Below are 57,671 nucleotides of genomic sequence, written 5' to 3' on the forward strand. Positions count from 1 at the left end.
GCTCGGCACGCAATCGAAACGGCAAATCCAAGAAAGATGACCATGGCGAGACCGCCGCTGTTTGCCGGTCGCGGCTGTTGCACTGCCGTGTTCGACAGATCCTGCACAAGCTCGCGCGTATCCTCACGCGCGTGTAACCACGCATCGAACTTACCCTTGTAACTGGCGAGCGAGATCAGCAGAGCCAGAAAGCTGTATCCTACGATCGAGTCCACAGCGATCAGAGCGCCCAGAATGCTGGGGGAAGCATTGAACGTTTCGGCCATGGCGATTAGATTCTGCGATCCGCCGATGGCACCGGCATAAGCCGCGATAATCGAAGACCACGCTTCGAGACCGAGATAGTCGGAAAAAATGAAGGTCGCTGCCACAAAACCGAACGTGACGCTGAACATTCCGGAAAGCACCATGACTGTGGCCAGCTTCCCAAGTCGGAAAATAGCGCGGACATCCACGGAAAGCATGAACAGGAATATTGCGAAGGGCATCAGATACGTGCGTGTCCAGACGTAGGCCCCGTTTTCCTTCGGCAGGATACCGAGGTTTCCTAACACCATGCATGTAACGAAGATCAGCAGAATCGACGGAATGTAGTCGAAGAGCCGGCCCGCAAGCCTTTGCTCCTCGAGCCAAAGGCAAACGCCGACGATTCCGATCAGAATCGCGAATACTGCCATCGCAGACATCGCTACAGCCCGCCCTCTGAATCACCGGACAGCGTCCTCGCCAGGCTGTAGAGGTTTTCCTTCACGGCGCTGTTCTGGCTGGCGATAACGCAGTGCAGACATTCGTTCTGCAGCGCCTTCTCCAACCTGTCCCGGTAGCTGCCGACGATCGCTTCCTTGTAGTCCCCCAGAGAGGCCGCGGAAAATTCGGAGAGCCGACTGGCAAGGGCAAAAGCTTCGGCTTGCAAACTGTCATCGGAAACTACGCGAATCACGAGACCGTTCTCGCGCATGAAGTCCGCCGCGTATTTTTTGCCGCTGAAGAACATCTCCATTGCTAGCAGATGCCCGGCACGATGCGGCAGCAGAAACGACAGGCCGCCGCTGGCGAAGATTCCGTACTGCGTTTCGGGCAGATAAGCGCGCGCGCCTGCGCTCCACACCGGAAAATCGCAGTTCATGGCCCACGAGACAGCACCGCCGACGACCCATCCCTGAAATGCACCAACAACCGGCTTGCGATTGAACATAAGCTCCCGGGAAATGTCCTGGAGCGTGCTCATGAAATCGCGAATCTGCATCACGTCCGGCATCGTGTCCGTCGCATCGATCAGATCGTCACCTACGGAAAAATTATCGCCGTTCGCATTGAGCAGAAGCACCTTGCACGAATCGTCCCCGTTCGCCTTTCGCAGAACACTCAGGAAGGTGTTCAGCATATCTATGTTGAAGGCGTTGTTTTTGCCGGGCCTGTCCAGCGTCACAATGCCGACACCGCCGTCTCGGCGGTAGGTCACGAATTCATCCATGCTGCTCTCTTCCACGTCGCGCTTTGGTTCCGGGTTTCACGGCCGATCTCAGCCGCGCACCCACATCCCTGTTGTGCTGTCATAGCTTTCACCTTCGCCAATGCCGGAGAGTTCGGTCTTCTTCACCCGCTCCGACGGCGTCATTGGAAGGCTGTCGCGAAACTCCCAGTATCTGGGCACCTTGAAACGCGCCAGTTTCTCGCGCGCAAATGAAAGCAGTTCGGAGACTTTGGTTGCCGGATCGATTTCGCGATCCCGAAGCAGAATATAGGCCTTCACCTCTTCTTCCCGCAGCGTGTCGGGAACAGGGATGCAGGCTGCAATCACGACGTCCGGGTGCGTCTCCAGAACAGCTTCCACCTCGGCAGCGGAGATATTCTCGCCGCCGCGCCGGATCATGTCCTTCTGCCGCGAACTGAAGAAGAAGCGCCCGTTCTCGTCACGGCTGACCAGATCTCCGGTGTGATACCAGCCGTCCCTGATCGCAGATGCCGTGGCCTCCGCGTTCTTGTAGTAGCCCAGCATCATGCCCGGGCCTTTCAAAAGCAACTGCCCGACAGCATCGACGCCCACGTCGTTGCCGCTTTCATCGACAACGCGCGCCTCGCGGTATGCGTTGACAACACCAAGGCATCCGCTCCCTACAAGAGCGGCGTGCTCCTCCATCGACCAGTCGCTGATATCCGCCCCGGTCTCCGTCGTTCCGTAGGCTTCAACCCAAGGCACTCCGTACCGCGCTTCAAGCTCCGCGTGCCTGTTCGCCGGAATGCCCGAACACACAACGCGCCGTACCCGGTGCATAGTCTCCGCTTCGGAGGCCGCCATCTCGAGCATCAAAGTCGGCATGGCGCCCAGGCAATAGAAGAACGTGACGCCGTACTCCGCAACTTTCGGCCAGAACTGGGACGGGCGGAACCGTTCAAGAACGACAAGCTTCGCCCCGCTACGCAGTGCTACGACCAGATTCCAGTGCGGGTCGATATACGAGAACGGCTGCGCCGTCAGAATCACGTCATCAACGCCCAGAGCAGGCTCCATCGACGAGACGATGACGTCCGCGATCTGGAACCAGTACCGGTTCGTCAGCAGACAGCCCTTGGGCAGGCCCGTGGTTCCAGACGTGTACTGGATATTCGTTACCATGTCCGGATGCGGCACAGTCTGCGGCGACGAATCTTGCCGAGCTGTAGCCCGCTCGAGAAAGGAGAGACCATTCCCTTGGGACTTCAGAGCCAAGACATGCCTCAAGCTGGCGCAGTTGCGCTGTATATCATGGACAAGGTCCAGCTTGTCTTCCGTTGTCACAATCAGACAGGCTTCGGAATGCTTGAGAAGATGCCGCGCATCCTCGATTTTATAGGCGGGATTGAGCGGAACCGTGATAACGCCGCTTCTCGCCAGCGCCAACCAAAGCAGCGGATAGGCGCTGACATTCGGCAGCATGAGAGCAACTTTGTCCGCCTCTCCGATACCGAACTCTTCCCTGAGATAGCTCGCGATCTTGTCGGTGAGAATATCCAGTTGAGAAAACGTGAACACCTCACCCGATCTGTCGAACGCTAATGCCGGTCGGGTCGGCCATTGCTGTGCCGCACTCAGAATCAAATCGCGTATTGTCCCCGCGCTTTGCCCAGTGTCTGTTAACATGATCATTTCGCTTACCCCGATACCAACAACGCGCGACGAGCCACCTGAACTGAAACGATCAAATCGATCATTCAAATTTTTATGAATGTTCATTCATTAATATTTTGAGCGACTGGTGTAAAGCCAAAACCCGATGCGACCGCTTAAAGCATGCGGAGAGCCGGCCCGCGTCAGCGGACTGCGTCAGGACGCACGATCGGCAGCTCTATGAACGAGCTTCTTACCGCGTTCACGTCGAACTTCAGAACAGGTGTTCCAGATGCGGGGACACGGTAGAAACTATCCTTGTCGTGGCCTGCGATGGCAATTCTCAACGCATGACCTTTCGGCACCTGTACCGATACAGGAAGCAACGGAAGGGAAACCCGTTCGGTAATCCCCGGCCGCATGGCCCTTGCATCCGCCCTCCTGAACGTACGAACCGGACCGAAAACTGTGCTCTTTTCATTCGAATCCAACGCCTTCCTGCTGACGAGGCGGAGCTGACCTTCCGTGATCATTGTAACCTCACCACTCGGCGCGACACTTTCCAGATACACGATCATCGCACCGTCCGCGTGCGTGGAAGACACATACAGATTGGCAACGGGATGCCCCGTGATCTCGAGCGGCTTTTCAAGCGGTCGCGATGTATAGGTGAGGAGACGGCTGTCCGCATCTCTGCGATCGCCGTAGAAGACATCGCGATTCCCCATTTGCGTAGACCACCGTGTTTCGGGGCCCGTCCCCGCTTCGAAGTCAACAATGTAAGAATCTGTTCCCTTTCGAGATTGGGGCGGAACCTCGCCGAGTTCACGTGCAGGGGTCAGATAGAGGCGCAGGGTGCCGGCGCCTAGCGGGGGCCAGACCTTCGTCGTTTTCCAGTGGCCCGAACCCATCGTGTAATAGGTGAGTTCCTTTTCGATCGGTACGGCTTCAGGCTTCCCATCGAAATACGGCGCCACGAAATCGCGGATCATTTCGTACTGTGTGTTCAGGTCCGGGGACAAAGGTGCATCTTTTTCCGTGAAGGGATCTGCATCATGACGAGCCCCGTGGCCCCATGCCCCAATAATATAGCGGTTCGGGGCGGAATCGTTTGCAAAGCGCCTCAGAATTCCGTCTGCTGTACCCGCATCCATCCAGCTGCCCCAGTGGAAGGCGGGAACCTTCAGGGCTGCGATCTTGTCCTTGAACTCATAAATGGTGACGGAATGATCCGATGAATCGGACAGACTGTTTGCGACCTTGAGATCATCCCGAAATTCAACCCCGTCGAAGAGGCGTGACATCGAGATGTTGCCTTTATGCTCTTCGACAGCAGCGCTCAGTTGTTGACGCCCGTGCACGCCGTCGACTGGCTTTACGCCGAGTACCCGGGGTTCGCCATTCTCAGTCTCACCGTATCCAAGGCTTTGAGCATCGTTGACATCCATGGCTTGAACCATGTCTCCCCAATCGCTCGACATGATTCTGTTTTTGAGCCCGCCTGGAAACAGAAGCGAGCTGTACCAGTCAAAATCTGTAAACTGCGGTATAACAGCCTTCAGGGCCGGATGCCCCGACAGCGTAGACAGTTCCGCCGCATTGCCGAGATAGGAAACACCGATAGCGCCTACCTTGCCGCTGGACCAGCTCTCCTTGGCGATGTCATCGATGATGTAATAATAATCCTTTACTTCCGCGGTCGAGAATTCCGTACTCCTGGTGCCGAACGAGGCGCCGGACCCTCGCACATCCGCAACGACATAGGCATACCCGAATCCATTTATGATCTTCGCAAGCGTCGGCGGCTCAAGCTTTTGCGGAAGGTAGTCCTTCGCGCGCCAGTAACGCGTGAAAGCGATCACCGCCGGTATCTTCTGGTGCGCCTTCAGTTCGGACGGCAGCCAGATTTCAACGGCTATCCGCACCCCGTCAGGCATCGTTACATACTTTGCCTGATTAAGGGGTGCGGATAGCGCGCAAGCCGTGCTTGAGATCAGGATCAGCACCGAAACGCCAAAAGACCTCAGCATCATGGCTACCCTACTTCGCTGGCTCGAAGGGCCGCGGGTCAGCGAACCTCCTGAGCACGTTTCCGGTCATTCTGGAAACACTGTTGTTGAAACCATTGTGATTGAGGCTTGCCCGCCAGCCCATCGAACCGACCGAGAAGACCGCTCCACCGTTCGGTGTTTCATAGAACACAATGTCGGCCTTGGGGCTTTTCACGTTCAGACGATAGCGCCAATCCACAAGCCCCTCTCCGGAGGCGTCGTAGGGCCATTTGATATTCTCGCTTGTGGCAACCACGAGGGCGTGGCGAGGCGTGCCTTGCTTGAAGTTCGCCGAATCAACCTCCTCAGCCGCGGCACCGCCAGCATATTTCCCGAAATCACCGATAATATCGCCTTCAATGCCCTCGAACATGAAGGCTACGCGTGGATTGCTCGCCGCGGGTAGCTTGCGATAGTAACCGCCGCCCTCCATGGCCATGGGCTTGGAGTATCTGACACCGACGAGTTCTCTCGGCTCCCGCCCGGCATCCCACCAGTACCCGCTCCGATGCCCATCGAACTCCTGATGTGCCTGAAAGAACGTTTTGTTTCCATACTCAGGTTTCCTGACCTCGATCACGTCATCGACTTGGCGATGGAAGGACGTAACCCAGTAATAGCCGTTGCCGCCAAGATACATGAACCTGCCGCCCTTGTTCTGGTACGCTTCCAGCGCATCCCAGATTTCCGGCGTTACGTATTCCGGATGGTTGCCGGAAATCACGACGTTGTAACCTTCCAGAAGACCAACGCCCTCCGCCTGCAGCAGATCGTCCGTAATCACGTCATATTCGAAACCTTCATGGTCCAGCCATTCGATGATATCGAGATCGGGATTCAGCGTTATCGTTGCCGCATCGGGTCGGGTCGTGATGTTCGGATAGCGCCGTGACGCATGCTGGACGAGTGTGCCGTCACTGTGCCGTTCATAAACGCCGCCCGGCATTTCCGGTCGGTTTATCAGAAAATCCGCGTTGGCCTTGGCGCCGACAATCACCTTTACAGGATCTTCCTCTCTCATGACCTCCTTGCCGTCCGGCCCCATCTCCAGGATGGCGACACGCGCATTGAAGCCCGCCGAGACGTTGCTATAGGCCAGGTATGAAACCGTCGGCAGCAGGAACGCGATTTTCGCCTTCGGCTTGCCCTTCGAAGGCGCGACGAAGAACGGCACGTAGTCCTCGGAAGCGCCCAGGCGAAGCCGAGCGGCATAGACACCGCTTTTCAGGCCAGAGGGAATCTTGAAGGAAAAATCGTTCTTCCATTCGAGATCGTAAACGGCATCGTCGTGGAAATACATGGCCCCATACTGTTCGGGGCGCTCTTGCCAGTTGTATGAGGATCCGTCCCAGTTGGCCCCGGGGATGGCGCGATACGGGAGGTTCACGGCAGTTCCCTGCAAACCGTTCCTTCCAAGATCGTGGACCACCGTCGTCCCCGTCCCCTTGGCGAAGTCCCAGAAACCGAGAATATCCGCCGCTCCGGCCTCGACGGGAGTTGCCGCCGCAAGCAGTTTGTCGGCCGTATCAGCGTCCAGCGCACCGCGCGCAATACGCACCGTGTCCAGCTTGCCGTTGAACACGCCTTCGGATTGCTTCAGCGGACCGTTCCCCTGGCCCCCTGATGCCGCAGCGAAGCGGAGGCTTCCCTGCTGAACCAGAGCGGCCGCAGCGCCTGTCACGCTTTCCGACCTCAGATAGAACCTGTTGCCTGGCGTCGCGCTCACGGGTCGGTAGCGCAGATTCACGTTATTGTCTGATGCGTTGTAGGCAGCCGACACCTGATACCACTGGCCGATCACCAGCGGCGAGGGCACGGCGACTTTCTGGCTGACCTTCCCATCGCCGACGTAGAACGCCAGCTTGCCCTCTTCATCTAGGGCGAGCGACCAGCCGCTTTTCGCAACGGCATCCCAGCGGGCGATCAGGTGCTGCACAGCGCCCGTCCCCCCTTTACCGTCAACGGGCACGAGCGTCGGAAGCACGCTGGCGACAATCGTGAAACTGCCCACCGCATCAAGCACGCCGGCATTAGCTATTTCAACGAACGACCCTGTATCAACGGGCTGGTTCCGACCGGCATAGCGCCGCTCGAATGACGCCTTCAACTTGTCGAACTGAAAACGCTTGCCGCGATCAAACTCGTCTGCGGATTTCAGGCGTATCAAGTCCGCCTTATAGTCGCCGGGAGCGTATGTGCTAACTTTGAAATCGATCGTTTCGCCGGGCCGGACCGTCCACGGCAATCCGTAGCCAACAACAGTCTTTTCCGGCTGGTTCAGGTCGACCATACGCGCCTGCACTTCGGCACCGCCCGCGACAATCTGCACACACGCCAGGATTGGAACAATCATCGACGGACGTACCATGCTCAACAACCGGGAATCCTTCCAAACGGCCATACATCAACTCCTGAATCTTCAATCGTAGCCCTTTGCCCAGCGCGATAAATGTATGAACATTCATTCATATAATGCAAGCAAAAATATCCCGCACAACTGCGGCTGCCTTGCAAGGCGAGCACATTTTGATACCATTGAACATAAAATCGTGGCATTCGGCTGCAGATATTCACCAATCGTTTGAAGTGGGGCGACATTGACAACGGCCGCGCAAAAGAGAAGCGTTACGCGCAAAAAAGGAAGCGGCCCCGAGACTCGCCGCATCATCCTCGAATCCGCAGCCAAAAGCTTCATGGAACGAGGATACGACAATACAAGCATGACTGATATTGCAAAGCTTGTTAATATTCAGCCATCAGCCTTCTACAATTACTTCAAATCAAAGAACGAAATTCTTTTCACCATCCTTGAGGATATAGGATGGAAAATGATCACGATGTGCAAGGAGGCCGTCGAAAGTGTCGATTCAAACGACCCGCGACTTCAGCTTGAAGCCTTCATTCGAGCACACATCTCCTATGAAATCCAGCACTGCAAAATTCTACCACTGATCGACTTTCACTCATTCCGCGCGACCAACGATCGCTCGGGATTGACGAAGCCGCAAAAGAAGGTCGTGACTGACGCGCAGCGAGAATTGATCCGCATGATACAGGACATTCTCAAAAGAGGCGAACAGGACGGGTCGTTCGAGTTTGACGATCTGACGACAACGACATTTTCGCTTTTGGCGCCCATAGAGCATCTGATCTACTGGTTCGAAAGCGACAAAGGCAGGCTGTCTCAGAGCGATGTCACAGAAAACATCATCAAGTTCCTTATGAAGGCGCTTGACAAAACCTCCAGAAAGACCCGGAAAAAATAGCCGCTTTCCAGTCGGAGAGGCATTTGCCCTTTTGGCATCAAACGCGAAGGCGGCGCAGGTATAAAACCTGCGCCGCCGTTTTTCCCCCGCCCCCCTCTTGTACTAGAAGTTATACTCAAGACTGACGCCATACTTCCGCGGCGTCCCGTATCTTTCATGCCGCGTCCCCATGAGGTCAAGAACTGCCGGCGCCGTGATATAGCGCTTGTTCGTCAGGTTTTTGGCCCAGAGATAGACACCCCAGCGATTGTCTTCCGAACGGATACCAGTACGGGCATTCATCAAAGTATATCCGTCCTTGCGGCGCAGGTTTGCCGAATCCTGAAATTGATCACCGCGATATGTCAGCCCAGTGTGCAGCATGAACTCACCAAGTCCACCAATGCCCTGCGTGAATGTGATCCCGGCGCTACCATTCCATTTGGGTGAGTAGGTCAGGCGCTTTCCAGAATAGTCGGTAGCCCCCACCGAATATTCATCGAACTTGGCATTTGAATACCCGACGGCAAAGTCAAAAGACAGAGAGTCCACCGGCTTCAGCGCCCCTTCGACCTCAAAACCCTTGATGGTCGACGAGCCGGCATTCGCGATGATCTCCGTCAGGCAACTCGCATCGCCGCAGTCACGCACCTGCTGATCTGTATACTTCATATAGAACGCAGCCAGATTCAATGCGAGCCGCTTGTCGAAGTAAAGCCCCTTGAGTCCAACCTCGTAGTTCGTCACATACTCAGGATCGATCAGGGCATCCGTAACGATGAAGTTCACTTCGCCGAGATTCCATCCGCCCGCCTTGTAGCCTCTCGAGATCAGACCATAAGCGTTCGCGTTTTCGGCAACCTCGTACTTTGCGGTCACGTTATATGACCAGGCCCCCTTTTCATATTTTCCGGACACGTTCTGCGCCCTGAAGGGGAAGCCGGGAGGGACGGTCTGAAGAAACGTCATCTCCTTTTCATCGCGAGTATATCGAATGCCCGCGCCAATCGTCAGCCGATCGGTGACATGATAATCGACTTGACCAAACGCAGCGTAGCTGTCGCTCTTGAGCGCCGTCTCGTGATACAGGCCCGTGCCGACCGGGAATATCGGCACATACCCTTCCAATGTGAATATATCGATGGATTCATTGACCTTCTGGTGCATGTAGAAAAGACCGGCAGTGAAATCGATGGTGTTGCTGCCGGTTGTAGCCAAGCGCAATTCCTGGCTGAACTGATCCTGCTTCTCGTAGTTCAGATCACCGAACAAAGGTTGGTTCGTATAGTCGCGATCAAATTCACGCACCGCTTTCGCTTCTCGATATGCGGTAATGGAAGTTAGCGCCAGGCTCGATGCAACGTCGACGGTCACGTGGGCACTTACACCCGTCGCCTCTATATCTTCATCCGAGGGCCCATCAATGTTCACCTCGTATGGTTTGGGCGCCATTACGATCGGGCCTGCACCGATCGGTGGCGCGAAGCCGGCGGCCATCCAATCGAAACCGAAGGCCTCGCTTGGACCATCTTTTCGGTTGATCCTTGTCCAATCCGCAGAGATCAATATGTCCACGCCATCACCGGGAAGGAAATTGAGCTGCCCCCGCAACCCATGCGCGTCCGGCGTGTTATACGTCTCCCCGTTGTCGATGTTCTTCACATGGCCATCACCGTCCACGAGGAATCCGTCGAACTTGGCGTTCAGTACACCTGCGATCAGCGGCCCGCCAATACCAACGCGCGTCCGGATATAGTCGTAGTTTCCAAGATCAACCTTGGCGTAACCCTCGAACGTCGATGGCGGTCTCTTCGTCACGATCGAAATCGCACCGGAGATCGTATTCTTACCCTGCAGCGTACCCTGCGGCCCCCGCAGAACCTCGATGCGGGAAATGTCGACGAGATCCTGGCTGACAGCGAGCATTCGTCCCATGTAGACACCGTCCACGCTTAAACCGAAGCCGACGTCTAGACCAGCACTGTCTTCCTGATTGGCTATACCGCGGATGGCAATCGTGTTGCTTGAACGGGAGTCTTCTCCATCGATGGAAAAGTTCGCGACCTGATACTGAAGGCCCTCGAGCGTGTTGGCTCCGGTCAGCTCAATCTGTTCAGCCGACATGGCCGTCATGGACATCGGCACATCGATAATGCGCTCAGTTCTCTTGCGAGCTGAAACAATGATTTCCTCAAATGCCGCCTCTCCCGTTTCCGCGGCGTAGCCAGCAGGGCCAAATCCGCACACGCCGGCAATTCCCAGCAGAAGCGGAAGTTTTCTGATCTTCTTCATTGATTTTCGTCCCCCCAATTTTTGAATCGGAAGCGCCGTTCGGCGCACAATCCGCTCTTCGAACCTTCATTGTGCTATCATGACGTTTTCCGGGTTGTCAATATTTATTCATGAACCTTCATTCATATATATTTTTTGAAGCCAGTTTCGTTCCCGATGTGCTCTGGCAGGAATCACTTGAAGCATGCATATCGCATTGACATTCTATGAATGAATGTTCATGTATATATATTATTGTTGAAAGGATGCATTGTATGCGTGCCTATATTTCCGCGGATATCGAAGGTGTGGCCGGCATCACGAATTCCCCTCAGCTCACGCCTGCAGGCTGGGAATTCCAATCCGCACGCAAATGGATGACCGGTGAAGTCATTGCGGCAGCCGAAGCCCTGCATGAGGCAGGCGTCAGTGAGGTGGTAGTTGCGGATGGACATGGGACGGGTCAGAATATTCTCATCGACGACGTCCCAGACTATATGCGCGTGGTCCGTTCGTGGCCCCGGCCGCTCCTCCAAATGCAGGGGGTGGAAGACGGCCATTATGAGGCCGTTGTCTTCATAGGCCATCACACAAGCAGCCTCTCGCCAGATGGCCTGCTATCCCACACCTATCACGGCGGCTGCTATCGTGACATCCGAATCAACGGCGAAAGCAATTCCGAAACGGGGTTCAACGCCATGCTCGCTGCGCACTACGGGATTAAGACAATTTTCTCTTCCGGAGACGAAAGCTACATTGAGCATGTCAAGGCGCTTAACAGCGACATTGAGACATTCGTCACCAAGAAAACATATGGGCTTGCGGCCATCAATACACTGAAGCCCGCCGTCGCGCAGAAGCAGATCAAGGAAGGTGTCGCGCGAGCGTTCGCTCGACGGGATGAGATATCCCTGCTCGACCTTCCGGCAGAGTTCCGTGTCGAGTTGGAATTCAAGAATCGCATACAGGCGGACATGTGGAATTATCTACCGTGGGTGGAACGCACGGGGCCGGCGTCGATAGGCGCCACGCTCAAAGACATGGAGCAGGTCATGAAGCTCATATCGTTCGGTATGTTCTACCAGCCGAAGGACAGGCCCCAACTTGCATGAGCGCAGCATCGGCACGCTCGGTTTAGACTTCCCCCGGACTGGCCGGTGTGCACAAGGCGTTCGCGGCACACGAATATGCGGGCGCAAATGCGCGTTTCCCATTTCGGATCACACCGCGTCAACGCTGCCCGACAGTAGTCGGCGGGGGGATCGTTGTCAGCCGTTTCGTCCTGGCGGTAAGCCGCAGCAATCTTGAGAGGCTTTTCCGCTTTCTCAGCATGCCGATCGTCTTAAATGTCCTAACGATAACCATTTCGGTCGGTCACCCGTCTTCGATTCCGTAACGGTTTCGATCCACACAAATGCACAGCTGCACCGGATGCAACCGCATCCCAACGACACCCTCAATGCCACGCTATATCACGGCGACCTTTACATCTAGTTCGGCGTAAACCCGCTCGACATGGGGCATGATTGGGGGCACTTATCCTATAAAATTTCATTAACTTACTGTATTTATTATGTATTTATATCATTTCATCTTTCCACCCTCTCCGCCACAATCTATTTAAAACAAAGAGACATTTCTGAATTTCTCTTTTTCACCCCAACACCTGCCCCAACGGCGGTGATTCGCCAGGCTTCGCTATGCTTGCGCGCTCAAAACGGCTTTTCGGATATGCCCCCTTGGGCGTGTGAGAGCATCTGCGCTATCCCTGCCGTGCAATGCCTGACCACAGCCGGCGCATCATCCATATCGATATGGACGCCTTCTTCGCGTCGGTAGAGCAGCGTGACGATCCGACGCTCCGCGGGCGGCCCGTAGCAGTCGGTTATGCCGGCGCACGTGGCGTCGTCGCCGCCGCCAGCTATGAAGCGCGAAGGTTCGGCGTCCGATCAGCCATGCCTTCGTCAACGGCGTTGCGAAACTGTCCGGAGCTTCTGTTCGTGAAGCCCCGGTTCGATGTCTACAGGGCTGTGTCGCAGCAGATTCGAGCCATCTTCTCCGATTATACGCCGCTGATCGAGCCGCTGTCCTTGGATGAGGCCTACCTTGATGTGACAGCCAATCTGCGCGGCCTTCCGTCAGCGACAGCCACGGCAGCGGAAATCCGTGAGCGCATCCTTGCGGAAACCGGCCTCACCGCATCGGGAGGCATCTCTTACAACAAGTTCCTCGCCAAGCTGGCATCAGACCAGAACAAGCCCAACGGGCAGTTTGTGATCACGCCGGCACAAGGCGCTCGGTACGTGGAACGCCTTCCGGTCAGCCGCTTCCACGGCATCGGCCCAAAGACGGCGGCAAAAATGAACGCCGTGGGCATCGCAACGGGCGCCGATCTCAGGGCGCAACCGCTGCAAGCCCTCCAATCCCGCTTTGGCAAGGCGGGAGCCTGGTATCACGCCATCGCGCGAGGCGAAGACGACCGGCCCGTCAACCCGAACCGTGAACGCAAATCGTCAGGCTCGGAAACCACGTTCGACACCGACCTGACCGACCCCGCGACGATCGAGGCCGGGGTGCTGTCGCAAGCGGATGAGGTCTGGGCCTGGTGCGAGAAGACTGGCATGTACGGCCGCACCGTGACGGTGAAGGTCAAGTATGCTGACTTTCAGATCATCACCCGCAGTCGCACGCTGAGTTCCCCGGCGAGCGATCACGTAATCCTGCACGCGGTCAGTCTGGATCTCATCCGTTTGGTGCTTCCGCCTGCGAAGGGTATTCGCCTGCTGGGCGTTACCGTGTCGGGCTTTGATCTAGCGCAGCCAGCAACGGGCGAGGCTGAGCAACTGGCGTTGAAGTTTTGAACGGCTTTCAGAGATCGGAATCGAGGATAGTGGCGCGAACGGCTTTACGCCAACGCGCCGTATGATCACTGGCGCACCTTGACCTTCATTGCTGCGCCGCGACCGGATCGACGCACCCCGTGTGCTCGACGGGTCGATCAACGGGCTCAGAAGCAGCAGACATACCTAAATCCAAAATGATCACGCTCCGGACCGCACAGGCTTCGTTAGCAGATCTCAAAAAGGCCGGCCGCTCCCTGGCCGCCACCCACGCACATGGTTACCACCGCAAGCCGCGCACCCCGCCGCTTGCCCTCGATCAATGCATGTCCCGTCATGCGCGAACCGCTGACGCCATAGGGGTGGCCGAGGGCGATAGCTCCCCCGCTAACATTCAGCTTCTCGTCGGGAATACCCAAGCGGTCACGGCAATATAGCACCTGAGCGGCGAATGCTTCGTTCAATTCCCAAAGATCAATGTCGGCAACTTTGAGGCCCGCCCTCTCTAGCAGCTTTGGCACTGCAAACACCGGGCCGACACCCATCTCATCGGGCTCACATCCGGCTACGGCAAAGCCGCGGAATATTCCCATCGGCTGCAGGTTGCGACGCGCAGCCTCCTTCCCGCTCATAAGCACGCAGGCGGAGCCACCGTCCGAGAATTGAGAAGCATTGCCTGCCGTAACTACGCCGCCTTCCATCGCCGGTCGAATCGAACCGACACCTTCGCGTGTCGTGTCCGCGCGAATACCTTCGTCAGCACTCAGCAGCACTTCGCGCGTGGTGACGGCCCCCGTTTTGGGGTGGGCTACGCCCATCGTAACACTGATCGGCACGATTTCAGCATCGAACCGGCCCTCTGCAGCAGCCGCCGCAGCCTTCAACTGGCTCCGGACGCCGTACTCGCCCTGCTGGTCCCGCCCAATACCGTACCGCTCGGCGAGCGTCTCCGCGGTTTGCAGCATAGGCATATATATAGCGGGTTCATGCTCAGCGAGCCAAGGATCCCGAAGCATGTGCATGTTCAGGTGGTTCTGAACGCATGAGATGGATTCCACTCCACCCGCAACCAGAACGTCATTTTCTCCCGCAATGATCCGCTGCGCTGCGAGCGCGATAGCCTGAAGACCAGAAGAGCAAAAACGATTTACGGTGAGCCCCGGCACGCTCGTACCAAGACCTGCCCGGATCGCGGATTGACGGGCAATGTTGTACCCTGTCGCGCCTTCAGGGTTTGCACAACCGAGTATGACGTCCTCAACGCTGCCGGGCTCGACGCCCGCGCGCTGGACGGCATGATCGATAACATGGCCGCCGAGCTCGGCGCCATGCGTCATATTAAAGGCACCTTTCCACGATTTTGCAAGGGCGGTGCGGGCGGTTGAAAAGATTACGGCCTCGGTCATTCCTGGTTTCCAAAATCACGGAGATTGCGAAAGGTATCGAACTGCTCGCAGAGCAACGGATGCGGCTTCCAGACGGAAGGATCTCCATGATTGCAGTCGGCGAATTCGCGCATACGGCGCACGATATTGGAGATGCCGATGGTATCGGCCAGGTACATAGGCCCGCCTGTCCGCTCAGGGAAACCATAGCCGGTCAGATAAACCACATCGATATCCGATGCGCGCTGAGCAACGCCTTCGGCCAGCACCGCAGCCCCTTCATTGATCAGCGCGTAGATGCAACGGTCCACGATTTCAGTATCGCTGATACGGCGCGGAGAAATGGCGTTATCCGCCCGCCATTGCGGCAGTAACGCCGCCAGTTCCGAATTCGGACGTGGTTTTCGCTGCCCGTCGCCATAGTCATACCAGCCCCGCCCCACTTTTTGTCCAAGCCAACCCCGCACAACCAAAATGTCGGGCACGGCGGGATGGATTGAGCCCGGCTGTTCCGTCCGCCTGCGCTCGCGGATCGCACCGGTCACGTCGTTGCCGGCCAAGTCATTCATCCGGAACGGCCCCATAGCCATTCCCCAGCGCTCCAGAGCACGATCAACCTGCTCTGGTGCGGCGCCTTCCTCGACCATGAATTGAGCCTGTTTCAGATATTGCTCAATCATTCGGTTCCCGATGAATCCGTCGCAGACACCCGCAACGACGCCAACTTTGCCGAGCCTGCGTCCAAACGCGAGCGCGCCCGCCAGCACATCATCCGCAGTCTTACGCGCGCGAACCACCTCAAGCAGGCTCATGACATTGGCCGGATTGAAAAAATGCAGACCAACCACGTCATCGGGACGCCGTGTAAAAGCAGCGATGCGATCAACATCAAGGGCGGAGGTATTGGTTGCCAGAACCGCTCCCGGTTTCATCACCTGATCAAGGTTTTCAAAGACAGCCTGCTTGATCGGCATTTCTTCCGGAACGGCTTCAATCACCAAATCGGCATCGGAGATCGACACATAGTCGGTTACCGCCGTGATCCGCGACTGAAACGCAGATGCCGCCGGTGCATCGATCCGGCCCCGCGAAGTTTGTGCGGAGTAGTGTTCACCAATGCGTTCTTGCGCGCGTGCAAGAGCAGCCTTGTCTGAGTCCAAGATCCAGACAGGGTAGCCTGCCTCTGCGCACGCCATCGCAATGCCTTGGCCCATCGTTCCCGCGCCGATCACAGCAACAGACCGGATTTCACGTCCCTTTGGCGCCGGGTCGAGATCTTTCACCACAGCCGCCTTGCGCTGCGCGAAAAACGCGTGGCGATAAGGGTACGAAGCGAGTGATGCCCTTAGTGAACGAAAACTCGCGTACTCTTCGGCAAGCGCCTGATCGAAAGGTTTTGTCGCCGCGGCGAGAAGCGAGGCCACGGCAACTGGCTGACCCGGAAGTCGCGCGGGATTCGCATTCACAGCCGCTGCCACCAATGCAAGATACCCTTCCGCATTTGGATGTCGCACAGGCCGATCCCGCAGCCGGGGAGGCTTGCCTTCCGGCAAGCGGCGGGCGAATGCGATGGCCGCCGTTAATACGTCCTCTTCCGCGAATTCGTCGATGAGGTCCGTACCCTCGAAAACCTGCGCCTTTTCGATCTTCCCGGCAAGGATCAGGTTCGTCGCATTCTCCAAGCCGATTGCGCGGGGCAAGCGCTGGGTGCCGCCAGCGCCCGGGAAGAGACCAAGCTTTACCTCGGGCAGGCCGAGCAGCGCGTCTCGAGAGACAACACGGTAATGACAGGCGAGCGCCAGCTCGAAACCACCCCCAAGGGTCGGGCCTTGGATTGCCGCCACGACCGGCTTTGGGCAGTCATCGAGCCAGCCCGTCATTGTGAGTTGTAAATTCGGATCCGCCTCGGCCTCTTCATCGTCCATTTCATTCAGATCGGCGCCCGCGCACCACGCCCGCCCCTCAGCTGCAAGTACGATTGCCCGCAACTTTGGATCGGCCAGAGCCTCCTCCAGCGCTCGCATGACTGCGGTGCGCATTGGCCTGTTGACACAGTTCATCTTGCCGTCGTCCATGATAACGACGCCGACATCATTGCGTCGATCCAGGCGCGCTCGGCCTGTAGGGCGCGATATCATATTTTCATCCCACGAGCTGTGAAGAGATCGCGTCTTCGAGCGACTTGAATAGCCTCGCGAGCTTCGGCAACTGCGTCCACCACGCATGACATTGGTGCGGCCACTGATAAATCAGGTGCGTGCTTCATCAGGCGCGCTCGCGTTGAGCCGCTTTGGCCGTTCAACTTCTGGCTTTCGCTTATCGCTGAGGCAGCCATCCCAATTTGGTGAGAAACGCATCGGTGCGACGCATCGTGTCCTCTGCCCACTCTTCGGTTTTCACGCCAAGAGACGCATCTTCCAAACCCATCCAGATTTCTGTGAACCCATGTGGTGCGCCGTCGTAGCTCACCAACTCACACTCAGATTTCAGGGCCTTAGCGCGAACGCAGAACTGCTCGGCAATCTCGATTGGCGTAAGCACATCAGCCGTGCCTTGGAAGATGATCGTCGGGGGCAAGCCATGCTTGAGATGCTCGGATGGCGAGAATTCGAGACCGCGATCGGCGACATCCTTGCCATGTATCAGCGCCAATCTCGCGCGGCTGGCCGGCGTGCCGGTATCAAGCCCGGGGTTGTAAAGAACAAGCGCATTGGGCCGCGGGTCGATCTTCTCGTCGGCCGGGTCGTCGAAGCCCGGGACGAGTGCCGTTGCTGCGGCCAGATGGCCCCCGGCCGAGCTTCCGACGGCCGCGATCCTGGAAGAGTCGATACCGAGTTCGTCCGCATGCCCGCGCACCCAGCGCATGGCTGATTTCGCGTCTGCGATGGATTCCAGTATGGAAGAACCATGTCTGCATTTGACGCGGTAGTCGACAAGCACCGTCACCACGCCGTGCAGAGCTAGATGCGTCGCCTGAGTCTGGAATCTGCGGATCTCGCCGAAGAGAAATCCACCGCCATAAAAGAAGACGGCCGCCGGGGATTTGGCGCCGGCCGTTCGCCCTGCGGGCGTAAAGACGTGAAGGCGAAGCTCGGTCTCGCCGATCGTCTTGTATACGAACGGCTTCGACCCGTTAATGTGTAGAGCCTGTGGATCGGTCGCCTCACTGGGCAAACATTTGGCGGCCTCGGCGAACTGCCTTGCGACGTTCTCGTCGATGGCGGACTGCTGCGCCAGCGCGGATCCGGAACCGCAGCACAGCACCAGGCTCGCTACAACAGCGCGGATACGCATCGAATAACCGGATTGCATCGTCTTCACCCTCCACATTGCGGCGCCCGGCGCCGAAAAAGGCACGGGGCGTTGAGCCTGCCGTTAATGTAAGCATATTTTGCGAGACCCGATTGGCGAAATCTTCTCATTCAAATGGGCGAGCAATTTGCACCGAACCGCAGCGGGTCGCGATCGCTCAGTTCGAATTCGCCCGACTTTGGCGGACAATCCGGGGAATCCCAACCAGCAAGAGCGGCAGAACGAATATAACGGCGAATATGATCGACAAATAATTATAGCCCTGCGCGATTAGGTTTACCAAGCCGATCGACGAAAGCGCCGCGCTCGCAAGAACCGCGGCGCTTGCGAAGCCGGCATGACCAAGCTTGCCTAGCCCTGCCCCTGTACTTTCCTTCCTCCAGCTATCGATGCGCTCGATAGCACCCTGGAGCATCCCGACACCGGTCTGCACGATCAGAACGAACAGCACGAGTACATAAGCATCGAGAAACAGCGCAGGAGTCAGCGCCTCGATCATGACGTAGGTAGGCAGGGTTTGGGCAATAACGTTCGGATAGTCCGCCAGGAACGTAAGGTGAAAGACGACGGCCGGCATGATTGCTGCAAATCCGGCACAGACGCCGGCTATCAACGTCTCACGCCGGCTCTTTAGTTGCGTTCCGCAGTAGAGTAGGAGCGGAATGAATCCGACGTTCGTGATCGAATATCTGAATCCGTCTCGCACGGCGTCCGAGAGCGAGGATTCGATGTCGAATGCGCTCGCTATCGCATCGCTCCTGGTTGCGAGAACAATGACCAGCAGCACAATTAGCATCGCCGCCAGCGCAAGCACGCTGGCGACCATCGAACGCTCCACAATGTCACGCCCGCCATAATTCAGTGCAGCCACCAGCAGCAGCAGGAGGAAGCCGCCGGCAAGCGTCGGGAGGCCGAAGTGGGAGTTCAAGACCTCGCCCGACGACGATGCGCAGATCGCCAAAGCGACGATCACGGCAAGCGTGATGAACAGTTCATATATGACCCAGCCACGTCCCAAGAGGAGCTTGTAGAATCCACGATACTCGTAAGCTTTAAACAGCCGAGACAGCTCGAAGCTGAGGAACAGGCAGGTCGAATAGACCGCGGCGATAATCGCGATCGAAATGAAGCCGCCGGCGGGGCCATTGTCGCTCATGAACTCGACAACTTCACGCCCCGATCCGAACGAGCCACCAAACAAAACGGACAGGAATACTGCCGATGGGACCAGTACGATGCGAACCAGGTTGGCGAGCATATAGAATTATCCGATCACGTGCGATAGAACTCTCATCCGGTACCACCGAAGGCCATGTAATCTCATCGTCGAGATGAGCGCGCAATACAAGGCCGCTTCAAGTCGATAGTAAACTTCGAGCTGCGCCGGTGGACACGTCATGGAAGCAAACAGATGCTGTCGGCACCAGACTGAAGCGCGCCGAACGATGGCTAAGACAGGCCTTCTATTCTATTTTCCGACTAGCTCCAGGTCGCGCTCGAAGCCCTCTCCCGTGTGCCAATCCTTTAATATCTGCGCATATTCCAGCGAACCGCCCCCATAAATCGAAAGCCGCAAAACGTTATCGTCGACATTGCCGTCATTGTTCAGGTAGCCGGGCGTACAATCCGCCAGAAATTGCTGTATCGGCGGCATCTTCTCCCTCATCGTACGCGCCCATCCATCTTCGGCCTCCTTGGTCACGTCGAAGCTCGATGCACCGGAATCGATCGTCCTCTTGATGATTTTCGCGACATGGGCGGACTGGTGGTGGAACGGATAATTCGAGTTGGTCGTCCCTCCTCCGTCTCGCATGTGGCCGACCAGAACCATGTTCGGGAAGCCATGTGTGGTCATGCCGTGGAGTGTACGGAATTGCTTGCCCCACTTATCCTGCAGTGACTGCCCTCCAACACCCGTCACAGTATATTCGCCGGTCAGGTACGTGTGCGTGAACACCTCGAATCCCGTCGCGAATATGATGCAATCGAGTTCGAACAGCTTGCCCCCGACGACAACGCCTTCCGGTGCAATCCGTTCGACGCCCTTCCCTTGTGTATCCACCAAAGTCACGTTCGGTCGGTTGAACGATGGAAGATACTCGTCGTGGAATGTCGGCCGCTTGCAGTTCACGTAATAATAAGTCTTCAGCGCTTCGGCGGTCATTTTATCGGCGACGATCTCGTCCACTCGGTCCCAGTATCCCGACATCGTCAGGAAGTCGGCGATCTGCACGAGTTCGGCATCATCTGTGGTTGCTCCGCCCACGGCGGCCTTCGCCCGCTCAAGATCCACCATCGATCGCGCCAACTCCGTCCAGGCGTCGGCAACGAGATCCTCCTTGGCTTCAGTAGGTGTCAGCAGACAAATTTCGAAATTGTCCATCCGCTTTTCCTGCCAGCCCGGCTCGAGCGAATTGGCCCATTCGGGGTCGGTCTTCGCGTTCGCGCGATAATTGACCATCGAAGGGGTACGCTGGAAAACGTATAATTCCTTCGCCCATTGGGCGAGGTGCGGAATAGACTGCACGGCGGAACAGCCCGTGCCGATGATGCCGACGCGTTTGTCGCGCAGTTTCGTCATCTGGGGGTAGCCAGGTGCGCCGCCGGTATAGTCATAGTCCCAGCGCGAATTCAGGAACATGTGACCTTTGAAGGTCTCGACTCCCTCCATCGAGGGCATCTTCGGCTGCAGGAAACTTCCCGCACAAAGCGCGATGAAGCGCGCGTGGAATTCATCGCCCACATCGGTTCGCACGATCCAGCGCTGGCTATCTTCATCCCAGGTGAGCGATTGTGCCTTTGTGTTGAACAATGCTCGCGGCGTTACGCCGCCGAAGGAAGCAAGCTGCTTGAGATATGCCTGGATTTCGGTCTGGCCGGTATATTTCTGCGACGGCACGTAGCCGGTATCGTCAAGAAACGGCAGGTAGATGTGGGCTTCACTGTCGCAGGCTGCTCCGGGATATTGGTTCCAATACCAAGTGCCTCCGAATTCCGCACCGCGTTCGATCAAGCGAAGGTCCGTCACACCGTTCTGGATCAGCCGAGTGGCGGTCATGATGCCGGACATACCGCCGCCGACTACGAGGACGTCAATCTCCTCATTGTGAGGAGCCCGGTCATTCTGGCGCTTGCGCCACAGATCCTCCGTAAGGCTGCCCTCGTAATCCTTCGCAAGCGCATACTTCCGTCCGGTCGAAGTGCTGAGCCGCTTATCGCGCTCCTCTGCATACTTCTCTTTCAGCTTCTTAGGATCGATCCCAGTTGAACTCCACGCGCTCATTTCGTTCTTCCTAGACTTGTTGCTTCGCTCAAGCAGCGAGGCGCTCCCACCTCGCTGCTTGTCATGTCTGATTGCCGTTTCTCTTCCTCGCGGCAGCGCCGCGTATTTTAGAAGTTGCGAGCGAGCGTCAGCCCAATCGTCCGCGGACGGACCGTAATCAGCGCGTGAGGATCCTGGTTCGAATTGATCGCGGAGACCTGCGCCCGCTTGTTGGTGAGGTTGCGCACGAAGAATGTCGCGCGCCATAGCTCATTCGATATTCCGGCGCGCGCATTGATCAGGGTATAGGATTTCAGCTCGATGTTGAACGGGTTCGCGTCGAAATAGGCGTCGCGCTTGCCCTGATAGCTGACGTCGGCCGCCAATGTGCCCGTCCAGTCGCCGTCGAACGGCAGGGGAGCCGTGTAATCGAGGCCCAGCGCATATTGAAACCGCGGCACATCCGGCAGCTTGTCACCCGTCACCCCCCGGGTGGGATTTGCGGCCAGCTCTTCCGGGGTCGCGCCTTCCGTCAGATAGGCGTCCTGAAAGGATCCCGAGAGATTCATCGTCAGATACTGGATCGGCCGGGCCGTCAACTCGAACTCGATGCCTTTCGAAACCGCATTGCCAGCGTTGCCGATGTAGTGGAGGGCCGCAACCTGGGTCACTTCCTGTACCTGAATATCCTTCCAATCGATCCAATAGGCATTGACCTGATATTCCAGAAGACGACCGAACAAGCGACCTTTGGCGCCGATTTCATAGTTCCAGAGCGTGTCGGGCCCGAACGACGGAGGAATGGGGCCAAAGATGCTGGGCGGGTTGAGACCGCCGGAGCGGAACCCTTGTGAAGCTGTCGCATATACGAGTAGGCTCTCGTTGAACGCGTAACTGGCGTTCAGCTTGAAGGTCAGTTTATTATTGGTTTGTTCCTCGTTTACGACAGGAGCCTCGCTTTCGACGCCTTCGGGGAAACCACCGACGAGATGGGTGTTCTGCTGGACGCCATTCAGCGTTTCGCTAAAGTAGCGAAGGCCACCCATCAGCTTCAGCTTCTCGGTAACATTCCAGGTTGCCTCGCCGAACGCCGCATACTGGGTTCCCGAGCGGTAGTCCGTTCGACCGAAAACGGTGCTGCCGACGCCCGGATTCAGCAGCGCGTCCTGCGAATTCAGCGGACTGAACCGACCTATCGGCCGCCCCTCACCATTGATGGCGAGCATACCGATGTCGAGGTCCGCGGTTTCGCGTTGGCGGAAGCCGCCGATCACGAAATTGACAGGAAAATCAAAGTCCGAAGCGAAGCGTAGTTCGCTCGAGTTCACCTTACGCTTGACCGTTTCAAAGGTCACGACGGGAAGGGGAACACCGAAGCTCGTCAGAATCGCCGTGTTGTCGATATTATAGTCGTGATCCCGATTGAACTGATTGGTCGTGGCCGTGAACGTACCGAACGAGGTCGTGTAATTCGCGGTCAGGCTATACACCTCAAGGTTGTCCTCGCGAGGTGTGCGGCCGACGTCCGTGTTGCACAGATCACACCCTTGGATGATAGGGGCGCCCTGCACCTCGAAGGCCGTAATGCCTTCCGGCGTGTATCGCGACGAGCCGTTCGTTGTCGAACGCTGGCGCGTGTACGAAGCGTCGATTGTCAGGGCACTGGTAGGCTGGATGCGCAGAATGGCACGACCGCCGAGGACATTGTCGTTGTTGACATTGCGAACAAGGCCAATCGGGTTGTTCAAGCTGGCGCCGACGCGGACTTGATCGACGAAACCGCTGTCGTCGATACCCCAGCCAACCAAGCGCAGGGCCACCTTATCGGAGACGACAGGCAGGTTCAGGGCGCCGTTGGCATTGTAGTTGGTGCCGCCATGGCTGGTACTGGACACCTCACCGCTCACATATCCGCTGAATTCGTTGAGATCGGGCTTTTTGGTGATGAAGCGGATCGTACCGCTCATCGATCCGGCACCGTAGAGCGTGCCTTGCGGGCCGCGCAGCACCTCGATGCGATCCAGATCGTAGAGCCGGATATCCGACTGGAATCCGCCGCCATCATTGGCATTCGATCCGCTGATCACGGCTTCGTCATAGTAGACGCCGGTCGTCGAAGCGCCGGTCGAGCTGATACCGCGGATAACATATTTGCGGTCGCCCGGGCCAAGATCCTGGACTGCGAGGCCGGGTATCTTTCCCGCAACGTCCATGAAGCCGATAACGCCCTGCTTCTGCAGAGACTCGCCTGAAATAGCCTGGATCGAAGTCGGCGCCTTGAGCACCGTCGTAGCGGCGCTCTTACTGGCGGTGACGACGATCTCGTTGAGACCGACATTCTCGCCGTCATTGGCGTTCCCGTCGATTCCGACGTTCTGTGCGGCCTGTGCCTCGGCGGCCATACATGGAATGCTCGTCAGCAGGCTGACACTGGCAACGCCGGCGATCAGCAACGCGCGCTGGGAGACGATACCCAGTCGGCTCGTCGGACTATTTTCGTCTGTGGCTGCCGCTGCGGCAATACGGGTTGTGACGGTGAACGGACGCATGATTTTTTCCTTCCCCCCTTGCTTGGGTGAAGGTGGCCCAAACTAGATTTGCTATTTTACTAGGACCGCCTTCAGTCTCCGTGAGTTCCTCACTAGTAGTAAATTCGGCTAGTTTATGGTTTGGGCACAAGCGAATATAATTGCTCGCCATTGATGAATAGCATTTCAGTCGCGCCTAGACTGGAGCGCCATCCACCCTCCCGGCTTTCTTGAGTCCGAAGTCGAAATTCAAGAGGCTGCCGGCTGCTGCTTTGACTTCATGGGCGCATGTATCTCGCCCATTCTGCCTTTCCCTTCAGTGACTTACAGTTGCCGGCGGCAGCCCTGCTTTCGTACGCGTTCGCGCTCACTCAGGTGCGATTGCGCCTACAGCTGCCGAAGATTTGGCCCCCGACCGGTGCGAGATGGCGGCGACTTAAGCTGACATGCGGAACCCGCGAAAGCGTCAGCTGATCGCGTAAGAATCTTTTGGCGCCGGGCTGAGGGCCGAACTGTCCTGCAGCCACTCGGCAACCGCCTCCACAGCGGTGCTGGGCTTCCCCTGCGACGGCGCGTACAGCCAATAGGAAAATCCCGGCCGGCTCAGGTCTGGAAATGGCGCGACGAGAGCTCCGGTGAGCAGTTGGCGCTCCACGAGGATACTGCTCTCAAGGATGACGCCCATGCCGCGAACAGCGGCTTCAATCGCAAGGTGGGAGGGGTCCATCTGCAAAGTGCTGATTGCGCTTCTGTCGAGATCGACACCCTGCCAGTTCAGCCATTCCTCCCATGTCACTGCGTTTAGAGAGGTGCTCAGGAGAGTGTGCTCGAGGAGACGATCGGGAGACTTCATGCGGCCTTGCGCGAGGAGCGCAGGCGCGCAAACCGGCTGGAAGTTTTCGGACAGCAGGCGCGAAGCTCTATCGGACCAAAGCTTGTCGTCGCCATATACAATCTGAAGATCCGCGGGCGCATCCGTCAAAAGGGGCAAGGGTGATCGATCTCTCTGAAGATGAGATCCCTGCGCGTTGACCCGGATGTCCAAACCCGGATGCTGCGCGATCAGTTCTGCCAAGCGCGGCAACAGCCAGCAGTGAGCCAGCGAGGGGGGGAGCTCAATCCTGACGACCTCCAAAGCGCCGCCCGCCTTCGCGCGTGCCCTGATCTGGTTCGTGGCGATCCGCAGCCGCTGCATGCTTACCCGCACGGAGAGCGCGTAGTCAGCACCTTCAGCCGTCAGCGTCACACCACGTCCCACGCGCTCGAACAGCCGGACGCCGAGGGTCTCTTCGAGCAGTCGGATTTGGTGACTGACCGCGGACGGTGTCAAATTCAGTTCTTGGGCAGCCGCATGGAAACTGACCGCGCGAGCCGCTGCTTCGAACACGGCAATACCGCGCACGGGAAGTGGTCTTTCTCCCATTCCTACCTCCGGCGCCCATCCCTACCGCGAAACACGATGAGCGGCGCGTGCCGCTCCCGTCAACCCCTCTCGTTAGGCATTGCGTCCATGAGCAACGTCTTGGCTTCCAGGAAAGGTAGCAGACCCTCGCGCCCACCCTCCCGTCCGAGGCCCGATTGCTTGAAGCCACCAAACGCAATCCCGAAATCCGAGCGAACGGAATTGTGGCCCACCGTTCCCGAACGGAGCCGCCGCGCCACTTGGTAAGCCCGGTCGATGTCGTTGGTGAAAACCGAGTTGTTCAGGCCGAAGATCGTGTCATTGGCGATTTGGATCGCAGCCTCTTCGCTATCGGCTGGGATCACGACCAAGACCGGGCCGAAAATCTCTTCTCTGGCGAGGCGCGAGCGGTTCTCGACGTTGGCGAACACCGTCGGTTCGATGAAATAGCCGCGATTCAGGTGCGCAGGACGCTTGCCTCCGGCCGCGAGCCTGGCGCCCTCCTCCTGCCCCAGTTGGATGTAGCTTTCGACACGACCGCGCTGCTGGCTCGTCGCCAGTGGGCCCAATTGCGTGGTCAGATCGAATGGGTCTCCGATCTTCACCGTGGAGAAGCAGGCGCTGAGGGCATCGACCAGGTCATCGTGACGCCGGCGATCGACGATGATCCGCGTCAGCGAGGAACAGACTTGGCCTGTCAGAAACATAGACATGGCGGAGATGGTTTTTGCTGCCTGCTCAACGTCATAGTCGTCCAGAATGACCGCCGCAGACTTCCCGCCGAGTTCCAGGGTGCAACGGGCGATCCGTTCACCGCAGATGGAAGCGATCCGTCGGCCGGCAGCCGTTGACCCGGTGAACGTTACCTTGTCGATATCGGGGTTGCGGACCAGAAGCTCTGAGACTTCGCGGTCGGCTATCACGACGTTGACAACGCCGGGCGGCAAACCGATTTTCTCGCACACTTCGGCGAACAAATATGCGGCCCCCGGCGCCTCGGGCGAGCCCTTTACGACGACGGTGCAGCCGGCGAGGAGAGCGGGTGCACACTTATAGGCCAGCATCAGCAGGGGCCCGTTCCACGGGATGATCGCGGCCACGACGCCGACAGGCTCGCGCACCAACAGCCCCACCTTCGCGACGGCGGGCTCGTGCACTTCCCGGAACGGAAACGTCTCGGCCAGTCCCGCGTAGAACTCCCAGACGCCCGCAACGGCATCGGCTCTCCCACGCGCGATCGCCAGCGTCACGCCTGACTCGATGACCCAGGTGTTTGCCTGATCGTCGGCCCGCAGGGCCAACTCGTGAGCAATGCGCTTCATGTACGTCGCGCGCTCGCCCGGGGTCATTCGCGGCCAAGGCCCATGGTCAAAGGCATGTCGCGCAGCCGCAACTGCCGCGCTCATGTCCGCCGCCTGTGCCTCGGCGACGCTGACAAACAGCTCCTCGGTGGCTGAATTGAACACGTCGAACGTTGGGTTGCCGGAAGGCTTTACCCATTTACCGCCAATGAAGAGTTGGTCCGGATGCTGGATGGGGGGAATGGCCGACATGACTTACTCCACTTCCATTGGCGATTCTTGAGCTTGGCGGATAAGCAAAAACAAAGCGCCCCAAGTAATCTTCCATTGAAGATCAGGTGTTTACCTCGTCCCCGCCCCCGGGTTCTTCAGAACGTCCCGGAACGGACGATTTGCGTCGAGATTGGGATCCTTAGGCATACGAAGGATCCTCTCTGCAATGATGTTGCGCTGAATCTCGTCTGTGCCACCCGCAATCGAGACGGCTGGAACCGAAACGAAGACTTCCGCAATCAATCCGTCTTTGGGCGCTTCCGCACCCGCCAGCATCGCATCCGCGCCGGAGATCAGGGTATGTACCCTCGCGGCCGCACGCGCCACATGGCTGCCGAGCAGCTTGATCAGCGATCCTGTCGGTCCAAGACCTTCACCCGGCGCCAAATTGGCGCGCGCTCTGAGCGCCGTCCATTTGGCGGTACGATCCAGAACCAGCAGTTTTCCGATCTCTTCGCGAACAACGGGGTCATTGATCTTCCCGGTTTCCCGCGCGCGCTCGAGGATGAGATCGACCCGGCCAGCGCGTTGCGGATACCACCCGTAAGGCTCTGTTGCGATTACGATCTCTTCGCGTTCCTCGTCGTATACACGCCCTTGGCGGCCTCCGGCATCAGTAGGCTTTGCGGCTGAGGGATCTCCATGACTGCGCTCGTGCATCAGGGTGGTCGTCGCCACGGTCCATCCACTGCCGAGTTCGTCGATCATGTGTTCAGGCATAATCACGGCGTCCGTCAGGAACACTTCGTTGAAGGATGCGTAGCCGTTCATTTGCCGGAGCGGCCGCACTTCGATGCCGGGCTGGTGCATGTCGATGAAAAAGAAGGAAAGCCCCTTGTGCTTTGGCACGTCCCAGTCCGTCCTCGCGAGGAGCAAGCCCCAATCCGCGTGGTCGGCACTCGTAGTCCAGACCTTTTGTCCGTTGATTATCCAACGCCCGTCCTTGAGGTCGGCGCGCGTTGCGGCGCCTGCGAGATCAGACCCGCTGCCCGGCTCGCTAAACAGCTGACACCAGCTGTATTGACCGGTCAGCGTCGGGCCAAGAAAATCGCGCTTCTGCGCCTCGGAACCATGAGCCAGCAAGGTCTGGATCGCCAGATTCCGCGCACCGGACCTCGCAACGCCCACTACGCCGGCGCGCCGCATCTCCTCTTCAACGATCGACGCCAAATCCGGATCAAGGCCGCGACCGAAAAGGTTGGCCGGCCAAGTGGGAGCGCCCCAACCGGAACTCACCAGCCTTTTGCGCCACTCAAAGAGGCTTAGGTTCGGATCCCACTCGGCCGCCAGCCAATCCTTGATTTCCGCACGAACTGCAGCTTCCGTCAGCGCTGTCATTGACCTACCCTCCCACCATCAGCCCACGCGCGCACAAGTGCATCTCGGTGCCAGACGGCATCGCCAAGGAGAACCTCAGAGCTCTTCGCGCGCTTGAACCAGAGGTGCGTGTCATTCTCCCACGTGAAGCCGATGCCTCCGTGAATCTGAATCGTGTGGACGGCGGTCTGCAGATAGGTATCGGAAGCCGACGCTTTCGCGAGCGAGGCGATCGCCGGGAAATCCGGCTCATCATCCGCAACCGCCTGAGCGGCTTGATAGGCGGCCGATTTGGCGAGCTCCAAATCCACCAGCATGTCAGCTTGCTTGTGCTTCATCGCCTGGAACGAGCTGACCGGCCGCCCGAATTGTACGCGCAGATTGGCGTAGTCGAGCGCAGACTCTCGCAGCCGCTCGGCCCCGCCCACCATCTCATTTGCCAGCATGGCGACAGCCTGCGCAAGCGTCCTTGCAATCGGCCCCGCAGCCTCTCCGGATTTGCCGAGCAATTCCGCCTCCACGCCATCGAATTCAATCCGTGCGAGCTTGCGAGTGGGGTCCAGAGTTTGCAGCGCCTTGCGTTTCACGCCGTCCGCGTCACTTCGGACGGCGAATAGCGACAAGCCCTCATCGCCCTTGCTGTCTGGCAGGCGCGCCAGCACGATGAGAAGGTCGGCAGTGTGGCCATCAATGACGAAACTCTTCACGCCCGACAGTTGGTAGCGCCCGTCGGCCTGTTGGGCCGTCGTCGCGATCGCGCCCGGTTCCCATTTACCATCGGGCTCGGTGATGGCCAGCGCTGCCACCGTCTCGCCGGAAACCAGACCTGGCAGCAGGGACGCCTTCTGAGCTTCGTCAGCACCGTTCAGGATCGCGGTCGTCGCCAAAACCGCGGAACTGAAGAAAGGCGCACAGAGCAAAGCACGTCCCATTTCCTCAAGGACGATGCCAAGCTCGACAAAGCCAAAGCCCATTCCGCCATAAGCCTCCGGCACATGCACGCCGCAAAGGCCAAGCTGGGCATTCAGGTCACGCCAACGCGTCCGGTCCCAGCCGGCTTCGGTTTCCATAAGCTGCCGCACGACAGGGGGCGGTGAACTCTGCTCGAAGAAGCGGCGGAGAACACCGCGGAATTCGTTCTGTTCAGTCGTAAATGAATATTGCATGGGGAGCTCTGCTATCAGCTGGTTAGGCGGGAATCGTCCGCAAGGAGGGAGCGGCTTTTCGGGACATGGCCAACCTCGGCCAGAACCTCAGCCGTATGCTCGCCAAGACCCGGTGCGTGCCTGCGCAAGCGGTAAGGCGAAGCACCAAAGCGTACTGGTGGCCGGACGGCATAATAGGGGCCCTCGGTCGGATGCTGGAGAATTGGCATCAGATCGACTGCGCGGACATGGGGATCGTCGGGGATGTCCTCCACCGTCAGCACGGGCATGAAGGGGATGTCAGCCTCATCGCAGAAAGCGGCCCATTCTGCCGTCGTGCGCTTCGGCGCTTCTTCCCGGATCATGGCGTACAGGGTTTCGATCTCCGCCATGCGCTTTCCGCGATCAGCATAGCGCACCTTCCAGTCGCTGCGTCCGACGGCGTCGAAGAAGGCGAACCAGTTCTTGGATGAGTAGGGCAAAATACAGGCAAAGCCGTCGGCGGTCCTGAACGGTCGGCGTTCAACCGTCTTCATACGCGGCCAGCCGCTCGGACCCCGAGGAGGCGTGTAGACCGCACCACCCAATCCCTCGACAAGGTTGAAGTCGATGGCGACCTCAAACATGGGCACTTCGATCAACTGCCCGCCGCCGCCGCGGGCGCGATGCAGCAAGCCGCCCAGGATCGAGTACGCGACGGCCTGACCAACAAGCTTGTCGCAAATGACCGCAGGCGCGTAAGCTGGCTCTCCGGTGAGCGGAATACTGGCTGAGGCGAATCCGGAAGCGGCCTGGATCAGATCGTCATACGCAGGCTTTTCACCGTAAGGACCGTCGCCGCCGAAGCCGGTCGCCGTGCAGTAGATGATGTCCGGCTTGATGGCGCTGACAACCTGATAGGTGAAGCCAAGCCTTTCCATCACTTGCGGACGGAGGTTGTGGACGAAAACATCAGCGGTGCGGATCAGCGCCTCGAGCGCCGCCTTCCCCTCTGGATGCTTCAGATCGAGCACGACGCTGCGCTTGTTGCGGTAGAGGTTCATCATCACGGGCGACAATCCCGAGCCGCCCGATGTGCGCAGCATATCACCTTCCGGTGGCTCGATCTTGATGATGTCGGCGCCCATGTCTCCGAGTATCCGCGTAGCGAGCGGGCCCATGAGAACGGATGTAAGGTCAAGGACTCGCACGCCGTCCAACGGGGCCGCAGGCGCTTGTGCTGATGAATTCGCCATGACTTTTGCGAATGACTCCACGATCGGCTGCCACTGGCATTTGAATGCGGGCGTCAGCGTTGGGGTTGCTGCAAACTGTAATCGGTTATTTTCTTGCCACAAGTTTTTCACACTTGTAGTGCACGCTTTCATATTGATGAAAAATTGAGACGACCGTGACGGAAGGCAGCATCAAGTCGGCACGACGCGTGTTTGAGGTGCTCGAATATTTCGATCGCATCCGAATGCCGGTGTCGCTCACGCAGATATGCGATCAATTCGGCTATGCGCCGTCGAGCGGTTCAGCACTCCTCAAGAGCCTGGTGCAGCTCGGCTACCTGGAGTACGACAAGCGCAGCCGCACTTACCTGCCGACCATGAGGATTGCATTGCTTGGCAGCTGGGTCGCGACCGATCTTTTCGGCGGGCTGAACATCCTTCGTTTGATGGAAGACCTTCGCGACGCGACGGGCGAAACTGTTGTCCTTGCCGCCCGGAGCGACCTTCAAGTGCAATATGTTCATGTGGTTCATTCCAACGAAGCGCTGAAATTCGCCGTCGCACCCGGCACGCTGCGGCCGCTGGCCCTCTCGGGATTCGGGCGCCTGCTCTTGAGCGCCGAGAAGAATGCGGACATTGAGGCGACCGTTCGGCGAATAGATGCGCGCCGCGCACCCCATGAAGCGAAAATAAATCAACGGGCGCTGATGGCTGACCTTGAGGCCGTGCGCGACGAGGGGTTTGCGACTTCCGACAGTCGCGTCACACCCGGCGTCTGCACGATGGGCGTCCTGCTTCTGCCTACGCCTTTCGGCCGCAGGTTCGCCCTTGGCGTAGGGGGGCCTTCCGTCCGCATCAACTCCAAAAGCACAGCCATCCTGGGCTTCCTTCGCGATGCGGCGAGCATCTTCGAGAAGGCAGTTAAGCAGGCGAGCACCACCGACGGCTGATGCCGTGTGCTCGGCGGCTTCGCCTCCAGAAAATACTCCACTTATGGACCGCTCTACGGCCGATAGGCCTACGGTTGCTTATGCGCGCGATCCGCAAACCAGCGGTTTCGCCCGCCCCTTCCGCGCGCAAGCTCAACCGCGATTAGAAAATCCTGTTCACCAGTCAGGGAGAAGTATTTGCGTTTAAAGTCGCGAAGATTGGTCGCTACATCTGAATTTACAAAGGTAGAAAGAGGTAGGCGTCGTGACAACTTCAACGTCGATGTATCTGAGGCGTAAGGTTGCCTTCTGGATTTGCGACGAGGCAGTTACCTCAAGTTCAAGCGCAGCAGGATAATCGGCAGTGAATATGATGCTTAACAACTCGGAAGCCGCTATCTGGGAAAAAGCAGATCGCCATCTGCTGAAATACATGGGGACGGGTGGAGGCTTCACCTCGTTCATTCCCACCCGAGCGGAGGGGTCGTGGCTCTACGACGATACAGGGCGCAAGGTGCTGGACTTCACCTCCGGGCAGATGAGCTCCGTGATCGGGCACGCTCATCCGGATCTTGTTGAGGCTATACGCCAAGCCGCTGGCAATCTTGACCATCTGTTTAGCATGATGATCTCCAAGCCGGTAGTGGACTTGGCTGCCGCCCTGGCGGAACTGGTACCCGCTCTTCCACGCTCGATGTTCCTGTCTACCGGAGGGGAGTCGGTCGAAGCAGCGATCCGACTCGCTAAGGTCGTCACAGGCAAATGGGAAATCGTCGGCTTCGCCCAATCTTACCATGGATCGACCGGGGCTGCTGCGTCGGCAACCTATTCGTTGGGACGGCGCGGCCAAGGGCCGCTGATGCCAGGATCTTTCTCCATCCCCGCGCCAAACCCCTATCGCCCGCGGTTCCCCGGGGTGACGTGGCAGCAGGAACTCGACGACAGCTTCGACCTTCTGGATCGACAGTCCACCGGCAATCTCGCAGCCTTCATCGCGGAGCCGGTTCTTAGCACAGGCGGCATCATCGACCTTCCGCTGGGGTACCTCGCAGCGCTTAAGAAACATTGCGAACAAAGAGGTATGCTCCTCATCCTCGACGAGGCGCAGACAAGCCTTGGTCGTACCGGAGAAATGTTCGCCTTCGAGCGCGATAAGGTCGTGCCGGACGTGCTTTTACTTTCGAAGACGCTTGGCGCCGGTATGGCCATGTCGTCGGTTCAGACGTCGGATGCGCTGGCGGAAGAGGCTGAACGGCGGGGATTCTTTTTCGTCACCACGCACGTCAATGACCCGCTTCCCGCCGCTGTCGCCCTAAAGGTCTTGGAGATTGTTCAGCGCGACCAGCTTGTCGAAAGGTCGAGGGTTCTCGGTAGCCGCCTCCGGCAGGGATTGCAGAACCTGATGCAACGTCACCAATGCATCGGTGACGTGCGAGGCAGGGGTCTGTTGCTTGGGATGGAGTTCATTCCGTTCAAGGGCAAAAGCGCGACCGCCCTTGCTCAGGAAGTTACAGAGATTGCGCTACAGCGCGGCCTGTTTGCAAACATCACCGGTGTATATTCAGCAGGCATTTTGAGGTTTGCGCCACCAATCAACTCATCTGACGAGGAGATTGATTTCGGCCTGAGCGTTCTGGATGCCTCCATTTCCCAAGTCTTGGAGACTGCAGGAAAATAAGCTCCGCAAAAAGCTGGCGATTAATAAATTTTGTTCCGCGACGTCGCGGCGTACAAGGGCTCAGGAGACCTACATGCACGAATATTCGGACGTAGGGTTTGAGATCGTCGGGAACGTCGCCGTTGTCGAGATGAGGCGGCCACCGCACAACTTCTTCGACGTCGAGTTGATGAACACGCTTGCTCGGATTTTCGAAGACATAGATCATGACGTTTCACTTCGTGCGATCGTTCTGGCGGCGCAGGGGACCGCGTTCTGCGCCGGCGCAGACTTCAGTACACCGGGCGGTCCGTCCCGGGATGTCTACCCCGCCGCTGCGCGACTGTTTGCGACGCGCAAGCCCATCATCGCTGCAATACAAGGCCCCGCCGTCGGCGGGGGCTTCGGACTGGCGCTCGTTGCGGATTTCAGGGTTGCGTCTCCAGAGGCACGCTTTTCCGCAAACTTCGTGAAGCTGGGTATCCACCCAGGCTTCGGCCTGACACATACACTTCCTCGATTAATCGGGGTGCAGAAAGCCTCGCTCCTCATGTACACGGGTCGGCGCATTAATGGGGAGCAGGCGCTCGCCTGGGGGCTTGTCGATGAACTCGTTGATCAGTCGGAGCTGCGCGCGGGTGCGCTGAAGTTGGCAGGCGAAATCGCCGAGGCCGCACCACTCGCCGTCATCTCGACACGTGCAACGCTGCGTCATGGTATCGTCGATGCGTATCGCACGCAGGTTCAGCACGAAAGCGACGAGCAGACCAAGTTATTGGCCACAGCGGATGCTCGCGAAGGAGTCGCCGCAGTCGCAGAACGGAGACCCGGTCGCTTCATCGGCGCCTGAGCTGATGAGGGCCGCCATCGCCCTGTGTATCCTCTGTCACGTCTAGGGTGAGCCATAAATGGATTTCACGAACTCGGAGCGCCAAAGCGCATTTCAGCAGCGTGTCCGCGACTTCATGGATCGGGAGGTGCGGCCGGCGATCGCGCAATACAAGCAGGAACGCGAAAGCAACGATCGCTGGACGTCGAGCGCGGTCATTGCGGGGTTGAAGGTGCGGGCAAAGAGCGCCGGGTTGTGGAACCTCTTTATGCCGCCCTTGCGCCCGGAAGACATGATCGAAACCCGCTTCGAGTTCAGCGGCGAACGACTGAGTAATGTCGAATATGCGCTCTGCGCAGAGGAGATGGGGCGCGTTGCCTGGGCATCAGAAGTGTTCAACTGCTCTGCGCCGGACACCGGCAACATGGAGGTTCTCCATCGCTACGGAACGGCAGCCCAGAAAGCGCGCTGGCTGAGGCCTTTGATGGATGGCGAACTGCGCTCCGCCTTTCTGATGAGCGAGCCGGATGTTGCTTCCTCCGACGCGACGAACGTGTGCACATCCATCAGGCGCGATGGCGATGACTACGTTATCAATGGTCGCAAATGGTGGTCGTCCGGGATTGGCGATCCACACTGTAAGCTGGCGATCATCATGGGCAAGAGCGACCCGGAAGCGGAACCATACCGCCAGCAGACGATGATCCTTGTCGACCTCGATACGCCCGGCGTCAAGTTGCGCCGCCTCTTGTCAGTTTACGGTTTCGACCATGCGCCGCATGGGCATGGTGAGATCGTGCTGACCAACGTACGCGTGCCCGCCGCCAACGTAATACTGGGTGAAGGGCGCGGCTTCGAGATCGCGCAAGGTCGCTTGGGACCGGGCCGAATCCATCACTGTATGCGCCTGATCGGCACTGCCGAGGAGGCGCTCACAGCGATGGCCCGCCGGCTGCAATCGCGGACTGTCTTCGGCAAGCGCATCAGCGAGTACTCTGTCTGGGAGGAGCGGATCGCGCGCGCTCGGATCGACATCGATATGACACGCCTGCTCTGCCTCAAGGCGGCCGATATAATGGACCGCGCCGGCAACAAGTCGGCGCAGGTCGAGATTGCGATGATCAAGGTTCAGGCGCCAATAATGGCGCAACGCATCATTGACGATGCCATCCAGGCGCACGGCGGCGCCGGCGTGTCCGCCGACTTCGACCTCGCGAGCGACTGGGCGAACGCCCGCGTCCTGCGGCTGGCCGATGGTCCCGACGAAGTTCACGCCCGCGCGATCGCGCGGGCCGAGCTCCGGCGCCATCGGAACGCCGCCCCGTAACCGATCTAAATCTGACCGCCCTCTCCGTCTCGACCAGCCGCTCGTACGAAGGGCTGGGCTTTGGCCGCAGCATCGCCGGGACGATCGGCGACGTCTAATGGCGCAGGCTGGTATGCAGCGAGCGCCGCAATATCCACATGGGTCCAGATAGCAAACCCGCCAGGGATCGATAGGTGATCTCAGACGGCTGTTCCATCGGTTCATCTGCCGGAATCGCGAGCGGCGGGGTTTCGGACGGCTATTGCGGCTTGATGATGTTGGGCTTCGGGATGTCAGATTTACTCGCCAGTTTTAAGGGTTCCCGCCAGCCAAGGCGCCACCGTCCCGTTCTTCTTCCAGTAACGCGGCGTTGGCACCGTTGGCTGAAAGGCGCACCTTGCCGTCTTCCACAGCCGCCACGAGACCAGCAGAAATGTAGTGATGATGGTCCGCGTGTGATCCGCTTTCCGCTTCGTCAGCTTGACAGCGCCGCACACGAGTCAAACTGGGGGCATAGCGGGATACTGATCACAACGTCGGTTTGGAACACAGGGTTCCACAGTCTCGGCGAAAGACGTCAGCAAGAGGAGCGGCATCAATCAGCATTGGGGCAGGAAATATGGAACCCCATGCGCCGTCGGGCTTTTCAGAAGAAACAAGCGCCAGGAGGATCACGACATGCTCAAGTGGGCTATCATTTTCGCTATCGCAGCACTGATATTTGGCGTGCTGGGTTTCGGCGGCCTCGCTGGCGCCTCGATGGGCATTGCCAAAGTGCTGTTCGTGGCAGCCGTAATCGTGGCCATCATCTTTTTCGTTCTGGGCCTCACCGCCGTCAAAAAGATCACCTGATAATAGCCGATCTTGGGGCGAATAAGATGAACCCGGCGCTCGGGTTCATCCGCCGGGGGCGTTTTGCTCAGCTTCGTTCGCCAATTGAGCGTAGCGGTCGGCAAGGTCTTTGTGGATGCGCTTGATGCCGGGGTCTTTGGCATTTTCGGCCATCGCTCGACAGTGCGCTTCGCGCATACGGGTATATTCAGGCGTGTTCGCCATATTGCTGCTCCTGCTTGAGTATAAGCGGCAGCTTCTTTGGCTGACAGACAGACGAGACCGGCTCGGGGGATACTGGGTATCGACGTAGCCACCGTAGCACCCTTCTTCATGCTTACCTAATCCGGCACACCCATTTGCGATGAACCGTTCACCGTTCTTGTATGTTGCCTCGACGCGCACCCTTCGTGGGGATCGACTGCGCTCGATAAGCGTTCGGGGCGCATGAAGAACGGTCTCCGGTACGTCGATGATGCCGAGCAGGGCTACACCCGGCGGCGCTGCGGCAAGGACTGGGGCTATTTCGAGGAGGACGGCACGCGTGTGACGAAGCGCGAGGAGATCCAGCGCTTGAACAGCCTCGCTCTGCCACCCGCCTATACGAAGACGTGGTTCTGCCGCGACCCTGCCGGGCATCTGCAGGCCACGGGCTACGATGCGCGCGGCCGTAAACAGTACCGTTATCATCCTGACTACCGCACGCACCGTGATGCTCAAAAGTTCGCCCGCCTCGCTGATTTCGGTCGGGCATTGCCGAAGCTACGGGCGCGTGTCCTGCGCGATCTGAAAAAACGAAAGCTGGATAAGAGCAAGGTCGTCGCAGCCGTGATCCGGCTGCTGGACGGCGGCCAGGTTCGCGTGGGCAACGAATGTTACGCACAGGAAAACGATAGCTACGGCGCAACGACGCTGCGCAATCGACACGTTCGGTTGAATGGGCACACGGTCGCACTGCGCTTTAAGGGCAAATCCGGCAAAATGCATAATCTGAAAATGTCGGACCGGTTGCTCGCAAGCGCGGTAAAGCGCTGTCAGGATTTGCCGGGGCAGCGCCTATTCACCTACATCGGTGAGGATGGCGAGGTGCATCCGGTAACGTCGGGAGATGTGAACGCCTATATCCACGGCGCATTGGACGCGGACTACAGTGCCAAGCATTTTCGCACCTGGGGCGCCAGCGTGATTGCATTGGACGTCATACTGCAGGCAGAGACTCCGGTGTCAACGAAGGTCGTTCTGGAGCCCGTGAGCGTTGTCCTTGGAAATACCCCTGCCATTGCGAGAAGTGCTTACGTGCACCCTGCACTGCTTGAACTCGCATCAAACCCAGCGCTGCGAAAACGTCTGAAACTTCCGATGCGGCGCGCGACCAAGCATATGAGCGCTACTGAACGCACGCTAGTAGATCTACTTGCAAGTCTGCCGAAATCCCGCTGATCACGCCTCGCGTTTCTGGGGTGCAGGAGGGGCTAAGGTTGCGGACGGTGTTTGTCGCGCTGAAATGCGATGAGGTGAGCTGAATTGGGGAACTGCAGCAGCCCCTGTAGGTTGAGCAAAATGGCTGTAGCAGGAGGGCAATGGAAAATGCCTGCACGTCCCTATTGGCGGGGCCAGATTCGTCTGGCTTTGGTATCGATTCCTGTAGAAATCTACAGTGCCACGAAGAGCGGCGCACAAATCAGCTTTCGTCAGATTCACGAACCGTCAGGAAAACCCATCCGCTACGAGAAGGTTGTACCCGGCATCGGCCCGGTAAAGGCGGAAGACATTCTTAAGGGCTATGAGGTCGATAAGGGCGAATATGTTCTGCTCGGGCAGGACGAGATTGATGCCGTGAAGCTGGAAAGCCGCAAGACGCTGGAACTCACGCAGTTCGTCGACTTCAACGAGATCGATCTTCTCTACTATGAGAAGCCCTATTATGTGGTCCCCGCCGACGACCTGGCCGAAGAAGCCTTCGTCGTTCTGCGCGAAGCGTTACGGCACACACGCAAGGTCGGCCTCGGACAGCTCGCGATGCGTGGACGCGAATATGCCGTCTGCCTGCGCCCGTGCGGACGCGGGCTGATGTTGGAAACCTTGCGCTATGCCGACGAGGTGAACCGTGCTGCTTCGTATTTCCGCGACATCGCCGATGCAAAGCCGGATGCGGAGCTGCTGGAGCTAGCCGAGACTCTGATCGAGAAGAAGACGGCCCCGTTCGACGCCAAAGCGTTTGAGGATCGCTATGTCGAGGCGCTCGAAGCGCTGATCGCGAAGAAACGCAAGTCCCGTGGCCGGAAGATCATCGAGGACGCAGATGAAGATCGTCCGCGCGGTGGCAACGTGATCGATCTCATGGCGGCACTGCGCAAATCTGTGGATGCGCCGAAGCGGAAGCCTGCTGCGAAAAGTTCCACCAAGAAGAAACCGAGCACTGCGAAATCACCCGCCCGGAAACGCGCCTGACGATGGCGAGGCAGGGCGCGCTCGAAGCCTATAATACGAAGCGGGATTTCACCAAAACCGCTGAGCCGAAGGGCGTACCAGGTCGGAAGCGGGGCAACAGTTTCATCGTGCAAAAGCACTCTGCGACGCGCCTCCACTACGACTTCCGGCTGGAACTCGATGGCGTGCTGAAAAGCTGGGCGGTGACGCGCGGACCCAGTCTGAATCCCGACGACAAGCGCCTTGCCGTGCGTACCGAAGACCATCCCTTGAGCTATGCCGATTTCGAGGGTTCGATCCCCAAGGGCGAATATGGTGGCGGCACCGTAATGCTTTGGGATCAGGGTATTTGGGAATCCATGGCCGGCAAGAACCCGCACAAGACGCTGGAAGAAGGGCATCTGCATTTCACGCTGCACGGCGAGCGGATGAAGGGAGAATGGCTGCTCGTACGCATGAAGCCGCGCCCCGGCGAAAAGCGGGAGAACTGGCTGCTACGCAAGATCGAGGACGAACATGCGGGCGGATCGGACGACCTAGTCGACCACGAAATCACCAGCATATCAACGGGTCGATCCATGGCGGAAATCGCGGCAGGTGCACCGGCCATATCTTTGAAAGGCAAGCGCGGCGCCGCGTTCGAACGTGCGATGGACGAAGCACGGCGGACGACCTTACCCATGCAGCATCGTAGAAGAGGCAAAGCGACTCCTCTGCCCACGTTTCGAAAGCCGCAGCTTGCAACGTTGGTCGACCATGTGCCGACCGGCAATGCATGGCTGCACGAAATCAAGTTCGACGGGTACCGCGCTTTGCTGGCGGTCGGCAGCGACGGCGCGCGTATTTACACACGCACTGGGCTTGACTGGTCGGAGCGGTTTGCCCCGATTGTGGACGCGGCAAGGGCCATGGCGCTGCCACCCTCACTGATCGACGGCGAAATCGTCGTGTTCGATGCAAACGGCAATCCCAGTTTTTCGGCCCTGCAAAAGGCGCTGACGGAGGGGCGTGGCGATTTCGTCATGTTCGCGTTCGATCTTCTCGTCCTGAACGGGGCCGACCTTGCGGCCCAGCCAAACATCGCGCGCAAGGAACAGCTTGCGGCCCTCCTTCCCGAAGATGGGCCGATCCGCTTTGCATCGCATGTGATCGGCGCTGGCGAGAAACTGTTGGATGCGATGTGCCGCGCAGGGCAGGAAGGCATTATCTGCAAGCGTGCCGATGCGCCCTATTTGGGCCGCCGCACGAAGGCGTGGCTTAAGGTGAAATGCACGCTGCGGCGGGAGTTCGTGATCGTGGGATGGACACCGAGCAGCGCGCGGGCGCGGCCGTTCGCTTCGCTTCTGCTGGCACAGAACCGGGGTGGCAAACTCGCTTATGCAGGCAAGGTGGGCACAGGATTCGATGCAGATACGCTCGCAATGCTTGCCCGAAAGCTGAAGCCGATCGCGCGGAAAAGCGCGGCTTTGGATGTGCCGCCTGCTGAAGCGCGTGGAGCCCGGTGGGTTTCGGCGAAGTTGGTCGCTGAAATCGCCTTTGCCGAGTTCACGTCTGATAATGTGCTGCGGCACGCCAGTTTTATCGGACTGCGTGAGGACAAGATGCCGAAGGACGTCGCGACCGAAGAGCCTGTAGAGATCGCCGCTTTGCCCGATGTGAAGATCACGAACCCGGGCCGCGTGATCTTCCCGGAGGCGAAGATCACCAAGGGCGCGCTGGCGGACTACTACCGGCGTTTGGGCGTCGTCATGCTGCCATGGCTGGCGCGACGCCCGATAAGCCTTGTCCGCTGCCCCCAAGGCCGCGCCAAACAATGCTTCTTTCAGAAACACGACAGCGGCAGCTTCGGAAACGATGTGCATCACATCCCGATTGTTGAGAAGGACGGAAAACCGGACGACTATCTCTACGTGGAGGATTTGCGGGGCGTTTTGGCCTGTGTGCAAATGGGTACAATCGAGTTTCACGGGTGGGGCGCGCGTGTGGACGATGTTGAACGCCCGGACCGCCTCATCTTCGACCTCGACCCCGACGAAGGGCTCGATTTTGTCGACGTAAAGAGAGCGGCAAAGGATTTGCGGAAACGGCTCAGCGACATTGGCCTCGTAAGCTTCCCGATGCTGTCAGGCGGCAAGGGTATTCACGTCGTGGTACCGCTCACACCGGATGCGAAGTGGCCGGTTGTGAAGGATTTTGCCGAACGCTTCGCCCGCGCCCTCGCGGAGATGGAGCCGGAGCGGTTTACTGCAACGATGTCGAAGGCAAAGCGCAAGGGGCGTATTTTCATCGACTGGCTCCGCAACCAGCGAGGATCGACCGCGATTCTGCCTTACAGCGTACGTGCTCGCCCCGGTGCGCCTGTCGCAGTTCCGGTTTCGTGGAAAGCGCTGGATGGTATTGAGAAAGCTGGCGCGTTCACCATGAAGGATGAAAAGGCGCTGTTGAAACACGCCGGAAGCCGCGATCTGGCCGGATGGGGCATGGCGGCGCAAACTTTACCGGACGTTTAACTCACGCCAGCCACATATGTCACGACGTGCGGGCGTTACAGGGTCTACGCTTTCCCGGCCCAGACCGAGAACCAACCATTTCAACAAATACTCTCGGCCTTCCCTTTTGCGACCACCCGACGCCTATGATCGCTGAACTTCTCGCCATCACGGCGTTCCGTACGGAAACCGTTGACCTTCCACGGCTTGCAGAGCTTGCACCCTGCCCGCCTGTTCCTCGCTTTGCCGCGCTTGTGGTGCATTTCACTCAATCCTGACAATGTCCCTCCAAATTTCACAGATGATGCCGCGATGCTAGGATCGCAATGCGTGCGCGTATTCCGGATGGACCTGCCCTCCGGAGGACACTACAATGGCCCTTTGTGCGGGAGAAGGCCGTACACCCCGCGCGTGCAGCCACCGCTTTCGCCTCGAAGCCAGCCAACGTGTCAGCTGGCCCCACATATACGAGCGTTCATCAAGACCAATAGGCTCGCCAAAAACTGGAGCAGCTTGAGTTGCGCGGGGTACGATAAGCGGTATCACATTTATTTGAATTATCTAATCGTCTGTATTTATATCATAAATACCAGCATGTATCCTTCCGCCGACACCTGCTTCGCTCCGCGAGTGCGCCTCTCTCCAAACACGGCTGAAGGGCTGTCGCTTGGCGCACGGCGGGCTTGCCGCTAAAGGCCTCGTCCATGCTGCGCCTTTCCGGTCTTACCTTGCCGCTCGATCATGCGGACGACGCGATAGCCCCTGCGATCTGCGCGCGGCTGGGCGTTGCGCCCGAGCGGCTGCGCGGATTCACGGTGTTTCGCCGTGGCAATGACGCTCGGCGCAAGAGTGCGATCCTGCTAGTCTATACGGTTGATGTAGACATAGTAGACGAAGACGAGGTGCTGGCGCGGTTTGTGAAGGACCATGACGTCCGCTCCACGCCGGACATGGAGTACCGATTTCCTACACGTGCGCCGGGGGGCTGGTCCGGGCTGCGGCCGGTTGTTGTCGGCGCGGGGCCGTGCGGGCTGTTTGCGGGGCTGATCCTTGCACAGATGGGGTTCCGGCCGATCATCGTCGATCGCGGCAAGATTGTGCGGGAGCGGACCAAGGACACGTGGGGCCTTTGGCGGCGATCGGAGCTGAACCCGGAATCGAACGTCCAGTTCGGCGAAGGCGGGGCGGGTACGTTTTCTGATGGAAAATTATACTGCCGCGTGAAGGACCCCCGCTTCCTCGGCCGCAAGGTGCTCGAGGAGTTCGTGAAGGCCGGCGCGCCCGACGACATCTTGTTCGAGGCGCACCCGCATATCGGCACGTTCCGGCTCGTCACGATGGTCGAAAGCCTGCGCGCGACCATCGAAGCGCTCGGCGGTGAATATCGCTGGCAGACGCGGGTCGAGGATCTGGAGCTGGAGCGCGGCGCGGGCGGGAACCTCGCCGTTCGCGGGCTGCATCTCCACAATGGCGATTTCCTTGAAGCCGACCACATCGTCCTCGCCGTCGGCCACAGCGCACGCTCCACGTTCGAGATGCTGCACCGGCGCGGGGTGCATATCGAGGCGAAGCCGTTCTCGATCGGCGTGCGCATCGAGCATCCGCAAGCGTGGATCGACGAGGCGCGCTACGGCAAGTTCGCGCGGCATCCGATCCTCGGCACAGCCGCGTACAGCCTCGCGCACCACTGTGCGAACGAACGCACCGTCTACAGCTTCTGCATGTGCCCCGGCGGGCGCGTGGTCGCCGCGACATCGGAGGAAGGCCGCGTCGTCACCAACGGCATGAGCCAGTATTCGCGCGCCGAGTTCAACGCCAACTCCGGCCTCGTCGTCGCGATCGATCCGGCGCGCGATTACCCGGAGGGGCCGCTCGCAGGGATCGACTTCCAGCGCAGCTGGGAATCGCTGGCGTACACGGCGGGTGGATCGAACTACAATGCACCGGGCCAGACCGTGGGAGATTTTCTGGCCGGGCGCGCATCCACACAGCTCGGAGAGGTCGTTCCGTCCTACAAGCCGGGCGTCACCCCAACGGATCTTTCCACCTGCCTTCCCGAATTCGCCGTCGAGGCGATGCGCGAGGCGCTGCCCGTGTTCGGGCGCCAGCTCGCGCGCTACGATCACCCCGACGTGGTGATGACGGGCGTCGAGACACGCACCTCCTCGCCCGTGCGGATCACGCGCGGCAAGGACTTCCAGAGCCTGAACACCGCGCGCCTCTTCCCGGCGGGAGAAGGTGCGGGCTACGCGGGCGGCATCCTTTCCGCCGCGATCGACGGGATCAAGGCCGCCGAGGCGGTTGCCGCCAGCATCACCCGTGAACGCTGAAAATTTCGACGCGATCGTCCTCGGCGCAGGCGCTGCGGGGATGATGTGCGCCGCGACGGCGGGCGCGCGCGGCAAGCGGGTTCTGCTCGTCGATCACGCCGATGAGCCGGGCAAGAAGATCCTGATCTCGGGTGGCGGGCGCTGCAACTTCACGAACATTCACACCGCCGCAGACCGCTATCTTTCCGGCAATCCCCATTTCGCCAAGTCGGCGCTCGGGCGCTACACGCCGCAGGACTTTCTGGGGCTCGTCGAACGCTACGGCATCGCGTGGCACGAAAAGACGCTTGGCCAGCTTTTCTGCGACGGCTCCGCCCGGCAGATCGTCGACATGCTGATGGAGGAATGCGCGAAGGCGGGTGTCACGACGTTGCTGGGTCACGCAGCGCACGAGATCGCACACCGCGACGGGCAGTTCGTGACAACGATCGGCGGGCGCGAATACTCAGCGCCCGCGCTCGTCCTCGCCACCGGCGGGCCTTCCATTCCGAAACTCGGCGCGACCGGCTTTGCCTATGATGTCGCGCGCCAGTTCGGACTTTCGATCGTGCACCCGCGCCCGGCGCTGGTGCCGTTCACGCTCGGGGGCGATGAGGCGCTGTTCCGTTCCTTGTCCGGCGTTTCGGCGGAGGTCGAGGTGCGCTGGCAGAAGGTGCGTTTCCGCGAGGCCGCCCTGTTCACGCATCGTGGGCTTTCCGGCCCGGCGATGCTGCAGATATCCTCTTACTGGCAGCACCGAACGCCGATCGGCGTGAACTTCCTCCCTGATGCCGGGCCGGACTGGTTGATCCACCAGAAACAGGCGCAGCCGCGCGCCTCGCTGAAACGTGCCCTCGCGGCCCGGCTCCCTGCCCGTCTCGCGGACGCTCTTGCCGAGCGGCTGGAGCTTGAGGGCGATCTTGGCAACGTCTCCGACAAGGCGCTCCGCGCGGCCGAGGCGCGGCTTACGGACTGGAGCTTCACGCCCACGGGCACCGAGGGCTTCGCGAAGGCCGAAGTGACGGCGGGCGGCATATCGACGGACGGCCTTTCGTCGCGCACGATGATGGCCGCGCGCGTACCCGGCCTCTACGCGATCGGCGAGGCCGTGGACGTCACCGGCTGGCTTGGCGGCTACAACTTCCAGTGGGCGTGGGCGAGCGGCCGGGCGGCCGGCGAGGCGATCTGATCTTTGGCGTTGTTCCGAGATTGAATTGTCTGCTTTTCTTCTCCCGCTCCTTCAGGAGAAGCAATTATGCCGTTGCAGCTCCAAGTAGTGATCGACCACGTTTGGGGCTGGGGGGACCGCCAACTATCCCAGAGTGTAGTGCTTCAATTTTTGTTTCTGCGTTTCGGCGGGTGGTGCACACGGCGCCATTCCAAGAATACCGGCACGAGGAGCGTGAAACCGAGAATAATCGCAGTTCCGCTGACTCCCAACCATATCCAGGCCACTATCTCCGCCTGCATAAATCGTTGATCGCCTAAGGCTAGTCCGCTGAAAATCCCTGCCCAACCTATGGGGAAAAGCGCTGCGCCAGCTATGGCTCTGCTACGAAACGAGAACCACTTCGGGAACAGAAACAATGCGGCGATCAGCACAGCCGCCCCCAGAAATTCGCCAGTTTTGCTCCAGTCCATCAAGGCATTCTGAACACTACGCCTATTGTCCGCAATGGGTTCGGACACGGCCATGCACAACAGGTTTGCAAACGATAAGATTGTTTCAGTAGAGGGCCGGTGGGCCTTTCCTCACACGCAGCGCCGGGCGGAACCGCCCCTCCCCGCCCCCTTCCCCTGAAGGGGCGGGGCTTAGGCGGCTCGTCTAGTGCAGGCCGGACCGTTTTGAGGGGCCTTGGGCGGGCTCGGCGAGGAAGGCGTGGATGTCGCGGGCGTCCTTCTTGCTGAGGATGTCCGCGAAGCCCGCCATGCCTGCGTCCGCGAACACGCCTTCGAGGACGATCGCATCGAACGCGTCGTGCGTTTCGGGGGCCATTTTCCAGAGGTTCGGATAGCCGCCCATCCCGTCCTTGCCGCCGTGGCAGCGGCCGCAGTAGGCGCCGTAGAGCGCGCCGCCGCGCTTCACGGCTTCGGCGTCGCCGCGATATTTCGCGGGCGCTTCGGTAAACGCGATCGTCTCGCGCAGCGGCGGCAGCGCGGGCGCCTTGCCGCCGATCTTGAAGACGATCAGGCGCTCGCGGTTCTCGCGTTCGGCGGCCACGGCGCCGGGCGGATAGGCGACGTTGAGCGCGCCGCCGAAACCGGCATTGACGGCAACATATTGCTCGCCGCCGATCTCGTAGGACATGGGCGCGGCCATGATGCCCGTGCCGACGTTGATGCGGTGCAGAACCTTGCCGGAAACGCCCTCATAGACCGTGAGATAGCCGTCCGCCGATCCCTGCATGACGAGGCCGCTCGCGGTCGCCATCACGCCGCCGCTCCAGAACGGCAGTTCGCTGCTCGTCCACGCGATCTTGCCGGTTTTCGGGTTCCATGCCGTGAGCACCGCATCGAAGCGCGGCTTGGGCTGGCCGGGAAAGGCGTCCTCCGAATTGGCGCCGCCCTTGCCGAACGCGCCGAACGCCGGGAACGAAGCGATCGAGCCCTGGATGCCGCTGTAGGGCTTGTAGGGCTGATCGTACATCTGGAAGGTCATCGGCGCCTGCAGCACCGGGATGTAAACGAGGCCGGTCTTCTCGCTGTACGCCATCGGCGGCCAGTTGTGCCCGCCCGCTTCCGACGGCCAGACAAGTTTCCGTTCCTTCGAATAATCGGACTGCTGCGTGATGACCGGCCGCCCGGTCTTGAGATCGACGCGCTCCGCCCATGTGACGGTCGTGAACTTTTCCGCCGAGAGAAGTTCGCCCGTGACGCGGTCGAGCACGTAGAAGAAACCGTTCTTCGGCGCCTGCATGATGACCTTGCGCGGCTGTCCACCGAATTCGATGTCGGCAAGGATCATGTTCTGCGTCGCCGTGTAATCCCAGCTATCCTGCGGCGTCGTTTGATAGTGCCAAACCTTGCGGCCGGTATCGGCGTTCACCGCCACGATCGACGAGAGATACAGGTTGTCGCCGCCGCCGGGGCTGCGCGACCAAAGCGGATGCGGCATCCCGTTGCCGGTGCCGAGATAGACGATGTTCGTGTCGGGATCGTAGACGATCGAATCCCAGACCGTGCCACCGCCGCCGAGATCCCAGCGCGAGTCCTTGCTCCACGTCTTGCGCGCTTCGGTGACTTCGGGGTGCTCGTCCGGCCCTGCGCCCGGCACGGTGAAGAAGCGCCACACGAGCTTGCCGGTCTTGCGATCATACGCGCTCGCATAGCCGCGCACGCCCATCTCCGCGCCGCCGTTGCCGATGACGACGGTTTTGCCCGAAACGCGCGGCGCGCCGGTGATCGCGTAGCTGCGCGTGCGGTCGGTGATCGTGTCGGTCTTCCAGAGTTCCTTGCCGGTCGCCGCGTCGACCGCGGCGAGATAGCCATCGAGCGTGGCGACATAGACGACGCCGTCCGCCACATCGACGCCGCGGTTCACGGCATCGCAGCAGGTGCGCCGCGCGAACTGGCCGTCGACCTGCGGGTCATACTGCCACTTCTGCGCGCCGGTCTTCGCATCGAGCGCGTAGACGACGCTCCACGGCCCGGTGAAATACATGGTGCCATCGACAACGATCGGCGTCGATTCAACGCCGCGATGCGTGCGCCCGCGCACGACGAAATCGTTGAACTCCCACGCGACGCCGAGCTGTGCGGCGTTTTCCGCGGTGATCTTCGTACCCGTGTAATAATAGGCCGTCGTCCGCTTCCAATCCGGCGTCGACGCTTCGCCGCCCGATTTCTGGGAGCCGCAGGCGGCAGCGAGGGACAGGGCGGCGATCGCGGTTATCCGTACGGCGGACGTCATCACCTTGGCCGAACGAACCCATGCGGACCCGGCACGCGTGGCAATCATCACCCTGTCCCCCCTCAAACGCTTACCTTTAGAACTTCTGACGGACCTCGACGCCGATCGTGCGCGGACGCAGCGTCGTTGCATAGTCATTGCCCGATCCGAGCTCCATGTCGATGAGCGGCTGCACGTCGAACACGTTGTTCACGTAAAGCCGCAGCACCGTCGATCCGTTGTCGGCGGAGAGCGACGCGTTCACAACGTCATAGCTTTCGCGGAACTCTGCGAGGTTGGGCACCAGACCCATGACGGCGTCAGAGTAGGTAACCGCCTGCACGCGGTCGAACATCCGGCGCGCCTTGCTCTGGTACTGATACTCTGCGCGAAGCTGCGCCCGCCAGTCGCTGCCGACGTCGAAGCCGTAGCTTGCGAACGCGCTCGCCATCCACTTCGGCACTGCGAGCACCTGGTCGCCGTCCTGAACGCTGGTGCCGACGGCCGCCTCGGTGATCTTCGCGCTCGTGTAGGTCGCGTTGCCGCCGATTTGGAAACCGCCTGTTACGTTCACGCGACCTTCGATCTCGGCGCCCTTCACCTCGGCGCTACCGGCGTTGCCCGTGAAGGCGAAGCCGCAGTTGATGAGGTTGAGCTGCTGCTGGATCTTCTTCCAGTCGGTGAAGAACAGCGCACCGTTCAGCGTCACGCGGCCGTCCGCGAACTGGTTCTTGGTGCCGACCTCATAGCTCCAGAGGTTATCGGAATCGAAGCTGTCGGGCGCGGCGGTGAGGCCGAGGCGCTCAAGATCGGCCGCGCAGAGCACGGGGTTGATCTGGAAGCGGTTCGGGCCACCCGGCCGGAAGCCCTTCGCCGCCGAGGCGAAGATCATGTTGTCCGGGGTCGCCTTCCAGGAGACGCCGACCTTGGGGTTGACGCCCTTCTCGTTGCTCTTGCGCCCCTCGACAAGCGTCAGCCCGCCGTTGAAGGGGCCGTCGCCCATGATGTCGACCTCCTGCTTGATCTGGAACAGGCGCACACCCGCGGTAACATCGAGCTGGTCGGTGATCGAGAAGGTCACCTCACCGAACGCCGCGTACTGCTTCGTCTTGGTCGTCGTATCCCCGACATAACCGGTCGTGGTGCCGATGAACGGCTCGGCGCCGGGCGTATCGACGATCTGGTACAGGTTATCGTCCTGCCAGGAATAATAGAGACCGGCGAGCCACTTCAGACGGTCGCCGGGACCGCCGGAGGAGAGGCGTGCTTCCTGGCTGAACTGCTTGGTGCGGCTGGCGGACAGGTTGTGGCTGGTCAGCGGGAACATGGGCGGCACGAGCCCACCGATGAAGAAGCTGTAGTCGCGCTCCCAGTTCAGCTTGCGGTCGAAATAGGCGGTGAGCGAGGTGAACTGCACGGCGCCCAGCGTCTTTTCGACGTCGAGGCTGTAGATGCCCGCCTTGTCGACCGTCGGCTGCGCGAGGCGGAACGAAGAGGTCAGTTTCTCAGTGTCGCCAAGAAAGAACTGCGCCGGGTTCTTCTGCTCGTAACGCTGATAGAAGAGCGCGGGACGGATCGACCAGGTCGCGTCCGGCTCCCACTGGAACGACAGACGACCGACGAAGCTGTCCGCCTTGTTGTGATCCGACATGCTGCGGCTCGTCAGCGCATCCTGCGCGAGCGGCGTGTAGGTCGGCGACGGCGTGCTCGAATAGTTCGAGTTCTGTACGAGGCCGGGCGCGTTATCGATGTAACCGCCGTCGCGGCGATAGAGGAAGCCCGTGCGCATCGCGAGCTTGTCCGTCACCAGCGGCAGGTTCAGCACACCTTCCACGTTGTAGGAAGGATCGCCGTGCGCGGTGGTCGCAAAGCCCGCAGCCGCGCTTCCTGAGATCGCCGACGTATCAGGCCGCGCGCTCACGTACTTGATCGCGCCGCCCATCGAGCTGCCGCCGTAGAGCGTGCCCTGCGGACCCTTGAGGATTTCGAGGCGCTCCATATCGAAGAAGATCGGGTCGAAGGCGCCGCTGAACGTGGTCGCGATCGTCACCAGCGAAATATCGTCGAGATAGATGCCGACGGTGGGCGCCGAGGCGACGGTGCTGACGCCGCGAATGTTGTAATTGCCGAGGCCGCGTTCCACGCCCGCGAACGACAGCCCCGACACGTTACGCATGACGTCCTTCACGTCGACCGCACCGTTTTCGCGCAGCTGGTCCCCACTGAGCGCGCTGACCGAGATCGGCACGTCCTGAAGACGCTCGCTGGTCTTGCGTGCGGTCACCACGATCTCGCCGGCATCGAGCACGGGTGCGGTTTCGGCCTCCTGCGCCTGTGCGGCGCCAAGCGCGATCGACGAGACGCCGAGTGCCAGCAGGCCGCGGCTGAAAGTGATGGAAAATGCGTTTTTCTTCATGTGTTTCCCCTCTTTTGTCGTTCGCCGCCGGGCTTTCGCCTCTGGATGAGCGGGCTGAGTTCGCACCATGCGACGGGCGGGCAGCAACGTCTTTTCCATTCTCCCGAACTTTGTTTGCGCTGCCCCGAACCCAGCGAACGCGACCGGCGAGCGCCCCCAAGATTTGGAGCCTGCTCATAGATTTTTCGCGGCGCCGCAAAAGCGCGGCGAGGCAACATCTTCCACGCTTTGGGAAACCCGCCTTTCAAAGAGCACGCCCATGACCACACCCATCGACTGGCACGCCCGCGCCGTCGCGCTCGCGCTCCCCACCCGCCCCTTCATCGACGGCCGCTTCACCGACTCCGCAAGCGCGGAAGGCTTCGAATCGATCAATCCGGCCACGAACCGGCCCGTCTGCACGCTCCCCGTGGGCACGGACGAAGACGTGGACCGCGCGGTCGCCGCCGGCCGCCGCGCGTTCGAGGACGGCCGCTGGTCGAAGGCGACGCCGCTTCACCGCAAGGCCCTGCTGCTGCGCATTGCCGAGCTCATTGAGGCGAACGCCAACGACCTCGCGCTGATGGACGTGCTGGAAATGGGCAAGGCGATCTCCGCCGCGCGCGCCGAGATCGCCTTCGCAACCGGCTTCTTCCGCTACTATGGCGAGGCGACCGACAAGCTTTACGGCACCGTCGCGCCTTCCGACCACATCACGCTCTCGCTGGGGCTTTTCGAGCCGCGCGGCATCGTCGGCGCCATCGTGCCGTGGAACTTCCCGCTCATCAACGCGGCGCTGAAGGCGGCGCCCGCACTCGCGGCGGGCAACAGCGTCGTCCTGAAACCCTCTGAAATCGCTTCGACATCGGCGCTGCGGCTTGCCGAAATCGCCTCCGAAGCGGGCCTGCCGGACGGCGTGCTCAACGTCGTGCCGGGCCTCGGCCCCACCGTCGGGCAGGCGATCGGGCGCCACGGCGATATCGATCTCATCAGCTTTACGGGCTCCACCGCGACCGGCCGCCTGTTCATGACTTACGCTGGGCAATCGAACGGCAAGCCGCTGCTCCTCGAATGCGGGGGCAAGTCGCCGCAGGTCGTCTGCGCCGACATGGCGGACGATCTCGAAGCCGTCGCGGCGCGTGTCGCGCACGACGCCTTCTGGAACCAGGGCCAGTGGTGCGCGGCGAAAACCCGCCTGATCGTGGAGGACAGCTTCCATGACCGGCTCGTCGAGGCGGTGATCAAGGCCGCGCAGACGCGCGTTCCCGGCGATCCGCTCGATCCCGCGACGGGTTTCGGTACGATCGCGACACGCGGCCAACTCGAGAAAATTCGCGGTTTCATCGATCACGCCCGCACCGAGGGCGCGAGCGTCGCGTACGACGGCGGCACGTGGGGCGAGACCTCGACCGCGCCCGCCGTGCTCGCCGACGTGCGCCCCGACATGACCGTCGCCTGCGAAGAGGTGTTTGGCCCGGTGCTCTCGGTCCTGCGTTTCCGCGATTTCGACGAAGCGCTCGCCATCGCCAACGACACCCCCTACGGCCTTGCCGCCAGCCTCTGGACGCGCGATGCCCGGCGCACGCAGGCGGCTGCGCGCGGCCTGCGCGCGGGCCGGGTCACCGTGCGCGCAAGCGCTGCGGCGGGCGAACACAGCGGTTTCGCGATGGGGGCAGAGCCGTGGGGCGCCTCGGGCTTCGGGATCGAAGGCGGAATGGACGGGCTGCGCTCCTACTGCCGCCTCAAGGCCGTCGAGATCGTCAACTGATGCTTTGGGAACACGCCTTGACGGAAACGAGCGGCTCTCTGGACACGGTGCCGGGCGAACCTATAGTCGGCGCGCTGCACTTTTCAGGGATGCGTGCATTGAACGACAGCATCGACACCGCCCTCGCCGGCTTCGATCCGACGCTCCTCCCCATCATAAAGGCCCAGAAAGGTCACGTCGAAGCTCGCCCAGGCCCGGTGGGCCAGGCCTTCCACCTGCAACCTGACCACGAAACCCTGAGCGGCTGGTATGACGGCCTGACGATCCGCCCCGGCTTCTCGCTGGTGCTTTCCGACCTGCATTTCGCCGAGGAGAGCATCTCCCGGCACCACTGCGGCGACCATTTGAAGCTGCACTTCAAGCTGAGCGGCACGAGCGTTATCGGCAGCGACCGGGAGGAAGACGCCACCGTTTCGTCCGGTCTCATGTCGTTCCTGGTCCAGCCGGCCTACAGCATGAAATACGAACGCATGTTGCGGGAAACCCACGAGCGTTCGATCACGATGATCTGCAGCAAGGATTTCGTATCCGGCCTGCTTTCGCCGCACACGCCGGATCTTCCCACCTCCATCGCCGATTTCCTGCGCGCGCGGACCTCGCAATTCTCATACAGCACCCTGCCGATGCCCGCGCAGATGCGGCCGATCGTGGAAGACATTCTGAGCCAGCCGCGCAGCAACACGCTGGGCAATCTGATGCTGGAGGCCAAATCGCTCGAACTGCTGTGCTTCGCGATCAAGCAGATCCTCGGCAATTCGCGCGCCGCCGAGTTCGTGCGCGCCCGCGACCGCCGGAAGATCGAGGAGCTGTGCCAGATTCTCGACGATGATACGCAGGCCTCGCTTTCGATCGCCGACCTCTGCCGCCATCTTGCGTGGAACGAAACGCAGATGATGGAGTGCTTCAAGCAGGTGACCGGCACCACGATCTCGAACTACCGCCAGCGCGTGCGCATGGACAATGCGCTGCGGCAGCTCTGCGATACCGACGCCTCGATCACCGAGGTGGCGTTCAACGCCGGCTATGAGCACCCCAGCAACTTCGCCACCGCCTTCAAGCGCACGTTCGGCTACTCGCCGCGCCTTGCACGCACGCGCCTGAACTAGGCTGCCCGACCACTTCAGAACTGGAATAATGATGAACTCCGCCGCAAGCTTCAGCGCCGACTATCCGAGCGCGCGCGCCAAGTTCCTTGAGGAGGCCGCCGCAGCGGGCGCGGCGCTCGAAGCCGTCCAGCACCCGGAGCGCGGACCGGATGGCGGCGAACTCTTTACCGATGTCGCCGCGTTCGGTGTGGAGGGCGCCGAGCGCGTGCTGGTGCTGATCTCGGGCACGCACGGCGTCGAGGGTTTCTGCGGTTCGGGAGCGCAGGTCGACCTGCTGCGGCGCGGCGAGATCGCACGGCGTCCTGAAAACGTCGGCATTCTGATGATCCACGCGGTGAACCCCTACGGCTTCGCGTGGCTGCGCCGCGTGACGCACGAGAACATCGACCTCAACCGCAACTGGATCGACTTTTCGCGGCCCCTGCCCGGGAACCCGGGCTACGACGTGCTCCACCCGGCGATCTGCCCGCCCGTGTGGGATGCGGCCGCACAGGCCGCGTCGGCAGCAGCGGCTGGCCGCTACGCCGAGGAGCATGGCGCGCTCGCCATGCGCGCGGCGATGATGGGCGGGCAATACAGCCACGTTGACGGGCTGTTCTACGGCGGCACAGGGCCGAGCTGGTCGCGCGCCACACAGAGCGCGATCCTGACGCACTATCTCAGCGGCGCGGCCAAGATCGGCATCATCGATTATCACACTGGCCTCGGCCCGTGGGGCTTTGCCGAGCAGATCATCGTGACCTCGCGGGAGAGCGACGGCTTCCGGCGCGCCGCGCGCTGGTACGGGGCCGCGCTCGCCTCCGTGGCGGACGGCCAGTCGGCATCCGTGAGGATTGAAGGCGACGGGCTCAGCGCAGCCCCCGCCCTACTGCCCAAGGCGGAGATCACGGGCATGGCGATCGAGGTCGGCACACACCCCACCGATTATATCCTTGCCGCGCTGCAGGCAGACTGCTGGCTCCACGCGCATGGGGACCCGACCTCGCCCGCCGCAAAGCCCATCAAGGACGCCATCCGGGGCGCGTTCTACGGGGACGCGGACGACTGGAAAGGCATGGTCGCGGGCCAGGCGCTGCTCGCCGTGCGGCAGGCGCTTGCGGGGCTCTCCGAAGGGCTCTGAGCCTTCCCCCTCTGGCGCGACGCGTGCAAAGATGAGATGCACGCGCAAACAGAAGGTGCCGGGGAGGTAAGATGCGTCATTTGCCGTGGATCGTATTTGCGATTGTGGGCGCGTTCGCGCTGTCGGTGATCGCGACGGAGCGCGGTGAGCCGATCAACGCGCTGTGGATCGTGACAGCAGCGGTCTGCATCTTCCTCGTCGCCTATCGCTACTACGCGCTCTACATCGCGAAGCACGTGATGCGGCTCGATCCGAACCGCCAGACGCCGGCGCTGCGCCGCGCGGACGGACTGGACTACGTCGCGACCGACAAGACCGTGCTGTTCGGACACCACTTTGCCGCCATCGCAGGCGCAGGGCCGCTCGTGGGGCCGGTGCTCGCCGCGCAGATGGGCTATCTGCCCGGCACGCTCTGGATTCTGGCGGGCGTCGTGGTCGCGGGCGCGGTGCAGGACTTCATGGTTCTGTTCATTTCGATGCGCCGCGACGGGCGTTCGCTCGGCGAACTCGTGCGCATGGAAATGGGCGCGGTCGCAGGCACGATCGCGCTGTTCGGCACGTTGATGATCATGATCATCCTGCTCGCGGTGCTGGCACTGATCGTGGTGAAGGCGCTCGCCGAAAGTCCGTGGGGCATGTTCACTGTTGCCGCCACCGTGCCGCTCGCGATGGCGATGGGCGCCTATGCGCGCTGGATACGGCCGGGCAAGGTCGGCGAGGTTTCGCTGATCGGTTTCGTGGGGCTCATCCTCGCGATCATCTATGGTCAGCAGATCGCTGCCTCGCCGGTGTGGGGGCCGATCTTCACCTTCACGCCGGTGCAGCTCTGCTGGCTTCTGATCGGTTACGGCGCCGTCGCTTCGGTGCTGCCGGTGTGGCTGCTGCTCGCGCCGCGCGACTATCTTTCGACCTTCCTCAAGATCGGCGCGATCGCCGCGCTCGCGCTCTGCATCGTCGTCATGGCGCCGCCGCTCCGTATGCCCGCGCTCACGCAGTTCGTTGACGGCAGCGGGCCGGTGTGGGCGGGCACATTGTTCCCCTTCCTGTTCATCACCATCGCCTGCGGCGCGGTTTCCGGCTTCCACTCGCTGATCGCGAGCGGCACGACGCCGAAGCTGATCGCGAGCGAGGCCCACGCACCGTTCATCGGCTACGGCGCGATGCTGATGGAGGCGTTCGTGGCCGTGATGGCGCTCGTCGGCGCCTCCATCCTCGATCCCGGCATCTATTTCGCGATGAACAGTCCCGCCGCCGTGCTGGGGCCGGACGCGGCAAGCGCCGCCGCCGCGGTAACGAATATGGGCTTCCCGATCACGGCGGATGCGCTGACGCAGGCCGCGAAGGACGTGGGCGAGGCGACGATCATATCGCGCACCGGCGGGGCGCCGACGCTTGCCGTCGCGATGGCGGAAATCTTCAGCCACGTGCTCGGCGGGCCGGGCATGAAGGCCTTCTGGTATCACTTCGCGATCCTGTTCGAGGCGCTGTTCATCCTCACCGCCGTCGATGCCGGAACGCGCGCCGGGCGCTTCATGCTGCAGGACCTGATCGGGCTTGCCGCGCCAAACTTCCGCGACACCAAATCGCTCATGCCCGGCCTTGTCGCCACAGGGCTCTGCGTCGCTGGCTGGGGGTTCTTCCTCTATCAGGGCGTCACCGACCCGCTCGGCGGCGTCAACACGCTATGGCCGGTGTTCGGCATCTCGAACCAGATGCTGGCAGCGATGGCGCTGATGTTCTGCACCGCCGTGCTCTTCCGCATGAAGCGGGAACGCTATGCGTGGGTGACGGCGATCCCCACCGCATGGCTGCTGATCTGCACGGTGAGCGCAGGTTCGCTGAAGCTGTTCTCGCCCGACCCGAAGATCGGCTTCCTCGCGCACGCGGCGAAGTTCTCCGAAGCCGCCGCGCGCGGCGAGGTGCTCGCCCCGGCGAAGTCGATGGCGGAGATGCACCGCATCATCTTCAACGACCGCATCGATGCCGCGCTTTGCGCGCTATTCCTCGCGGTCGTGCTGTCGCTGCTGTTCTTCGCGGTGAAGACGTGCATCGCGGCACGGCGCAGCAGCGAGCCGACGGCGCGCGAAATCCCCGCATCGGCGGTGCCCGCCGAATGACCGGCTTCCTCGCCCGCCTGCGCGAAGCGGCGCACCTGATGGTCGGCTTGCCGAGCTACGCCGCCTATGTGCGGCACATGGCCGAGCGCCATCCGGACCGGACACCGATGAGCGAAGCCGCCTTCTTCCGCGACCGGCAGGAAGCGCGCTACGGTGGCAGGAACGGCGGGCGCTGCTGCTAGGGCGGGGAAGAGACGACGAATGCAAACCCGCCGCACTGCCGGTGACCCCAACGGGAAATCCATCTCTGCCGACGCTGCAAAGCGCCTGCCCCGCACGCAAAAGGGTTGGCGCACGCGCGAGCGGCTGATCACTGCCGCGGCCGCCGTGATCAATGCCGAGGGCTACCAAGCCTCCACCGTGGAGAACATCGCACGCAAGGCCGAAGTGCCGATCGGGCTCTATTATCGCTACTTCAAGGACAAGACGGACATCGCCTTCGCGGCGCTGGGGAAAGCCGCCGAGGAATATCGCGGCGGCGTTCAGTCGCTGGCAGCGCAGCGTTCTCTGTTCGGCCGCGAAATGGCGGTGCACGAGCTTCTGTACGAAACGCTGCGCGACAATTTCCGTATGCTCAGCAGCTATTTCTCGGCGCGCAAGGAAGACGGCAAGCTGGTCGCATTCTTCCAGGAGCAAACCACCCAGTTCATGGAGGATTTTTACGACTTCCTCACAGAGCTGAATGTCGTTCCGCCGATCACGCGGCAAGGGTTTGAAGTGCTGGGCCGTGCGCTGATCGGCTTTTCCGAAAACACGCTGCACCGCAATTTCGCCGGACTGGATGCGGGCGTGGCAGTGCCGACGCAAAACCGCGCCATGATGGTGCGCATTATGTCCGAACTGCGCTACCGCGCGCTTACTTGCGCGGACCCTTCCGCCGCAGGGTATACGCCGGTTTGGACCATGCGGCTGCGACGCGGCAAACGGCCGGCATTCGCGCCGCTCGTACTCGACAGGGCGTTCAACATTCCGATAGAAGCCGCGAGCGTGGCGCAGCCCTCTCCCCAGCGGGCTGACGCGCGCGCCACGCTCGCGCAGATCGAGGCGGGCACGCTGGACGGCCTCAACATCCACGGTTCCGCAGCGCTCAAGCTGAGCGACATCGAAGCAGAATCCGGCATCACCCGGGGCGCGATCTATTATCACTTCAAGAACAAGGACGCGCTGGTTCGCAAGGTGCTGGTGGATTGGCTGAGCCCGCTGGAGGGCGATCTGGGCGACGCCCACGACAACGCCGACGCCGCGCCCTACGACCGCCTGCACGCCGCGGTGAAGACCTTCGTCGAGGCATTCTGCAACGCGCCCGGCGCGCTCCGCGCGATTCACGAGCTTGAGCCTGTCGATCCCACCGTTGCCGTGGCGTACCGGCGCTGCCGCTCCGTGTTCGCGCGACGGCTTGCCAAGATCATACTGGATTGCGGCGAAGGGCCGGAGCCCACGGCCGAAGCGCTGGGCTTCGTCGTGCACGCCATGATCGCCATGATCGAACGCCTTGCGCGCGACCGCTTCATCATACCCGATGCCGCGTTGCAGGAGGCCCTGCCCGGTGCCGACGAGATGATCGCGGCGCTCGCCGCCATCCTTCATCGCATGGCCTGGAGCGTGGATGCGCGCGGCCAACATGGCCTCCCCGCGCCGGTCCATCAGGCAGGTGCTGCGAAGTCTCTATAGACCCTTGAACGTAGGCTTGCGCCGTTCCTGAAACGCGGCAACGCCTTCTCGCACATCCTCGGTCATCACCGCTTCCATCTGCAGGCGGCGTTCGAGCGTCAGATGTTCGCGCAGATCGTGTGCGAACGCACTTCGCATTGCCCGCTTGGTCAGCGCCAGGGCCTTGGTGGCTTTGCGCGCCAATGTCGCGG

42 protein-coding genes and 1 pseudogene (2 of these 43 running past the window's edge) are annotated in these 57,671 nt (G+C 60.4%); 20 read left to right on the forward strand and 23 right to left on the reverse strand.

Features of this window, described 5'->3' with window-relative positions; all coding sequences use genetic code 11:
• The 5 genes from ACE3TJ_RS06425 to ACE3TJ_RS06445 all read right to left on the reverse strand — a co-directional run.
• A protein-coding gene (locus ACE3TJ_RS06425) for a DUF819 domain-containing protein (protein WP_374595006.1) crosses the window boundary here: on the reverse strand, positions 1 to 686 show its 5' portion. The gene continues 481 nt to the left of window position 1, outside the view; only the first 686 of its 1,167 coding nucleotides appear in the window; its start codon is at positions 684 to 686; its stop codon lies beyond the left edge, outside the window.
• Positions 687 to 688: 2 nt separating this feature from the next.
• Positions 689 to 1,474, reverse strand: a complete 786-nt coding sequence (locus tag ACE3TJ_RS06430) for an enoyl-CoA hydratase/isomerase family protein (RefSeq protein ID WP_374595008.1) — start codon at positions 1,472 to 1,474, stop codon at positions 689 to 691.
• A gap of 48 nt (positions 1,475 to 1,522) precedes the next feature.
• A complete protein-coding gene (locus ACE3TJ_RS06435) occupies positions 1,523 to 3,214 on the reverse strand; it encodes an AMP-binding protein (protein WP_374595010.1) in 1,692 nt (563 codons plus the stop codon).
• 77 nt (positions 3,215 to 3,291) lie between these two features.
• Positions 3,292 to 5,118: a CocE/NonD family hydrolase gene (locus ACE3TJ_RS06440; RefSeq protein WP_374595012.1), complete on the reverse strand. Its 1,827-nt coding sequence runs from the start codon at positions 5,116 to 5,118 to the stop codon at positions 3,292 to 3,294.
• 10 nt (positions 5,119 to 5,128) lie between these two features.
• Positions 5,129 to 7,540: a N,N-dimethylformamidase beta subunit family domain-containing protein gene (locus tag ACE3TJ_RS06445; protein WP_374595014.1), complete on the reverse strand. Its 2,412-nt coding sequence runs from the start codon at positions 7,538 to 7,540 to the stop codon at positions 5,129 to 5,131.
• A 196-nt stretch (positions 7,541 to 7,736) separates the two neighbouring features.
• Here ACE3TJ_RS06445 and ACE3TJ_RS06450 point away from each other — a divergent pair, with 196 nt between their 5' ends.
• Positions 7,737 to 8,405 carry a TetR/AcrR family transcriptional regulator gene (locus tag ACE3TJ_RS06450; protein WP_374595016.1) on the forward strand — a complete coding sequence of 223 codons (669 nt, stop codon included), beginning with the start codon at positions 7,737 to 7,739 and terminating at the stop codon, positions 8,403 to 8,405.
• Between the two features lie 102 nt (positions 8,406 to 8,507).
• Here ACE3TJ_RS06450 and ACE3TJ_RS06455 read toward each other — a convergent pair whose 3' ends face one another.
• Complete coding sequence (locus ACE3TJ_RS06455; protein WP_374595018.1) at positions 8,508 to 10,676, reverse strand: TonB-dependent receptor; 2,169 nt, start codon at positions 10,674 to 10,676, stop codon at positions 8,508 to 8,510.
• A gap of 254 nt (positions 10,677 to 10,930) precedes the next feature.
• Here ACE3TJ_RS06455 and ACE3TJ_RS06460 point away from each other — a divergent pair, with 254 nt between their 5' ends.
• From ACE3TJ_RS06460 to ACE3TJ_RS06470, 3 genes and pseudogenes are all read left to right on the forward strand, one after another.
• On the forward strand, positions 10,931 to 11,767 hold the full coding sequence (locus ACE3TJ_RS06460) for a M55 family metallopeptidase (protein WP_374595020.1): 837 nt from the start codon (positions 10,931 to 10,933) through the stop codon (positions 11,765 to 11,767).
• A 666-nt stretch (positions 11,768 to 12,433) separates the two neighbouring features.
• Complete coding sequence (dinB, locus tag ACE3TJ_RS06465) at positions 12,434 to 13,516, forward strand: DNA polymerase IV (RefSeq protein ID WP_374595022.1); 1,083 nt, start codon at positions 12,434 to 12,436, stop codon at positions 13,514 to 13,516.
• Positions 13,517 to 13,546: 30 nt separating this feature from the next.
• Positions 13,547 to 13,661 (forward strand): annotated as a pseudogene (locus ACE3TJ_RS06470) (IS630 family transposase); the annotation flags it as partial.
• A 61-nt stretch (positions 13,662 to 13,722) separates the two neighbouring features.
• On the opposite strand, the gene ACE3TJ_RS06475 reads toward ACE3TJ_RS06470, so the two are convergent.
• The 11 genes from ACE3TJ_RS06475 to ACE3TJ_RS06525 form a co-directional block, all read right to left on the reverse strand.
• A complete protein-coding gene (locus tag ACE3TJ_RS06475; protein WP_374595024.1) occupies positions 13,723 to 14,901 on the reverse strand; it encodes an acetyl-CoA C-acyltransferase in 1,179 nt (392 codons plus the stop codon).
• Complete coding sequence (locus ACE3TJ_RS06480) at positions 14,898 to 17,105, reverse strand: 3-hydroxyacyl-CoA dehydrogenase NAD-binding domain-containing protein (RefSeq protein ID WP_374595026.1); 2,208 nt, start codon at positions 17,103 to 17,105, stop codon at positions 14,898 to 14,900. Before ACE3TJ_RS06480 ends, ACE3TJ_RS06475 begins: the two co-directional genes overlap by 4 nt.
• A gap of 91 nt (positions 17,106 to 17,196) precedes the next feature.
• The gene (locus tag ACE3TJ_RS06485) at positions 17,197 to 18,192 is read right to left on the reverse strand and encodes an alpha/beta hydrolase (protein WP_374595028.1); all 996 of its coding nucleotides are present in this window, start codon (positions 18,190 to 18,192) and stop codon (positions 17,197 to 17,199) included.
• Between the two features lie 157 nt (positions 18,193 to 18,349).
• Positions 18,350 to 19,450, reverse strand: coding sequence for a hypothetical protein (locus ACE3TJ_RS06490; protein WP_374595030.1), 1,101 nt, complete (start codon positions 19,448 to 19,450; stop codon positions 18,350 to 18,352).
• Positions 19,451 to 19,660: 210 nt separating this feature from the next.
• Complete coding sequence (locus tag ACE3TJ_RS06495) at positions 19,661 to 21,475, reverse strand: flavin-containing monooxygenase (protein ID WP_374595032.1); 1,815 nt, start codon at positions 21,473 to 21,475, stop codon at positions 19,661 to 19,663.
• Positions 21,476 to 21,582: 107 nt separating this feature from the next.
• On the reverse strand, positions 21,583 to 24,003 hold the full coding sequence (locus ACE3TJ_RS06500; protein WP_374595034.1) for a TonB-dependent receptor: 2,421 nt from the start codon (positions 24,001 to 24,003) through the stop codon (positions 21,583 to 21,585).
• 445 nt (positions 24,004 to 24,448) lie between these two features.
• Positions 24,449 to 25,384, reverse strand: coding sequence for a LysR substrate-binding domain-containing protein (locus ACE3TJ_RS06505; RefSeq protein ID WP_374595036.1), 936 nt, complete (start codon positions 25,382 to 25,384; stop codon positions 24,449 to 24,451).
• Positions 25,385 to 25,464: 80 nt separating this feature from the next.
• Positions 25,465 to 26,937, reverse strand: a complete 1,473-nt coding sequence (locus tag ACE3TJ_RS06510) for an aldehyde dehydrogenase (RefSeq protein WP_374595038.1) — start codon at positions 26,935 to 26,937, stop codon at positions 25,465 to 25,467.
• A gap of 90 nt (positions 26,938 to 27,027) precedes the next feature.
• On the reverse strand, positions 27,028 to 28,296 hold the full coding sequence (locus ACE3TJ_RS06515) for an acyl-CoA dehydrogenase family protein (protein ID WP_374595040.1): 1,269 nt from the start codon (positions 28,294 to 28,296) through the stop codon (positions 27,028 to 27,030).
• Positions 28,293 to 29,441, reverse strand: coding sequence for an acyl-CoA dehydrogenase family protein (locus ACE3TJ_RS06520; protein ID WP_374595042.1), 1,149 nt, complete (start codon positions 29,439 to 29,441; stop codon positions 28,293 to 28,295). Before ACE3TJ_RS06520 ends, ACE3TJ_RS06515 begins: the two co-directional genes overlap by 4 nt.
• 14 nt (positions 29,442 to 29,455) lie before the next feature.
• Complete coding sequence (locus tag ACE3TJ_RS06525; protein WP_374595044.1) at positions 29,456 to 30,787, reverse strand: CaiB/BaiF CoA transferase family protein; 1,332 nt, start codon at positions 30,785 to 30,787, stop codon at positions 29,456 to 29,458.
• A 23-nt stretch (positions 30,788 to 30,810) separates the two neighbouring features.
• On the opposite strand from ACE3TJ_RS06525, the gene ACE3TJ_RS06530 reads away from it, so the two are divergent.
• The 4 genes from ACE3TJ_RS06530 to ACE3TJ_RS06545 all read left to right on the forward strand — a co-directional run bounded on the left by ACE3TJ_RS06530 (position 30,811) and on the right by ACE3TJ_RS06545 (position 35,376).
• Positions 30,811 to 31,584: an IclR family transcriptional regulator gene (locus ACE3TJ_RS06530; RefSeq protein ID WP_374595046.1), complete on the forward strand. Its 774-nt coding sequence runs from the start codon at positions 30,811 to 30,813 to the stop codon at positions 31,582 to 31,584.
• 349 nt (positions 31,585 to 31,933) lie between these two features.
• Positions 31,934 to 33,241 carry an aspartate aminotransferase family protein gene (locus ACE3TJ_RS06535; RefSeq protein ID WP_374599335.1) on the forward strand — a complete coding sequence of 436 codons (1,308 nt, stop codon included), beginning with the start codon at positions 31,934 to 31,936 and terminating at the stop codon, positions 33,239 to 33,241.
• 73 nt (positions 33,242 to 33,314) lie between these two features.
• A complete protein-coding gene (locus tag ACE3TJ_RS06540; RefSeq protein WP_374595048.1) occupies positions 33,315 to 34,070 on the forward strand; it encodes an enoyl-CoA hydratase/isomerase family protein in 756 nt (251 codons plus the stop codon).
• Between the two features lie 58 nt (positions 34,071 to 34,128).
• On the forward strand, positions 34,129 to 35,376 hold the full coding sequence (locus tag ACE3TJ_RS06545) for an acyl-CoA dehydrogenase family protein (RefSeq protein ID WP_374595050.1): 1,248 nt from the start codon (positions 34,129 to 34,131) through the stop codon (positions 35,374 to 35,376).
• A 291-nt stretch (positions 35,377 to 35,667) separates the two neighbouring features.
• On the opposite strand, the gene ACE3TJ_RS06550 is transcribed toward ACE3TJ_RS06545, so the two are convergent.
• A complete protein-coding gene (locus ACE3TJ_RS06550; RefSeq protein WP_374599337.1) occupies positions 35,668 to 35,850 on the reverse strand; it encodes a DUF2171 domain-containing protein in 183 nt (60 codons plus the stop codon).
• 183 nt (positions 35,851 to 36,033) lie between these two features.
• Between ACE3TJ_RS06550 and ACE3TJ_RS06555 the strand changes: the two genes are divergently transcribed.
• Entirely contained in the window at positions 36,034 to 36,207 is a 174-nt protein-coding gene (locus tag ACE3TJ_RS06555; protein ID WP_374595052.1) for a DUF1328 domain-containing protein, read from the forward strand.
• A 45-nt stretch (positions 36,208 to 36,252) separates the two neighbouring features.
• Here the strand turns inward: ACE3TJ_RS06555 and ACE3TJ_RS06560 are convergent, their stop codons facing one another.
• A complete protein-coding gene (locus tag ACE3TJ_RS06560; RefSeq protein ID WP_374595054.1) occupies positions 36,253 to 36,411 on the reverse strand; it encodes a hypothetical protein in 159 nt (52 codons plus the stop codon).
• Positions 36,412 to 36,633: 222 nt separating this feature from the next.
• Here ACE3TJ_RS06560 and ACE3TJ_RS06565 point away from each other — a divergent pair, with 222 nt between their 5' ends.
• From ACE3TJ_RS06565 to ACE3TJ_RS06585, 5 genes are all read left to right on the forward strand, one after another.
• The gene (locus ACE3TJ_RS06565) at positions 36,634 to 37,626 is read left to right on the forward strand and encodes a DNA topoisomerase IB (protein WP_374595056.1); all 993 of its coding nucleotides are present in this window, start codon (positions 36,634 to 36,636) and stop codon (positions 37,624 to 37,626) included.
• A 147-nt stretch (positions 37,627 to 37,773) separates the two neighbouring features.
• Entirely contained in the window at positions 37,774 to 38,637 is an 864-nt protein-coding gene (locus tag ACE3TJ_RS06570; protein WP_374599339.1) for a Ku protein, read from the forward strand.
• A gap of 2 nt (positions 38,638 to 38,639) precedes the next feature.
• Positions 38,640 to 41,126, forward strand: coding sequence for a DNA ligase D (ligD, locus tag ACE3TJ_RS06575; RefSeq protein ID WP_374595058.1), 2,487 nt, complete (start codon positions 38,640 to 38,642; stop codon positions 41,124 to 41,126).
• A 683-nt stretch (positions 41,127 to 41,809) separates the two neighbouring features.
• The gene (locus ACE3TJ_RS06580) at positions 41,810 to 43,435 is read left to right on the forward strand and encodes an NAD(P)/FAD-dependent oxidoreductase (RefSeq protein WP_374595060.1); all 1,626 of its coding nucleotides are present in this window, start codon (positions 41,810 to 41,812) and stop codon (positions 43,433 to 43,435) included.
• A complete protein-coding gene (locus ACE3TJ_RS06585) occupies positions 43,425 to 44,603 on the forward strand; it encodes an NAD(P)/FAD-dependent oxidoreductase (RefSeq protein WP_374595062.1) in 1,179 nt (392 codons plus the stop codon). Before ACE3TJ_RS06580 ends, ACE3TJ_RS06585 begins: the two co-directional genes overlap by 11 nt.
• Positions 44,604 to 44,746: 143 nt before the next feature.
• Here the strand turns inward: ACE3TJ_RS06585 and ACE3TJ_RS06590 are convergent, their stop codons facing one another.
• From ACE3TJ_RS06590 to ACE3TJ_RS06600, 3 genes are all read right to left on the reverse strand, one after another.
• Positions 44,747 to 45,055 carry a hypothetical protein gene (locus ACE3TJ_RS06590; RefSeq protein WP_374595064.1) on the reverse strand — a complete coding sequence of 103 codons (309 nt, stop codon included), beginning with the start codon at positions 45,053 to 45,055 and terminating at the stop codon, positions 44,747 to 44,749.
• 184 nt (positions 45,056 to 45,239) lie between these two features.
• Positions 45,240 to 47,372, reverse strand: a complete 2,133-nt coding sequence (locus ACE3TJ_RS06595) for a PQQ-dependent dehydrogenase, methanol/ethanol family (protein ID WP_374595066.1) — start codon at positions 47,370 to 47,372, stop codon at positions 45,240 to 45,242.
• Between the two features lie 28 nt (positions 47,373 to 47,400).
• Positions 47,401 to 49,719, reverse strand: a complete 2,319-nt coding sequence (locus tag ACE3TJ_RS06600; protein WP_374595068.1) for a TonB-dependent receptor — start codon at positions 49,717 to 49,719, stop codon at positions 47,401 to 47,403.
• Positions 49,720 to 49,978: 259 nt separating this feature from the next.
• Here ACE3TJ_RS06600 and ACE3TJ_RS06605 point away from each other — a divergent pair, with 259 nt between their 5' ends.
• The 6 genes from ACE3TJ_RS06605 to ACE3TJ_RS06630 all read left to right on the forward strand — a co-directional run bounded on the left by ACE3TJ_RS06605 (position 49,979) and on the right by ACE3TJ_RS06630 (position 57,480).
• Complete coding sequence (locus ACE3TJ_RS06605; RefSeq protein WP_374595070.1) at positions 49,979 to 51,466, forward strand: aldehyde dehydrogenase family protein; 1,488 nt, start codon at positions 49,979 to 49,981, stop codon at positions 51,464 to 51,466.
• Positions 51,467 to 51,564: 98 nt separating this feature from the next.
• A complete protein-coding gene (locus ACE3TJ_RS06610) occupies positions 51,565 to 52,572 on the forward strand; it encodes a helix-turn-helix transcriptional regulator (RefSeq protein ID WP_374595072.1) in 1,008 nt (335 codons plus the stop codon).
• Between the two features lie 31 nt (positions 52,573 to 52,603).
• Positions 52,604 to 53,692, forward strand: a complete 1,089-nt coding sequence (locus tag ACE3TJ_RS06615) for a M14 family metallopeptidase (protein WP_374595074.1) — start codon at positions 52,604 to 52,606, stop codon at positions 53,690 to 53,692.
• A gap of 71 nt (positions 53,693 to 53,763) precedes the next feature.
• Complete coding sequence (locus ACE3TJ_RS06620; RefSeq protein ID WP_374595076.1) at positions 53,764 to 55,809, forward strand: carbon starvation CstA family protein; 2,046 nt, start codon at positions 53,764 to 53,766, stop codon at positions 55,807 to 55,809.
• A complete protein-coding gene (locus ACE3TJ_RS06625; protein WP_374595078.1) occupies positions 55,806 to 55,991 on the forward strand; it encodes a YbdD/YjiX family protein in 186 nt (61 codons plus the stop codon). The genes ACE3TJ_RS06620 and ACE3TJ_RS06625 overlap by 4 nt, the downstream gene beginning before the upstream one ends.
• A gap of 19 nt (positions 55,992 to 56,010) precedes the next feature.
• Positions 56,011 to 57,480 (forward strand): TetR/AcrR family transcriptional regulator, encoded by a 1,470-nt coding sequence (locus ACE3TJ_RS06630; RefSeq protein ID WP_374595080.1) that lies wholly within the window; start codon positions 56,011 to 56,013, stop codon positions 57,478 to 57,480.
• Here the strand turns inward: ACE3TJ_RS06630 and ACE3TJ_RS06635 are convergent.
• Positions 57,475 to 57,671 carry the end of an enoyl-CoA hydratase-related protein gene (locus ACE3TJ_RS06635; RefSeq protein ID WP_374595082.1) on the reverse strand. The gene runs 595 nt beyond the window's last position, so only the last 197 of its 792 coding nucleotides appear in the window; the start codon falls outside the window, past its right edge — the gene reads right to left on this strand; the stop codon is at positions 57,475 to 57,477. The two genes, ACE3TJ_RS06630 and ACE3TJ_RS06635, sit on opposite strands and share 6 nt — an antisense overlap.

The organism is Sphingosinicella sp. (assembly GCF_041916975.1).
Classification (GTDB): Bacteria; Pseudomonadota; Alphaproteobacteria; order Sphingomonadales; family Sphingomonadaceae; genus Sphingosinicella.

Bases quoted from the DNA above. Each gene is read 5' to 3' on its own strand.
- ACE3TJ_RS06480 (WP_374595026.1), bottom strand. From the start codon at position 17,105: ATGCGTGGTGGACGCAGTTGCCGAAGCTCGCGAGGCTATTCAAGTCGC.
- ACE3TJ_RS06615 (WP_374595074.1), top strand. From the start codon at position 52,604: ATGAACTCCGCCGCAAGCTTCAGCGCCGACTATCCGAGCGCGCGCGCC.
- ACE3TJ_RS06490 (WP_374595030.1), bottom strand. From the start codon at position 19,450: ATGCTCGCCAACCTGGTTCGCATCGTACTGGTCCCATCGGCAGTATTC.
- ACE3TJ_RS06520 (WP_374595042.1), bottom strand. From the start codon at position 29,441: ATGCAATATTCATTTACGACTGAACAGAACGAATTCCGCGGTGTTCTC.
- ACE3TJ_RS06525 (WP_374595044.1), bottom strand. From the start codon at position 30,787: ATGAAAGCGTGCACTACAAGTGTGAAAAACTTGTGGCAAGAAAATAAC.
- ACE3TJ_RS06510 (WP_374595038.1), bottom strand. From the start codon at position 26,937: ATGTCGGCCATTCCCCCCATCCAGCATCCGGACCAACTCTTCATTGGC.
- ACE3TJ_RS06555 (WP_374595052.1), top strand. From the start codon at position 36,034: ATGCTCAAGTGGGCTATCATTTTCGCTATCGCAGCACTGATATTTGGC.
- ligD (WP_374595058.1), top strand. From the start codon at position 38,640: ATGGCGAGGCAGGGCGCGCTCGAAGCCTATAATACGAAGCGGGATTTC.
- ACE3TJ_RS06430 (WP_374595008.1), bottom strand. From the start codon at position 1,474: ATGGATGAATTCGTGACCTACCGCCGAGACGGCGGTGTCGGCATTGTG.
- ACE3TJ_RS06580 (WP_374595060.1), top strand. From the start codon at position 41,810: ATGCTGCGCCTTTCCGGTCTTACCTTGCCGCTCGATCATGCGGACGAC.
- ACE3TJ_RS06560 (WP_374595054.1), bottom strand. From the start codon at position 36,411: ATGGCGAACACGCCTGAATATACCCGTATGCGCGAAGCGCACTGTCGA.
- ACE3TJ_RS06435 (WP_374595010.1), bottom strand. From the start codon at position 3,214: ATGAACATTCATAAAAATTTGAATGATCGATTTGATCGTTTCAGTTCA.
- ACE3TJ_RS06440 (WP_374595012.1), bottom strand. From the start codon at position 5,118: ATGCTGAGGTCTTTTGGCGTTTCGGTGCTGATCCTGATCTCAAGCACG.
- ACE3TJ_RS06535 (WP_374599335.1), top strand. From the start codon at position 31,934: ATGATGCTTAACAACTCGGAAGCCGCTATCTGGGAAAAAGCAGATCGC.
- ACE3TJ_RS06475 (WP_374595024.1), bottom strand. From the start codon at position 14,901: ATGACCGAGGCCGTAATCTTTTCAACCGCCCGCACCGCCCTTGCAAAA.
- ACE3TJ_RS06570 (WP_374599339.1), top strand. From the start codon at position 37,774: ATGCCTGCACGTCCCTATTGGCGGGGCCAGATTCGTCTGGCTTTGGTA.
- ACE3TJ_RS06545 (WP_374595050.1), top strand. From the start codon at position 34,129: ATGGATTTCACGAACTCGGAGCGCCAAAGCGCATTTCAGCAGCGTGTC.
- ACE3TJ_RS06445 (WP_374595014.1), bottom strand. From the start codon at position 7,540: ATGGCCGTTTGGAAGGATTCCCGGTTGTTGAGCATGGTACGTCCGTCG.
- dinB (WP_374595022.1), top strand. From the start codon at position 12,434: ATGCCTGACCACAGCCGGCGCATCATCCATATCGATATGGACGCCTTC.
- ACE3TJ_RS06460 (WP_374595020.1), top strand. From the start codon at position 10,931: ATGCGTGCCTATATTTCCGCGGATATCGAAGGTGTGGCCGGCATCACG.
- ACE3TJ_RS06495 (WP_374595032.1), bottom strand. From the start codon at position 21,475: ATGAGCGCGTGGAGTTCAACTGGGATCGATCCTAAGAAGCTGAAAGAG.
- ACE3TJ_RS06455 (WP_374595018.1), bottom strand. From the start codon at position 10,676: ATGAAGAAGATCAGAAAACTTCCGCTTCTGCTGGGAATTGCCGGCGTG.
- ACE3TJ_RS06590 (WP_374595064.1), bottom strand. From the start codon at position 45,055: ATGGACTGGAGCAAAACTGGCGAATTTCTGGGGGCGGCTGTGCTGATC.
- ACE3TJ_RS06605 (WP_374595070.1), top strand. From the start codon at position 49,979: ATGACCACACCCATCGACTGGCACGCCCGCGCCGTCGCGCTCGCGCTC.
- ACE3TJ_RS06595 (WP_374595066.1), bottom strand. From the start codon at position 47,372: ATGATTGCCACGCGTGCCGGGTCCGCATGGGTTCGTTCGGCCAAGGTG.
- ACE3TJ_RS06485 (WP_374595028.1), bottom strand. From the start codon at position 18,192: ATGCAATCCGGTTATTCGATGCGTATCCGCGCTGTTGTAGCGAGCCTG.
- ACE3TJ_RS06625 (WP_374595078.1), top strand. From the start codon at position 55,806: ATGACCGGCTTCCTCGCCCGCCTGCGCGAAGCGGCGCACCTGATGGTC.
- ACE3TJ_RS06540 (WP_374595048.1), top strand. From the start codon at position 33,315: ATGCACGAATATTCGGACGTAGGGTTTGAGATCGTCGGGAACGTCGCC.
- ACE3TJ_RS06620 (WP_374595076.1), top strand. From the start codon at position 53,764: ATGCGTCATTTGCCGTGGATCGTATTTGCGATTGTGGGCGCGTTCGCG.
- ACE3TJ_RS06630 (WP_374595080.1), top strand. From the start codon at position 56,011: ATGCAAACCCGCCGCACTGCCGGTGACCCCAACGGGAAATCCATCTCT.
- ACE3TJ_RS06515 (WP_374595040.1), bottom strand. From the start codon at position 28,296: ATGACAGCGCTGACGGAAGCTGCAGTTCGTGCGGAAATCAAGGATTGG.
- ACE3TJ_RS06565 (WP_374595056.1), top strand. From the start codon at position 36,634: ATGAAGAACGGTCTCCGGTACGTCGATGATGCCGAGCAGGGCTACACC.
- ACE3TJ_RS06500 (WP_374595034.1), bottom strand. From the start codon at position 24,003: ATGCGTCCGTTCACCGTCACAACCCGTATTGCCGCAGCGGCAGCCACA.
- ACE3TJ_RS06600 (WP_374595068.1), bottom strand. From the start codon at position 49,719: ATGAAGAAAAACGCATTTTCCATCACTTTCAGCCGCGGCCTGCTGGCA.